The sequence below is a fragment of the Streptomyces sp. A012304 genome (genome assembly GCF_026008495.1).
In the GTDB taxonomy this organism is placed as follows: domain Bacteria; phylum Actinomycetota; class Actinomycetes; order Streptomycetales; family Streptomycetaceae; genus Streptomyces.
On the sequence record NZ_BQUN01000096.1, the window covers coordinates 1 to 57,671 of the forward strand.

Sequence of the window (57,671 nt, forward strand, 5' to 3'; positions counted from 1 at the left end):
CCGCCACGACGCGGCCGCCGTGGCGATCGGCAGGCGCGCCCTGGGGCACCCGATCCGGCGACGGACGGCACCGCCCCCTGCTCACCGGAGTGATGAGCAGGGGCATCGGACCGTCCAGGCCCGACCGGAGGCCCCGGGGCGTGAGGAACCCCGCCCCCGCATCCCCGGACCACGGACACGATCCGTGCACGCCGGACGCGGAGCGAACGCGGGAGACCAGGACGCCCAACACCGTTCGGAGCGTCCGGCTGAGCATGGGTTCTGGCAGCAGGACTCACTCCCGCTCAGTCTTTAGGAACGGTCGCTCAGTGGTTGCGCGGGAAGCCCAGGTCGACGCCGGTGGGGGCGTCCGCCGGGTCCGGCCAGCGGGTGGTGACGACCTTGCCGCGGGTGTAGAAGTGCGTGCCGTCGTTGCCGTAGATGTGGTGGTCGCCGAAGAGCGAGTCCTTCCAGCCGCCGAAGCTGTGGTAGCCGACGGGGACCGGGATCGGGACGTTCACGCCGACCATGCCGGCCTCGATCTCCAGCTGGAAGCGGCGGGCCGCGCCGCCGTCCCGGGTGAAGATCGCGGTGCCGTTGCCGAACGGCGAGCCGTTGATGAGGGCCACGCCCTCGTCGTACGTGTCCACGCGCAGCACGCACAGCACCGGGCCGAAGATCTCGTCCTGGTAGGCCTTGGCCGACGTGGGCACCTTGTCGAGGAGCGAGATGCCGATCCAGTGGCCGTCCTCGAAGCCCTCGACCGTGTAGCCGGTGCCGTCGAGCACGACCTCGGCGCCCTCGGCCGCCGCGCCCTCGACGTAGGACGCCACCTTGTCGCGGTGGACCTTGGTGATCAGCGGGCCCATCTCGGAGGTCGGGTCGTTGCCGGGGCCGATCTTGATCTTCTCGGCGCGCTCGCGGATCTTCTCCACCAGCTCGTCGCCGATGGCGCCGACCGCGACGACGGCCGAGATGGCCATGCAGCGCTCGCCCGCCGAGCCGTAGGCGGCGGACACGGCGGCGTCGGCGGCGGCGTCCAGGTCGGCGTCCGGCAGGACCAGCATGTGGTTCTTGGCGCCGCCCAGGGCCTGCACCCGCTTGCCGTTGGCGGAGGCGGTGGTGTGGATGTAGCGGGCGATCGGGGTGGAGCCGACGAAGGAGACGGCCTTGACGTCCGGGTGCTCCAGGAGCCGGTCGACGGCCACCTTGTCGCCGTGGACGACGTTGAAGACGCCGTCCGGGAGACCGGCCTCCGCGAGCAGCTCGGCGATCCTGATCGACGCCGACGGGTCCTTCTCGCTCGGCTTCAGCACGAACGTGTTGCCGCACGCGATGGCGATCGGGAACATCCACATCGGGACCATCGCCGGGAAGTTGAACGGCGTGATGCCGGCGACGACACCGAGGGGCTGGCGGATCGCCGCCACGTCCACGCGGCTCGCCACCTGCGTCGACAGCTCGCCCTTCAGCTGCACGTTGATGCCGCAGGCGAGGTCGACGATCTCCAGGCCGCGGGCCACCTCACCGAGCGCGTCGGAGTGCACCTTGCCGTGCTCGGCGGTGATCAGCTCGGCGATCTCGTCGCGGTGGGCGTCCAGCAGCGCGCGGAACTTGAACAGGATGGTCGTGCGCTGGGCCAGCGAGGACTGGCCCCAGGTGGCGTAGGCGTCCTTCGCGGCGGCGACCGCGGCGTCGACCTCGTCGACCGTCGCGAACGCGACCTTCGTGGTGACCGCGCCGGTCGCCGGGTCGGTGACCGGCCCGAACGTACCCGACGCCCCTTCGACGGTCTTGCCGCCGATCCAGTGGTTGACGATCTTCGTCATGCCCAGTTACTCCTTCACAGATGGCGGCGTCGGGTAGACACGTGCCGTTCGTACAGCTCACGGGCCTTGACCGCCGACGGGCGGGTCGCGGTCTCGGCCACAGGAACATCCCACCAGGCCTGCGCGGGGGGCGCCCCCGACACAGTGTCTGCGGTTTCCGTCTCCACGTAGACACATGTGGGAGTGTCGGCGGCGCGCGCCTCGGCGAGCGCCTCGCGCAGCTCGCGGACGGTCTTCGCGCGCAGCACCCGCATGCCGAGGCTCGCCGCGTTGGCGGCCAGGTCGACGGGGAGCGGGGCGCCGGTGAAGGTGCCGTCGTCCGAGGTGAACCGGTAGGCGGTGCCGAAGCGTTCGCCGCCCACGGTCTCCGACAGACCGCCGATCGAGGCGTAGCCGTGGTTCTGCACGAGCAGGATCTTGATCGCGATCCCCTCCTGCACGGCCGTGACGATCTCCGTCGGCATCATCAGGTAGGTGCCGTCGCCGACCAGCGCCCAGACGTTGCGCTCGGGCGCCGCCAGCTTCACGCCGAGTGCGGCCGGGATCTCGTAGCCCATGCAGGAGTAGCCGTACTCCAGGTGGTACTGGTCGCGTGAGCGGGCCCGCCACAGCTTGTGCAGGTCGCCGGGGAGCGAACCGGCCGCGTTGATGACGACGTCCGACTCGTCGACGAGCGCGTCCAGCGCGCCCAGCACCTGCGGCTGCGTCGGGCGCACGTCGGGCTCGTCGGCCTCGTAGCAGGCGTCGACGCGCTGCTCCCAGCGCTCCTTGTCCTCGGTGTACTCGGTGACGTACGGGTCCGCGACCCGATGGCCGTGGATCGCCAGGGCCTGGGTCAGCTCCTGGAGGCCGCTGCGGGCGTCCGCGATCAGCGGCAGGCCGGCCAGCTTGTGGCCGTCGTACGCGGCGATGTTGAGGTTGAGGAACCGGACCCCGGGGCGGGCGAAGAGCGTGCCGGAGGCGGTGGTGAAGTCGGTGTAGCGGGTGCCGACGCCGATCACCAGGTCCGCCGTGCGGGCCAGTTCGTCGGCCGTCGCGGTGCCGGTGTGGCCGATTCCGCCGACGTCCTGGGGGTGGTCCCAGCGCAGCGAGCCCTTGCCGGCCTGGGTGGAGGCGACCGGGATGCCGGTGGCCTCGGCGAACTCCGCGAGGGCCTCCTCTGCGCGGCTGTGGTGGACGCCGCCGCCCGCGACGATCAGCGGACGCTTCGCCGCCCTGATCGCGCGGACCGCCTCGGCCAGCTCGGTCGGGTCGGCGCCGGGGCGGCGGACCACCCAGGTGCGCTCGGCGAAGAACTCGTCCGGCCAGTCCCAGGCCTCGGCCTGGACGTCCTGCGGCAGGGCGAGGGTGACCGCGCCGGTCTCCACCGGGTCGGTCAGCACACGCATCGCCTGGAGGGCCGCCGGGATCAGGGCCTCGGGGCGGGTGACGCGGTCGAAGTACTTCGACACCGGGCGCAGGGTGTCGTTGACCGACACGTCTCCGGCGTACGGCACTTCGAGCTGCTGGAGGACCGGGTCGGCCGGGCGGGTCGCGAAGATGTCGCCGGGCAGGAGGAGGACCGGGATGTGGTTGATCGTGGCGAGGGCCGCGCCCGTGACCAGGTTGGTCGCGCCGGGGCCGATCGACGTGGTCACCGCGTGCGTGGACAGACGGCCCGACTGGCGCGCGTACCCGACGGCCGCGTGGACCATGGACTGCTCGTTGCGGCCCTGGTGGAAGGGCATCTCGTCGGCGTACTCGACGAGCGCCTGGCCGAGGCCCGCGACGTTGCCGTGGCCGAAGATGCCCCAGGTCGCGCCGATCAGCCGCTGCCGTACGCCGTCGCGCTCGGTGTACTGGGCGGCGAGGAAGCGCACCAGCGCCTGGGCGACGGTGAGCCTGGTGGTCATCGGTAACCCCCTGTGGTTTCTACGTGGTCCGGGTGGAAGCAGATCCGCCACTCCCGTGTCTCACCGGGCCCGGCCATGACGTTCAGGTAGTACATGGCGTGGCCGGGCTGGGCGATCGCCGGGCCGTGCCATCCGTCGGGGACGAGGACGGCGTCGCCGGAGCGGACCTCGGCGAGGACGTCCGCCCCGCCCGCCCGCGAAGGGGACACGCGCTGATAGCCGAAGCCGTTCGGGCCGTCGATCTCGAAGTAGTAGATCTCCTCCAGCTCCGATTCCTCGCCCGGCCGGTGCTCGTCGTGTTTGTGCGGCGGGTACGAGGACCAGTTGCCGCCGGGGGTGATGACCTCGACGGCGATGAGCTTGGCGCAGTCGAAGGCGTCGGCGGAGGCGAAGTTGCGCACCAGGCGGGCGCAGGTGCCGCTGCCGCGTTCCTCGACGGGGACCTCCGGCGCGGGGCCGTAGCGGGCGGGGAGTCGTCGCTCGCACTTCGCTCCTGCCAGGGCGAAGCGGCCTCCCGCGCCGGAGGCGATCTGGACCCGGGCGTCGCGGGGAACGTACGCGAAGTCGGTGACCGACGCGAAAACGCTCTCCCTGCCCAGGAGTTGGAACTCTTCATCCGCTGTTCGCACGGTACATCCGCCCTCCAGCGGAAGCACGATCCACTCGCTGTCCCCGGTGGTGAAGGAGTGGGCGCCGCCCGGCTCCAGCTCGACGATCCGCAGGCTGCTGTGGGTCCAGCCGGCCCGCTTCGGGTCGATGGCGAGCACATGGTCGGCGTCGGCGGTGGTACCGCGCGGGATGTACAGGTCGTCGCTCATCGTGCCCTCACAGCAGTCCTACGGCGGTGTCCACGGCGGCGGCCACGTCCCCGTCCGCCGGGTACAGCAGCGAACGTCCGACGACCAGGCCCCGGACGGTGGGGAGTTGCAGCGCGCCGCGCCACTTCTCGTACGCCCCGTCCTGGTCCTCCCCCACCTCGCCGCCCAGCAGCACGGCGGGCAGGGTGGAGGTGGCCATGACCTCGGCCATGTCGTCGGGGTTGTCGGTGACCGGCACCTTCAGCCAGGTGTAGGCGGAACTGCCGCCGAGGCCCGAGGCGATGGCGATGGACTTGGTGACGGCCTCGGCGGACAGGTCGTTGCGCAGCCGTCCCTCGGAGCTGCGGCGGGAGATGAACGGTTCGACGAAGACGGGGAGCCGGCGGGCCGCCATGGCGTCGATCGCGCGGGCGGTGGACTCCAGGGTGTTCAGGGAGCCCGGGTCGTCGTAGTCGATGCGCAGGAGCAGCTTGCCGGCGTCGAAGCCGAGGCGCTCGATGTCCTCGGCGCGGTGGCCGGTGAAGCGGTCGTCGAGTTCGAAGCTGGCGCCCTGGAGGCCGCCCCGGTTCATCGAGCCCATGACGACCTTGCCGTCGAGGGCGCCGAGCAGCAGCAGGTCGTCGAGGATGTCGGCGGTCGCGAGGACGCCGTCGACGCCGGGCCGGGAGAGCGCCAGGCAGAGCCGTTCGAGGAGGTCGGCGCGGTTGGCCATGGCCAGCCTGCGGCCGCCGACGCCGAGCGCGCCGCGGGCGGGGTGGTCGGCGGCGACGATCATCAGCCGGCCGCCCCGGTCGAGCAGCGGGCGCCGGGTGCGGCGGGCGGCAGCCTCGGCGATCGCCTCGGGGTGGTGGCTGCGGGTGCGGACGAGTTCAGCGATGTCGACGGTCACCGGACGGCTCCTGCCGTGAGCGCCGCCTCGACCTCGTCCGCTGTCGGCATGGCCGAGGAGCACTCCAGGCGGGAGGCGACGATCGCGCCGGCCGCGTTGGCGTGCCGCATGATCGTCTCCAGGTCCCAGCCGGCGAGCAGGCCGTGGCAGAGGGAGCCGCCGAAGGCGTCACCGGCGCCGAGGCCGTTGAGGACGTTCACCGGGAGCGGGGGGACCTCGGCGGACTCGCCCGCGCTGTTGACGGCGAGGACGCCCTTGGGGCCCTGCTTGACGACGGCGAGTTCGACGCCGGCGTCGAGGAGGGCGCGGGCGGCGGCGTGCGGCTCGCGCACCCCGGTGGCGACCTCCACCTCGTCGAGGTTGCCGACGGCGACGGTGGTGTGCTTCAGCGCCTCGGCGTAGAAGGGGCGGGCCGCGTCCGGGTCGGCCCAGAACATGGGGCGCCAGTCGAGGTCGAAGACGGTGATGCCGGCCTTTGCGCGGTGGGTGAGGGCCGCGAGGGTCGCCGTACGGCTGGGCTCCTCGCTCAGTCCGGTGCCGGTGACCCAGAAGACACGGGCCTCGCGGATGGCGTCCAGGTCCAGGTCGTGGGCGTCGATCTCCAGGTCCGGCGCCTTGGGCTGCCGGTAGAAGTAGAGCGGGAAGTCGTCCGGCGGGAAGACCTCGCAGAAGGTGACGGGGGTCGGCAGCCCGGGCACCGGGGTGACCCAGCGGTCGTCGACGCCGAAGCCGCGCAGGGCCTCGTGCAGATAGGTGCCGAAGGGGTCGTCGCCGGTGCGGGTGATCACCGCGGTGTCGCGGCCGAGGCGGGCGGCGGCGACGGCGACGTTGGTCGCGGAGCCGCCGAGGAACTTCCCGAAGGACGTGACCTGCGGGAGCGGCACACCCGTCTGCAGCGGGTAGAGGTCCACTCCGATCCGCCCCATCGTGATCAGGTCGTACGCCATCGGCTTCCCTTCGCTTCGACTCCTCCCCGGTTGTAATGCCGCACCCCGAGCCCTGTCAATGTTTTGTCCAGACATTCGGACCAGACCTTGACACCCCTTGTCGCGACCCGCACTCTGGCGGCCATGACGTCGTTGTCACCGCAGCCCTCGCTCTCGCGCATCCGGATCGGATCGGCCCCCGACTCCTGGGGTGTCTGGTTCCCCGACGACCCCGCCCAGGTCCCCTGGCAGCGCTTCCTCGACGAGGTCGCGCAGTCCGGCTACGAGTGGATCGAGCTGGGCCCCTACGGCTATCTGCCGACCGATCCGGCGGTCCTCACCGAGGAGGTCTCCCGGCGTGGCCTGAAAGTGTCGGCCGGCACGGTCTTCACGGGCCTGCACCACGGCGAGGAGGTCTGGGAGAAGACCTGGGCGCATGTCGCGGACAACGCGGTGCTGGCCCAGGCGATGGGCGCCTCCCACCTCGTGGTCATCCCGTCCTTCTGGCGGGACGACAAGACCGGTGAGGTACTGGAGCCGGACACCCTGACGGCCGGGCAGTGGCGCAACCTGACCTCGCTGACCGAGCGGCTGGGACGGGAGGTGCGGGAGCGGTACGGACTGAAGATCGTCGTCCACCCGCACGCCGACACCCACGTCGACACCGAGGAGAACGTCGTCCGGTTCCTGGACGGCACCGACTCCGACCTGGTCTCCCTGTGCCTGGACACCGGGCACTACGCGTACTGCGGCGGCGACAGCGTCAAGCTGATCGAGACCTACGGCGAGCGGATCGGATACCTGCACCTCAAGCAGGTCGACCCGGAGATCCTCGCGGACGTGCGGGCCAAGGGGACGCCGTTCGGGCCGGCGGTCGCCCAGGGCGTGATGTGCGAGCCGCCGTCCGGGGTGCCGGCACTGGGCCCCGTACTGGAGGCGGCGCAGAAGCTGGACGTCGACCTGTTCGCGATCGTCGAGCAGGACATGTACCCGTGCGACCCGGACAAGCCGCTGCCGATCGCGCGGCGGACGCGGGCGTTCCTGAGGTCCTGCGGAGCGTAGGCCCCTGGCGGGGCGGGGTGTTTGTGTCACCCCGGCCACAGAAGTCCCTTTCGCGTCACACCTGTCACGGGACGTCCACAAAGCCTCCCTTCGTGGTCACCGTGTGTCGCCGATCGGGCACAGAGAGGGTGATCGCCAGCGCAGGCGCGGAATCCCCCCGGACGGCCTCCCGGTCGCCGTCCGCGCCGGCAGGGAGGTGCCCCCATGACCGACCGACGGCTCTGGTCCTACAAGGAGATCGCGGCGCACATCAAGGTGCAGCCGGACACCGTGCGGTCCTACCGCAAGCACGGACTGCTGCCCCCGCCCGACCACGTGGAGGGCGGCAAGCCCTACTGGTACGTCGACACCGTCCACGCCTGGGTGGCCTCCCGACCGGGCAACCGGGCCCGCGGACTCGGGTAGCCGGCGGGTTTCAGGCCCACGGCTCGATGACCGTGACGCCCGCCCCGGGCGCCGTGCCCATCGCCGCCAGCGCGGCCGGTACGGCGTCCAGTGCGATCGTCGAGGTCACCAGCAGGTCGGGGCGGAGCACGCCCGCCCGGACCAGCTCCAGCATCTCCGGGTAGGCGTGGGCGGCCATGCCGTGGCTGCCCAGCAGTTCGAGTTCCAGGGCGACGGCGCGGGCCAGCGGGACGGGTGTCGTGCCGTCCGCCGACGGCAGCAGGCCGACCTGGACGTGCCGGCCGCGGCGGCGCAGGCCGTTCACCGAGGCCGCGCAGGTCGCGGGCGAGCCCAGGGCGTCGAGGGAGAGATGGGCTCCGCCGCCGGTCACCTCGCGCACCGCCGCCGCCGTGTCCGGGGTGTCCCGCGCGTCCACGCACTCCGCCGCGCCGAACGTCCGTGCCAGCTCCAGGGCGCGCGGCGAGACGTCGACGGCGACGACCCGCGCCCCCGAGGCCGCCGCGATCATCACCGCCGACAGTCCCACCCCGCCGCAGCCGTGCACGGCCACCCACTCCCCCGCCGCGACCCGGCCCTGCCGCACGACCGCCCGGAACGCGGTGGCGAACCGGCAGCCGAGGGAGGCGGCGGTGCCGTGGGAGAGGCCGTCGGGGAGGGCGACCAGGTTCACGTCGGCGTGGTCCAGCGCCACGTACTGGGCGAAGGAGCCCCAGTGGGTGAAGCCGGGCTGGCTCTGGCGTTCGCACACCTGGTGGTCGCCCGCCGCGCAGGACGGGCAGGCGCCGCAGCCGCACACGAAGGGCACGGTCACCCGGTCGCCGGCCTTCCAGCGGTCGACCCGGGCCCCCACCTCCTCGACCACCCCGGCGAGTTCATGGCCCGGGACGTGCGGCAGGGTGATGCCGGGGTCGTGCCCCATCCAGCCGTGCCAGTCGCTGCGGCACAGCCCCGTGGCCTCGACGCGCACCACCACCCCGTGCTCCGCGGGCCGCGGGTCGGCCACCTCCCGCACCTCGGCCGGCTCGCCGTACCTCTCGAACACCACAGCCCGCATGCGCCTTCACCCCGCCCTTCGTCCGGCTCCGCATCGCAGATCATCGCGAACGCTAGCCCGGAGCGCGCCCGGCCGGACGAGGACCCTCCTTGGGAAATACCCCCTAGGGGTATAATGTCGGAGTAGTGGAGGCCCTTCCGTGGACCCCCTCAGCCCCACCCGCCTCGATGAGGAGTAACGACATGACCGCCCCCACCGACACTCCAGGTACCCTCACCACCGTCTACAAGGTGAGCGGCATGAGCTGCGGCCACTGCGAGGGCGCCGTCTCCGGGGAGATCTCCCAGATTCCCGGCGTCAGCTCGGTGAAGGCCGTCGCCTCCAGCGGTGAGGTCACCGTGGTCTCCACCGCCGCCCTGGACGAGGAGGCCGTGCGGGCCGCCGTCGACGAGGCCGGCTTCGAACTGGTCGGCAAGGCCTGAGCACCCCACGCATTCCCCCTGACCGGGCCCTGCCGACCAGCTGATACTGGCTCCGCACGGTCCGGTCCGTCGTCTGGAGCCCGGACATGACCAGCACCACCACCGCCGAGACACCGATAACCACCGAGACAACCGGGACAGCCGAGGTCGAGCTGATCATCGGCGGGATGACCTGCGCCTCCTGCGCGGCCCGCGTCGAGAAGAAGCTCAACCGCATGGAGGGCGTCACCGCGACGGTCAACTACGCGACCGAGAAGGCGAAGGTGACCTATCCCGCCGGGATCGTGGTCGCCGACCTGATCGAGACGGTCGTGAAGACCGGCTACACCGCCGAGGAGCCCGCGCCTCCCGCACGGCAGGAGGCCCCGCCGGCCGACGCGGATCCCGAACTCACGGCCCTGCGCCACCGCCTCGTCGTCTCCGCGCTGCTCGCCGTGCCCGTCGTGCTGCTCGCGATGGTCCCGGCGTTCCAGTTCGACAACTGGCAGTGGCTGTCGCTGACCCTCGCCGCGCCCGTCGTGGTCTGGGGCGCCCTGCCCTTCCACAGGTCGGCCTGGACGAATCTGCGGCACGGCGCCTCCACCATGGACACGCTCGTCTCGCTCGGCACGCTGGCCGCCTTCGGCTGGTCGCTGTGGGCGCTGTTCTTCGGCGACGCGGGCATGCCGGGCATGCGACACCCCTTCGAGCTGACCGTCTCCCGCACCGACGGCTCCTCCGCGATCTACCTGGAGGTCGCCGCCGGTGTCACCGCCTTCCTGCTGCTCGGCCGCTACCTGGAGGCCCGCTCCAAGCGGCGCGCCGGGGCCGCCCTGCGCGCGCTGATGGAGCTGGGCGCGAAGGACGTGGTCGTGCTGCGCGGCGGCCGGGAGGTGCGGATCCCGGTGGACCGGCTGGCCGTCGGGGACCGGTTCGTCGTACGGCCCGGAGAGAAGATCGCCACCGACGGGACCGTCGTCGAGGGCGTCTCCGCCGTGGACGCGTCCATGCTGACCGGGGAGTCGGTGCCGGTGGACGTGGCGGCCGGGTCCCCGGTGACGGGCGCGACGGTGAACGTCGGTGGACGGCTCGTCGTGGAGGCCACCCGGATCGGCGCCGACACCCAGCTGGCCCGGATGGCGAAGCTGGTCGAGGACGCGCAGACCGGCAAGGCCGAGGTGCAGCGGCTGGCCGACCGGATCTCCGGGGTGTTCGTCCCCGTGGTGCTGCTGATCACGGCCGCCACCTTCGGGGCCTGGCTGGGGCTCACCGGTGACACCGTCGCCGCGTTCACGGCCGCCGTCGCCGTCCTGATCATCGCCTGCCCGTGCGCCCTGGGGCTCGCCACGCCGACCGCGCTCATGGTCGGCACCGGGCGGGGCGCCCAGCTCGGGATCCTCATCAAGGGCCCCGAGGTCCTGGAGTCGACCCGCCGCGTGGACACCGTCGTCCTGGACAAGACCGGCACCGTCACCACCGGCCGGATGACCCTCCAGGAGGTGTACGCCGCCGAGGGCACCGACGAGACGCTGCTGCTGCGGCTCGCGGGCGCCCTGGAGCACGCCTCCGAACACCCGGTCGCCCGGGCGGTGGCCGTGGGCGCCGAGGAACGGGCCGGGCGGCTGCCGGCGGCCGAGCACTTCGAGAACGTGCCCGGGCGGGGCGTCCGGGGGCGGGTCGAGGGCCATGAGGTGGCCGTGGGCAGGCTGTTCGACACGCTGCCCGAGGAGCTGGCCCGTGCCAAGGACACCGCCGAGCGGGGCGGGCGTACGGCCGTCGTCGTCGGATGGGACGGGGCGGCGCGCGGGGTGCTCGCCGTGGCCGACGCGGTCAAGGACGGCAGCGGTGAGGCGGTGCGGCAGCTGCGCGCGCTGGGGCTCACGCCGGTACTGCTGACCGGGGACAACCGGACCGTGGCCGAGACGGTCGCCGCCGAGGTCGGCATCGACGAGGTCGTCGCGGAGGTGCTGCCGGAGGACAAGGTCGACGTGGTCAAGCGGCTCCAGGGCGAGGGGCGGGTGGTCGCGATGGTCGGGGACGGCGTCAACGACGCGGCCGCGCTCGCCACCGCGGATCTGGGACTGGCGATGGGGACCGGGACGGACGCGGCGATCGAGGCGAGCGATCTGACGCTGGTGCGCGGGGATCTGCGGGTCGCCGCCGACGCGATCCGGCTGTCCCGGCGGACACTGGCGACCATCAAGGGCAACCTGGTGTGGGCCTTCGGATACAACGTGGCGGCGCTGCCGCTGGCCGCCGCGGGGATGCTCAATCCGATGCTCGCGGGGGCGGCGATGGCGTTCTCGTCGGTCTTCGTGGTGACGAACAGTCTGCGGCTGCGGACGTTCCGCTGACACCGGGAGGAAGACGCCCGAAGTTACCGGCGGTTAGGCGATATCCGTAACAATCGTGCCCCTGGAGTCCTGCGCGAGCCTCACATAAGCTCTTCACAAGGCTCGCGCATCATCCTTACGCATGGGCCCCGATCGCTGTATCCGGGCTCTTGCGTATCTATCAGGACATATGCAAGAGACACAGATCACAGTGATGTGAACGTAACCATCGAAGGGGTTCGAAGGTCTAAGTTGACGGTGTCAGGAAGCGTCTTGGGGGGCGCCGACTGGCATCTGGGGATGTCTTGGGGGACTTCCTCAGAGATGCGTTGCCGGGGCACGCACACCGGGAAGCTTTGAGCGGCCCTCCCGGCGTGCGCTGTCCCGGCAGATCGCACACGACGGCAGGAGTGCGGCGAGTTCTGCTCGTTCCGCTCAACCCCTGCCGTCGTCGTTCCACAACCGCATATGGCACCAGCGAATTCAGGCGCTGTGTCCTCACAGACGCCCGGCCGGATCCCGTGGGGGGAATCCGCACCGGGACATGGGAAGGCGCCCTGGTCGTCGGCCCGTGGGGGGACCGGCGCACCAGGGCGCCTTCTGTCATGCGCGCACGTCGTATCGCGTGCCGACCACACGAACAGGGGCCGCCCTGACGGACGGCCCCTCAGCCCGCGGTCGCACATTCCACCGCAACGGACACCGGCGGAAGCACCCCGCGAGGCCCCCCGCCGGCAGGCGTCAGCGCTGCTCGACCGGAACGAAGTCGCGCTCGACCACGCCGGTGTAGATCTGGCGCGGGCGGCCGATGCGGGAGCCCGGCTCCTTGATCATCTCGTGCCACTGGGCGATCCAGCCCGGCAGACGGCCGAGGGCGAACAGGACCGTGAACATCTCGGTCGGGAAGCCCATGGCCCGGTAGATCAGGCCGGTGTAGAAGTCGACGTTCGGGTAGAGGCTGCGCGAGACGAAGTAGTCGTCGGAGAGCGCGTGCTCCTCCAGCTTCAGCGCGATGTCCAGCAGCTCGTCGGACTTGCCGAGGGCCGAGAGGACGTCGTGCGCGGCGGCCTTGATGATCTTGGCGCGCGGGTCGAAGTTCTTGTAGACCCGGTGGCCGAAGCCCATCAGGCGGACGCCGTCCTCCTTGTTCTTCACCTTGCGGATGAAGGAGTCGACGTCGCCGCCGGAGTCGCGGATGCCCTCCAGCATCTCCAGCACCGACTGGTTGGCGCCGCCGTGCAGCGGGCCCCACAGGGCGTTGATGCCGGCGGAGATCGAGGCGAACATGTTCGCCTGCGAGGAGCCCACCAGACGGACCGTGGAGGTCGAGCAGTTCTGCTCGTGGTCGGCGTGCAGGATGAGCAGCTTGTCCAGGGCGGCGACCACGGTCGGGTCGAGCTCGTACTCCTGGGCGGGGACCGAGAAGGTCATGCGCAGGAAGTTCTCGACGTAGCCGAGGTCGTTGCGCGGGTAGACGAACGGGTGACCGATCGACTTCTTGTACGCGTACGCCGCGATCGTCGGAAGCTTGGCGAGCAGACGGATCGTGGAGAGGTTGCGCTGACGCTCGTCGAACGGGTTGTGGCTGTCCTGGTAGAACGTCGACAGCGCCGAGACGACCGACGACAGCATGGCCATCGGGTGGGCGTCGCGCGGGAAGCCCTTGTAGAAGTTCTTGACGTCCTCGTGCAGCAGGGTGTGCTGCGTGATGTCGTTCTTGAAGGAGGCCAGCTCGTCGACGGTCGGCAGCTCGCCGTTGATCAGCAGGTAGGCGACCTCCAGGAAGGTGGAGCGCTCGGCCAGCTGCTCGATCGGGTAGCCGCGGTACCGCAGGATGCCCGCTTCGCCGTCCAGGTAGGTGATGGCGGATTTATAGGCGGCGGTGTTGCCGTACCCGCTGTCCAGGGTCACGAGACCGGTCTGGGCGCGGAGCTTGCCGATGTCGAAGCCCTTGTCGCCGACGGTGCTGTCGATCACCGGGTAGGTGTACTCGCCGTCGCCGTACCGCAGTACTACAGAGTTGTCGCTCACGTCATCCCTCACCGACGTTGTGCCTCTTCTTCGAGGTGCCCTGACTGTCTCTACCATCCCCCATTTGGCGCAGGAGAGTGCACTCGGGGTCGACCATTGGGCTTATCGACGGCACTCAGTGCCGCCAACTTGCTCATCCTGCCGCCTTCGTCCTGCTTCCGGAAGTGCCTTGTGACCTTCACGACTCATTTGATCGATCATTTTTTCCGTTCCCTCACGGAGAGGAGCCCGAGAGGCGGAAATCGAGGGCCGTGCAGCGCCGGCCGGCCGACACGGTGCGCACCGCCTGGGCGATCGCCTTGCGTGAACCGACGAGGACGACCAGCTTCTTCGCCCGGGTCACCGCTGTGTACAGCAGATTGCGCTGGAGCATCATCCATGCCCCGGTCGTGACGGGGATCACCACGGCGGGATATTCACTTCCCTGTGAACGGTGGATGGTGACCGCGTACGCGTGGGCCAGTTCGTCCAGTTCGTCGAAGTCGTACGGCACCTCCTCGTCCTCGTCGGTCAGCACCGTCAGACGCTGGTCGACCGGATCGAGCGAGGTGACCACGCCCACGGTGCCGTTGAAGACACCGTTCTTCCCCTTGTCGTAATTGTTGCGGATCTGAGTGACCTTGTCTCCGACGCGGAAGACCCGGCCGCCGAACCGCTTCTCCGGAAGGTCGGGGCGGCCGGGGGTGACCGCCTGCTGGAGCAGCCCGTTGAGCGTGCCGGCGCCGGCGGGCCCGCGGTGCATCGGCGCGAGGACCTGGACGTCCCGGCGCGGGTCCAGACCGAAGCGGGCCGGGATGCGGCGGGCGGCGACATCCACCGTGAGCCGGCCGGCCTCCTCGGTGTCGTCCTCGACGAAGAGGAAGAAGTCCTTCATGCCGTCGGTGACCGGATGCTGCCCGGCGTTGATCCGGTGCGCGTTCGTCACCACGCCCGACTGCTGGGCCTGGCGGAACACGCGTGTGAGGCGCACCGCCGGGATGGGGCTGCCGTCGGCGAGCAGATCGCGCAGCACCTCGCCCGCGCCGACGCTGGGCAGTTGGTCGACGTCCCCGACGAAGAGCAGATGGGCGCCCGGGGGTACGGCCTTGACCAGCTTGTTGGCCAGCAGCAGGTCCAGCATCGACGCCTCGTCGACGACCACCAGGTCGGCGTCGAGCGGGCGGTCGCGGTCGTAGGCCGCGTCCCCGCCGGGTTTGAGTTCCAGCAGGCGGTGGACGGTGGAGGCCTCGGCGCCGGTCAGCTCCGAAAGGCGCTTGGCGGCCCGGCCGGTGGGGGCGGCGAGGACGACCTTCGCCTTCTTGGCGCGGGCCAGCTCCACGATCGAGCGCACGGTGAAGGACTTGCCGCAGCCGGGTCCGCCGGTGAGGACGGCGACCTTCTCGCTCAGCGCCAGCTTCACGGCCGCCTCCTGCTCGGGCGCGAGATCGGCCCCCGTACGGTCCCTCAGCCACGCCAGCGCCTTGTCCCAGGCCACCTCACGGAAGCCCGGCATCCGGTCCTCTCCGGTGCGCAGCAGGCGCAACAGCTGCGCCGACAGGGAGAGTTCGGCCCGGTGGAAGGGGACCAGGTAGACGGCGGTCACCGGGTCACCGCCGTCCGGGTCGGGCACCTTCTCGCGGACGACGCCGGGATCCTCGCCCTCCTCGGGCTCCCCCGCCAGCTCCGCGAGGCACTCGATGACCAGGCCCGTGTCGACCTGGAGGAGCTTGACCGCGTCGGCGATCAGCCGCTCCTCGGGCAGGTAGCAGTGGCCCTGGTCGGCGGACTGCGACAGGGCGTACTGAAGGCCTGCCTTGACGCGCTCCGGGCTGTCGTGCGGGATGCCGACGGACTGCGCGATCCTGTCGGCGGTGAGGAAGCCGATGCCCCAGACGTCGGCCGCCAGCCGGTAGGGCTGGTTCTTCACCACGGAGATGGAGGCGTCGCCGTACTTCTTGTAGATGCGCACGGCGATGGACGTGGACACCTCGACGGTCTGGAGGAAGAGCATGACCTCCTTGATCGCCTTCTGCTCCTCCCAGGCGTCGGCGATCTTCTTGGTGCGTTTGGGGCCGAGGCCGGGGACCTCGATCAGGCGCTTCGGCTCCTCCTCGATGATCTTCAGGGTGTCGAGGCCGAAATGCTGCGTGATGCGGTCGGCGAAGACCGGGCCGATGCCTTTCACCAGTCCGGATCCCAGGTAGCGGCGGATGCCCTGGACGGTGGCCGGTAGAACGGTGGTGAAGTTCTCGCAGATGAACTGCTTGCCGTACTGCGGGTGTGAGCCCCAGCGGCCCTCCATGCGCAGGGACTCGCCGACCTGGGCGCCGAGCAGCGCGCCGACGACCGTGAGGAGGTCGCCGCCGCCTCGGCCGGTATCGACGCGCGCGACCGTGTAGCCGTTGTCCTCGTTGGCGTACGTGATGCGCTCCAGGACGCCTTCGAGCACGGCCGGACGCCACTCACCGCTCCCCGTTGGTTGGGCCATGATGCGACCGTACCGCCCGGGTCCGACAGCGGCGGCGGGCCGTGGGCGAAGAGGCGTCAGCCGGCCTGCGAGACCACGTGGTCGATCACCTTCTTGAACTCATCGGTCGGGGAGAACTCCACGAACTCGCAGTCCTCCAGGGCCAGCGGGACATGACCGGGCGCCCAGTAGTAGGCCTGGCCGGCCTCGTAGAGTTCCTCGCCCGTGGGCGTCAGCATCCGCACGCGGCCCTTGAGCAGGTAGCCCCAGTGCGGGCACTGGCAGGCGTCGTCGGGCATGCCCTTGAGCGCGGGGCCCATGTCCGTGCCCTGCGGCAGGCGGATGTAACCGACCGACATACCGCCGCCGATCGGCATCATGCGCAGCTCCACCCCGTCGCCCTCGAGGGCCAGGGGGACGTCGTTCCGACTCGCCGAGGTCATGGCTCCTCCGCTTCCGGCCGTGCGGGCCTTGAGAGAGCTCCCCCTGCTTCCAGCGTGGACCCGCGCCGCCCGGCCCGCGACCACGCTCATCTGAGCGCACTTCATCACGGTTCGATTTCGGCCACGCGAGGGGCTTGATTCACGCCGGTGTAATCGATTCCAATCCTCCGTACACATCGATGTAATCGATTCCACGCCCGTTCACGGCGTGCCCTGTCGAACCCACGAGGAGGTGGACCGGCGATGGCGAGCATCAAGGACGTCGCCGCCGAGGCGGGCGTCTCCGTCGCCACGGTGTCCCGCGTCCTGAACGACCACCCGTCGGTCAGCGAGGACGCGCGCACCCGGGTACTGGCCGCCGTCGAGACCCTGGGCTACCGCCCGAACGCCGTCGCCCGGTCGCTGCGCACCGACCAGACCCGCACCCTCGGCCTGGTCATCAGCGACGTGATGAACCCCTACTTCACCGAACTGGCCCGCTCCGTCGAGGAGGAGGCCCGCGCGCTCGGCTACAGCGTGATCATCGGCAACGCCGACGAGCGGCCCGACCTCCAGGACCACCACGTACGGACGCTGCTGGACCGCCGGATCGACGGTCTGCTCGTCTCCCCCACCGACGGCGGCTCGCCGCTGATGCTGGACGCCGCGCGCGCGGGGACGCCGATGGTCTTCGTCGACCGGTGGATCCCGGGCGTCGAGGTGCCGGTGGTCCGGGCGGACGGACGGGCGGCCGTACGGGACCTGGTCGCGCATCTGCACGGACTGGGGCACCGCAGGCTCGCCATCATCGCGGGCCCGGCCGCCACCACCACCGGCAGCGAGCGCGTCGAGGCCTTCCGCGACGCCATGGCCGAACACGGACTCCCGCTGCCCGACGCGTACATAGGGCAGGGCGACTTCCAGGCCGAGAGCGGACGCCGGGTCACCGAGGGCTTCCTCGACCTGGCCGAGCCGCCCGAGGTGGTCTTCGCCGCGGACAACCTGATGGCGCTCGGCGCGCTGGACGCCGTACGCGCGCGTGGGCTGCGCGTTCCCGACGACATCGCGCTCGCCGCGTTCGACGACATCCCCTGGTTCGTGCACACCGATCCGCCGATCACCGCCATCGCCCAGCCCACGGGCGAGCTGGGCCGGGCCGCCGTGCGCGCGCTCGTCGACCGCATCGAGGGCCGGACCCCACGGTCCGTCACCCTCCCCGCCCGTCTCGTCGTACGCCGCTCGTGCGGCGAGAACCCTGCACAGGACCCCGCTGTGCAGCCCCCCGTACAAAGGAGCCAGTCGTGAGCAACCCGGACGAGTTGCTGCGCATCGAGGGCATACGCAAGACCTTCCCGGGCGTGGTCGCGCTGGACGGCGTCGACTTCGACCTGCGCCGGGGCGAGGTGCATGTGCTGCTCGGTGAGAACGGCGCGGGCAAGAGCACCCTCATCAAGATGCTCTCCGGCGCCTACCGCCCCGACGCCGGGCGGATCCTGGCCGGCGGCGAGGAGGTGCGCATCCACGGCGCGCAGGACTCCGAGCGCCTCGGGATCGCCACCATCTACCAGGAGTTCAACCTCGTACCCGATCTGACGGTCGCCGAGAACATCTTCCTGGGACGGCAGCCGCGCCGCTTCGGGATGATCGACCGCAAGCGGATGGAGGCCGAGGCCGCCGTCCTGCTGGAACGGGTCGGCGTGAACGTGTCCCCACGCGCGCGTGTACGTGAACTCGGCATCGCGCGCCTCCAGATGGTCGAGATCGCGAAGGCGCTCAGCCTGGACGCACGCGTACTGATCATGGACGAGCCGACCGCCGTGCTGACCTCCGAGGAGGTCGAGAAGCTCTTCGGGATCGTGCGCAGGCTGCGCGAGGACGGCGTCGGCATCGTCTTCATCACGCACCACCTGGAGGAGATCGCCGCCCTGGGCGACCGCGTCACCGTCCTCCGCGACGGCCGCAGCGTCGGCCAGGTCCCCGCCTCCACCCCCGAGGACGAGCTCGTACGGCTCATGGTGGGCCGTTCCATCGAGCAGCAGTACCCGCGCGAGCGCGCCGACACCGGCGCCGCCCTGCTGTCCGTCGAGGGGCTGACCCGCGACGGCGTGTTCCACGACGTCAGCTTCGAGGTGCGCGCCGGTGAGGTCGTCGGCATCGCGGGCCTGGTCGGCGCCGGTCGTACCGAGGTCGTCCGGGCGGTGTTCGGGGCGGACCCCTACGACCGGGGCTCGGTGTCGGTCGAGGGCGCCCGGGTCCCCCGCTCCGACGTGAACGCGGCCATGGCCGCCGGGATCGGGCTGGTGCCCGAGGACCGCAAGGGGCAGGGGCTGGTGCTCGACGCCTCCGTCGAGGAGAACCTCGGGCTGGTGACCATGCGGTCGGCCACCCGGGCCGGGCTCGTCGACCTCAAGGGCCAGCAGGCGGCCGCCGACCGGATCGCCAAGCAGCTCGGGGTGCGCATGGCGGGCCTCGGCCAGCACGTGCGCACGCTCTCCGGCGGCAACCAGCAGAAGGTCGTCATCGGCAAGTGGCTGCTGGCGAACACCAGGGTGCTGATCCTCGACGAGCCGACGCGCGGTATCGACGTCGGCGCCAAGGTCGAGATCTACCAGCTGATCAACGAGCTGACGGCCGCCGGGGCCGCCGTCCTGATGATCTCCAGCGACCTGCCCGAAGTGCTCGGAATGAGCGACCGGGTCCTGGTGATGGCGCAGGGCCGGATCGCCGGTGAACTCCCCGCCGGGGAGGCCACCCAGGACGCGGTGATGGCGCTCGCCGTCAGCACCCCCGCCACCCCCGCCGCATCCAACACCATCGCTACTACTGAATCGGAGGCCGGCCGTGGCCGCTGACACGCTCAAGAGCACAACGGGCGCCGGTGGCGCCGCGGCGGTCCGCCGTCTGCTCCTCGACAACGGCGCGCTCACCGCGCTGATCGTCCTCGTCATCGCCATGTCGGCGCTGTCGGGCGACTTCCTCACCACCGACAACCTGCTCAACGTGGGTGTGCAGGCCGCCGTGACGGCGGTCCTCGCCTTCGGTGTCACGTTCGTCATCGTCTCGGCGGGCATCGACCTGTCGGTCGGCTCGGTCGCGGCGCTGTCGGCCACCGTGCTGGCGTGGAGCGCCACCGAGCAGGGCGTGCCGGTCCCGATAGCGGTCCTCCTGGCCATCGTCACCGGCATCGCGTGCGGTCTGGTGAACGGTTTCCTCATCGCGTACGGCAAACTGCCGCCGTTCATCGCGACGCTCGCGATGCTGTCGGTGGGCCGCGGTCTGTCGCTGGTGATCTCCGAGGGCTCCCCGATCGCCTTCCCCGACTCCGTCTCGCACCTCGGGGACACGCTCGGCGGCTGGCTGCCGGTGCCCGTGCTGGTGATGATCGTGATGGGTCTGATCGCGGCGTTCGTGCTCGGCCGGACGTACATCGGCCGCTCGATGTACGCCATCGGCGGCAACGAGGAGGCGGCCCGGCTCTCCGGGCTGCGGGTGAAGAAGCAGAAGCTCGCCATCTACGCCCTGTCGGGTGTGTTCGCCGCCGCCGCGGGCGTCGTGCTCGCCGCCCGGCTGTCCTCGGCGCAGCCGCAGGCCGCCGACGGCTACGAACTGGACGCGATCGCCGCGGTCGTCATCGGCGGTGCCTCGCTCGCGGGCGGCACCGGCAAGGCGTCCGGCACGCTGATCGGCGCGCTGATCCTGGCGGTGCTGCGCAACGGCCTCAACCTGCTGTCCGTGTCGGCGTTCTGGCAGCAGGTCGTCATCGGTGTCGTCATCGCGCTGGCCGTGCTGCTGGACACCGTGCGCCGCAAGGCGGGTGTGACCCCGGTGGCCGCCGGTACCGGCGGCGGCAAGGGCCGGCAGGCGATGACGTACGGGCTCGCGGCCGTGGTCACCGCGGCGATCGTCGGCGCGACGTCGTTCCTGCACGGCGGTACCTCCGCGGCTGCCGCTCCGAAGGTCGGCCTGGCGCTGTCCACGCTCAACAACCCGTTCTTCGTGCAGATCCAGTCGGGTGCGAAGGCCGAGGCGAAGAAGCTGGGTGTCGACCTGACCGTCACCGACGCCCAGAACGACGCCTCGCAGCAGGCCAACCAGTTGCAGAACTTCACCAGTTCCGGCGTCGACGCGATCGTCGTCAACCCGGTGGACTCGGACGCGGCCGGCCCGTCCGTGCGCGCCGCCGACCAGGCGAAGATCCCGGTCATCGCGGTCGACCGCGGCGTCAACAAGGCCACGGTGGACGCGCTGGTCGCCTCCGACAACGTCGCCGGCGGTGAGCTGGCCGCGAAGACCATCGCCGAGAAGCTGGGCGGCACCGGCAAGATCGTGATCCTTCAGGGGCAGGCGGGCACCTCGGCGGCCCGGGAGCGGGCGGAAGGTTTCGCCAAGGGTCTGAAGGCGTACCCCGGCATCCAGGTGCTGGCCCAGCAGCCGGCCGACTTCGACCGCACCAAGGGCCTCGACGTGATGTCGAACCTGCTCCAGGCCCACCCGGACGTCCAGGGCGTCATCGCCGCCAACGACGAGATGGCGCTCGGCGCGATCAAGGCGCTCGGCGCCAAGGCCGGCAAGTCCGTCCAGGTCGTCGGCTTCGACGGCACCCCGGACGGTCTGAACGCCGTCAAGGGCGGCACGCTGTACGCGTCCGTCGCGCAGCAGCCCTCGGAGTTGGGCAGGATCGCGGTGGACAACGCGCTGAAGGCGCTCCAGGGCAAGAAGGTCGAGGAGACGGTGAAGGTGCCGGTGAAGGTGGTCACGAAGGAGAACGTGACCGGTTTCAGCGGCTGAGGTCCGGAACGCGGCCGGGTGGCTCACGACGAGCCGCCCGGCCGCTCAACCGTTCGATCGGTCGGACCGGTTGAACTGGTCGGATCGGTCGGACCGGTCCGATTGGTTGGACAGGTTGGATCGGTCGGAGCGGTCCGACTGGTTGGACAGGTTGGATCGGTCGGGCCGGTCCGATTGGCTGGACCGGTTGAATCGGTGGGAGCAGCGCGATCGGTCCGATCGGTTGCATTGGTGCGATGGGGAGTCAACTCATGTACGACTACGACCTTCTGGTCGTAGGGTCGGCCAACGCCGACCTGGTGATCGGCGTAGAACGGCGGCCCGGGGCCGGGGAGACGGTCCTCGGGTCCGACCTGGCCGTCCACCCCGGCGGCAAGGGCGCCAACCAGGCGGTCGCCGCCGCCCGCCTCGGCGCCCGTACGGCGCTGCTGGCCCGGGTCGGCGACGACGCCCACGGACGGCTGCTGCTCGACTCGCAGCGGGCGGCCGGCGTCGACACGATCGGTGTGCTGGTGGGCGGGGCGCCGACCGGGGTCGCGCTGATCACGGTGGACCCGTCCGGCGACAACAGCATCGTCGTCTCGCCGGGCGCGAACGGCCGGCTGACCCCGCAGGACGTGCGGGCGGCGGGCAGCCTCTTCCACGCCTCGCGGGTGGTCTCGGCACAGCTGGAGATCCCGCTGGAGACGGTCGTGGAGGTGGTGCGCAGCCTGGCGCCCGGCAGCCGCTTCGTGCTGAACCCCTCCCCGCCGCGCCCGCTGCCCACCGAGATCCTCGCGGCCTGCGACCCGCTGATCGTCAACGAGCACGAGGCGAAGGTGCTCCTCGGCGAGGCGGCCGTGGGCGACGAACCCGAGGACTGGGCGCGGCTGCTGCTGGCGAAGGGCCCCCGGTCGGTGGTGGTGACGCTGGGTTCCGAGGGAGCGCTGGTGGCGTCCGCGGAGGGCGTCACACGCGTGCCGTCGGTGCGGGTGGACGCCGTGGACACGACGGGCGCCGGCGACTCGTTCACGGCGGCCCTGGCGTGGAAGCTGGGGGCGGGTTGCGCTCCGGCCGAGGCGGCGGCGTACGCGGCCCGGGTCGGGGCGGTGGCGGTCACCCGGCGGGGCGCGCAGGAGTCGTTCCCCACGGCGGAGGAGGTGGCCGCGCTGTGAAGAAGGCGGGCATCCTCAACCGTCATCTCTCCGGCGCGCTCGCGGAGTTGGGCCACGGGGACGGGGTGCTGGTGTGCGACGCCGGCATGCCGATACCCGATGGCCCGCGCGTCGTCGACCTCGCCTTCCGCGCGGGTGTGCCGTCCTTCGCGGAGGTCCTGGAGGGCCTGCTCGCCGAGCTGGTCGTCGAGGGCGCGACGGCGGCGGAGGAGATCCGGACGGCCAACCCCTCGGCCGCCTCCCTCCTGGACACCCACTTCCCCGAACTGACCCTGGTCCCGCACGAGCGGCTGAAGAGCCTCTCGGCGGGAGCCCGCCTGGTGGTACGGACGGGAGAGGCCCGCCCGTACGCGAATGCGCTGCTGCGGTGCGGGGTGTTCTTCTGACGCGCGCTGACGAACCGCGCGAAGCCCCACGGGAGCCTGGTCGGATGACCGGGCCCCTTCGCTTGCCTCGCCGCTGTCCGAAATCGCGTCAAGTCGCGGTCAGCCGCGTTGCGTACGCAACCGGCGATGCGAAAGCATGCGTGAACAGGCCATTGACGCTTGCGTGACGCGTGGGGGTGGAGGACGTGAAGTTCAACTGGCGCCACCTTCCATTTGCGCTTCAATGACGGGTCGGTCACCGTTCCACCGAACGCCCCCGTATTCCCGTAAGGATGTCAATGTCGACGCTGATGCGCGCTCCGCGAGAATGTGGTTCATGGTTCTGGGATCTCGAAGAGACAGGGTCTGCCGGCTTGGAACCCGCCCTTGCCGTGGCTACCAGAATGACAGGAGTCCTGGCGAGGCACGACCTTTTGACGCCACACAAACTCGAATACGACTGGTACGTGCTGGGGTCTGGCGGCATCGGCATCCGCTCCCAGTTGGCGCTCACCGTCCCCCTGGGGGACTGTCGACTGCCGGATCGGGTCATCAGCAGCCGGCCGTCGGGGTACCCAAAGGCCGATGTCGATGACATTCATGTAGTCGGGTCAGGAATCTGGCTCGATGCCGAAGGAGAACGCCGTCGAGAGCCCGGACTGATCGACCTTTCCGTCTCTCCGGCTCCTGTGGGCTTGTCCGCCACGCTATCGGTGCATCACGACATCTGGGGCTGGTTCGACTTTTCTGGACGCCCTCATCCCGAGGTGTATCGAGGTAACGCTCCGCGGCTGGCAGCAGCTCTGCAGGAGCTCAACTCCACTCTGGGAGTGCAGGGCGAGCCAGGTGAAGTCACCTACTTCGGCTTCGCAACGGAATCCGGCATCGGCACTCCGGACGCCCTTGCAGACGGAAGTGGTCCGAATGTCACGGACCGGCTCTGACTTCCTCGACAGGTGCTGTCCATGATGTACCACCTGATGACCCGCGCCGACGATGCGCCTTCACGTCTGCCCGCGATCCTTGCCGAAGAGTTCCGCGTCACGTTGGCAGAGACTGATGTGTCGGCAGGATCGGAGTGGGAGGACAGGAACTGGGACGCCGTGGTCACATGCGAATACGAACCTCTTCAGGGTGACTTGTCCTGGTCACTGACTATCTACGCGGCCAACGAGGTCCGGCATCAGCCGTCGGAGGCGGCACTGGCCTCGGCGGTGGCCCGAAGTCTCTCCGCTTCGGTGTTCGTCGAGTGGGACTCCAGGTTTCCCTGGATGCGAAGGGTAGCGCTGCCTGAAGGCGGTCACACACTGGCTCGGGTGACGCAGTCGGGGGAGGATGGCCCCGGGTACTCGGTGGATGCCGCGGAATCGACCATCCCGGACGTTCCGCATGTCCCTGTGATGCGCCTCCCTGAGGTGGTACAGGCATACGACATTCCCACTCCGATCACGGATTCCGTCGAATGGGTCGGAATCGACAAGGGGTCCGGTGACCTCGCAACCCTCGTCCGCAACTGGGAACGTTTGTGCTCACGGCTGCGTACCGGCTGGCCTCCCGAAGGATGGTATTCGGCAACCCTGTACCGAGAGGACCTCGAATTCAGAAGTCGTCTCGATACAGAAATGGAGGCGCTCCCTCCCGAGGTAGACAAGAGCACTCTCCAGGAAGTCGTGGAGAAACTGGATTTCATCTATCGGAATTCGACTTCCGACGACGGCGGCTTGGCCCTTTCCGCGGCGCTGGAGGAGAGTCCCGAAAAGCTGTCGAGGCGGCCATGGTATTGGCGCCGTCGTCCTCTGGACTTGCCTTGGCTCGAGGCCGGACCGAACGAAAACGAGACACAACCCTTGTAACGGCGGACGAATACAGCGTGCGCGCTCCACATGGATGCAGCCTGAAGGGTGAGCCAGGTGAGGTCCTCCCGTTCCCCACGTCGGTTACTGACCTTGAATGCGTGATGTCGTCATGCTGGCTGGCGCCGGAGGCCGGTGCCGGTGAGGCAGCCGTCGAGGACGTCGGGGCGGTATTGGAGCTGGCGTAGGCCGCGTCGGACGGCGGTGATCAGGTCGTCGGGGTCGGCGAAGGCGCGGTTGGCTGTGGTGGTGCGTCGCAGCACGGACCAGATGCCCTCGACCGGGTTGAGGTCGGGTGCGTAGGGCGGCAGCTGGAAGACGGTGAGCCAGTCGCGTTCGGCGATGTAGCGGCGCATGCCGGCCGTCAGATGGGTGTTGCCTTGGCAGGACGGAACGTTCGCGCCGCCGCTCGGAGCGGACGGATCGGCCACGGTGGCCGAGGCGTTCACCCGGACGTCCCCGAGCGCCGGCCGGCAGCTCGTCGTGGCGTTCCGCACGACGCACCCCGCGCACGAGGACCTGGTCCTCGGCGGAGCCCTGGAGACGGCCTGGCGCACGCTCACCGGCGCGCCGCCGGCCGGATGGGGCACCGCCGAGCCGGTCAACCTGCCGTGGTCCCCGCGTCAGTTGACCGATCTGGTTCGGGACCGGGCCCCCGATCCCACACATGTGATCGTGGTCGGGCACCCTGATCGGCCCGCACTGGCCTGGATCCGCGTCACCCGTACCACAGCGGGCGTCGAGGAAGACGTGACGCTCACTCTCGGGTACCGGCAGGACGAGGCCCTGCCCCTCGAAAGGGTCGAACCGCTCGCCGAGGCCCTCGTCGTGGAACACGGCCTCACGACGATGCTGACCTCGGTGCGCCGGGCCTCACGCGACCTCACCACGGCGCCCCGGCTTCAGGCCCCGCCCGTCCCCGTCGCCTTCACCCTGGGCGCACGGGACGTACAGGGCATCGGCCTCACCCACGCCCGTCGCCCGCCCGTGGAGGTGCGCCCCCTCGCGCTCGGTCCCGCGTCCGCCCCGGCTCTGCACTACCCGCTGGGCGACGGATCAGATGCCGGTGTGTGGACCGAGCTGCGCCACCTGGCCACGCATCTGCGGAGCGGGGTAGCCGGGGATTGAGGGAGCGTGTGTGGGGCGCGGGGGCCCGGCCGGGTGGCCGGGCCCCTTTGGGTTATTTGCCTCGGTAGGCGTTGTGGAGGGTCTGGGTCAGGGTGTTGCCCTGGTGGTCGGTCAGGGTGGCGCGGAAGGAGATGGGGCGGCCGGGGGCCGGGTTGCGGGTGAGGAAACCGGTCTTGGTGAGCTTGGCCTTCTTCCAGGTGGTGCCGTCGTGGCTGGTCTCGATGGTGAGGGACTTGAGGTTCGGGCCGGCGGCGGCGCCGAGGACGGTCACCGGTATCCGGACGACGGCTCCGGCCTCGGCCGTCGTGTCGATGTCGAGGGGCGGCGAGAAGCGGACCGCGGACAGGGGCAGTGCCTGCCGGGCGGTGGTGCGGCCGGAGGTGAAGGTCCAGGTCGCCGAGACCGTGGTGGGCGCGGCGGAGGCGCCGCCGCGGGAGGCCGTGGCCGTGAGCCGGAAGTCGCCCGGTCCCGCCGGGACGGTGACACCGTTCCAGCAGCTCAGCAGGTCAGGTGAGGAAGCGACCTCGACGCCGTCGCGGTACAGCGTGGCCGAGACGGTGTCCTCGTTGCCGTAGCCCAGGTTGCCCGCGCCGTCGCTGAGCAGGTTGAGGCATCCCGTGATCTCGTCGCCGTCGCGCCAGAGGCCCTCGCCGCTCGCGAGTGCGGGGCCGAAGATCCCGACGCCCAGGTCACGGCGGTAGGACCGGCCGGCCTCGTACCGCTGTACCGCCGCGCTGTAATCCAGCTCGGAGTACCCGGTGCTGTCGAACTGGGCCAGGCCGAGGGCCCAGTCGTGTCCCGCCGTCGTCACGTACGCCGTCGTCGTCGCGGGCAGCGCACGGGTGACGCTCGGGGTCATGATGGAGCCGAAGATGCCCGGGACGATCGGCCGGACGACGAGCGCCCCCCGCTTCCCGGGGACCGTGGCGCCCAGCCGGGAGCGGATCTCCGCCAGCTCCGTGGGCTTCGTCTCGTGTGCGAAGCCCGTCGCCAGACGGTTCACCTTGCCGCCGTGGACCAGCCGGTACTCCTTCGTGCCGTTGACGTCGAACGCGTTGAACTCCTGGTACAGAGTGCCCTCGCCGGCGAAGTCCGGACCGAGGTGGGCGGTGCGCATGGTCGCGAAGGAGGCAGCGAGCATCCCGGTCGAGGTGTTGAACTCGGGGGTGACGAGCTCGGTGAACATCTCCGCGTACACCCGTTCCGCGGCCGGGTCCGGGCCGGTGAGGTCGATCGGCTTCGCGGTGCGCGCGTCCAGGGTGACGGTCGTGTCCTTCGTGACCTCGAAGTGGGGTGCCGTGATCCGGCTGCGGACCTGGTCCGAGCCGGTGATGGTCGCGTCGAGGAAGTAGACGCCCTTCGGCAGACGTGCCGTGTACTCGCCCGTCGTGGTGACCTTCGAGTAGTCCTCGCCCGCGACGCCGGCACCGGTGAGCCCGTACAGCGACGGCGCGTAGTCGGTGGCCGGCTCGCCGTCGGCGCCGATGTGCCGGACCGTCACGTCGTACGTCTCGACCTCGCGTTCCACGGCCGCCGTCGTCCGGACGGTCTGGTCCGGGCCGCGGGCCGTCACGACGGCGGTGTACACACCGTTGACGTCGCCGCCGTGCCGGGTGTCGGCCGTCAGGGCGACCGTGGCGGTGCCGTTCGCGGGAACGGTCAGCCGCTGCGCGTCGAGCGTGAACATGTCCGTCGGCGCGGGCTTCCCGTCGGGTCCGACGGCGGCCACCGACAGGTCGAAGGTGGCCGGCTCACCGCCGAGGTTGCGGTAGGTGATCCGCTCGGTGACGGGCTTGTCGTCCGGGTGCGGGTAGGGCTGCCGGGCGAAGGCCACCGAGGTGGGTTCGGCGACCACCGTCTGCCGCAGGGCCGCGGCGGCGTCGACACGGCCGCCGCCCTCCGCGAGGGCACCCTCGCCGGCCGGGTGGGCACCGGCGACGAGCGCCGCCTTCAGCCGCGCGCCCGTCCAGTCGGGGTGCTGTTGCTTCAGCAGCGCCGCCGCGCCCGCCACATGCGGGGTGGCCATCGACGTGCCCGAGAGCGTGGCGTATCCGGGCGGCTGTTCGCCGACCTGCCCGGCGATCCGGCTGCCGGACGGCACGGCGGCGGTGATGCCCACGCCGGGCGCCGTCATGTCCGGCTTGAGGACGAGGCCGTCGGCGGTGGGGCCGCGGCCGGAGGACGGGGCGATCGCGTCGTTCTCGTCGACCGAGCCCACCGCCAGCGCCTTGGCGGCGGTCGCGGGCGATTCGACGGTGCGCGCGTCGGGGCCGTCGTTGCCCGCGGCGGCCACGACGAGGATGCCCTGCTCGGTCGAGAGCCGGTCGACGGCCTCCTCCACCGGATCGACGCCCGGCCAGTCCCGGCCGCCCAGGCTGAGGTTGACGATGTCGGCGTTCTGGGCGGCCGCCCATTCCAGGCCGGCGACGACGGCGGAGTCGCTGCCGTCCCCGTCGTCGCCGAGCACCTTCGCGTCGAGGACGCGGGCGCCCGGGGCGACGCCCTGTAACGCGCCGGCGGACGTGGCGCCCGTACCGGCCGCGATGGACGCCACATGGGTGCCGTGGCCGAATCGGTCCTTCATGTCGGGCGAGTGGGAGAAGTTCCGCTCGGCCTCCTGCCGGCCCTGGAGGTCGGGGTGCGTCTCGTCGACTCCGGTGTCGAGGACCGCGATCAGCACGCCCCGGCCGTCGTAGCCGGCCTGCCGTGCGGCGGGCACGCCGATCTGGGCCGTGCTCCGGTCGAGGCTCGCCCGGCGCACGCCGTCGAGGAAGACCCGCCGCAGCCCCGGGTCGGCCGCGCGCTGTCCGGCGAGAGCCGTGCCGGAGGGCCGGGTGAGGGTCTCCCAAAGGTCGCCCGCCGAGGCGTCGGGCACGGTGACGGCCTCGGCGCCGAGCCGGGGGAAGGAGCGGCGGACGGTGGCCCCGCCGTCCGCGCGCACCTCGGACCTCAGGCTCCGGGCCGCCTGCCGGGTGGCGCCGCTCGCGGCGTCGTCCTGGTAGCCGACGATCAGCTGGAGACCCGACGCCCGGCGCTCGCGGTACGCGGCGCCGGCGAGTTCCCCGATGTCGAACAGCCGGTCGTCGACCCGGCCCGCGTCGATGAGCGGCCGGGCGTCGAGCGGGAGGACCAGGGTGCGGTCCTTGGTCCTCTCGATCCGGACGGGTATGTTCTCGCGGCCCTCGCCGCGCTCGATCCGGACGGGTTCGCCCGCCGCGCTCACGCCCACCCGGTCACCCGTGATCAGCGTGATCCAGTCGGCCACGGTGGCGGTGCCCGTGGCGCCGGGCGCTCCCGCGGCGGTCCTTGCCGTGGCGGGCCCATCGGGACCCGGCGTAACCGCGGCGGGCCCACCGCTTCCCGGCGCGGCCGTGGCGGGCAGGGCGGTGACCGCTCCCGCGGCCAGCGCGAGCGCCGCCGCCAGGACGGCCTTGCCCGGCCCGTTGTGTCTTCTGCGCAACTGTCCCCCTCGAAGAGGTGTTTCGGGCACACGAGGGAACATGTGCCTCCACTCCGGATAGACGCGGTGAGCGGACCGGAATGTGGCACCACGGATTCGCTCCGGACTCGTCTGCAACATTTGCGGAGGGCCACCGCGTCAGTGAGGTGTAGGCCGACGCGAAGGCACCGAGGGGTGGGCATGAGAAGGTCCCGGACGTGGTCCCGGACGGATGAGTTCTTGGAGTTCGCCGCAGGACGCGCCGGGCATCTGCATCGCTCCGCGTGCCTGTTGACCAGCGGCGACACACACCTCGCCGAGGACCTGGTGCAGGAGACGCTCAGCCGGATGTACGCCCTGTGGGGCCGGATGTCCCGGATCGACAACCCGGCGGCGTACGCGCAGACCGTGCTGGTCCGTACGTTCCTCACCCAGCGTCGGCGGTACTCCGCGGCCGAACGTCCGCTGGCGGAACTGCCGGACGGACCGGACCCCCAGTACGGCGGCGATCCGGCTCTGCGGCTCGCGCTGCTCCAGGCCCTTCGGGAGCTGCCGCCCCAGGACCGGGCGGTGGTGGTGCTGCGGTACTGGGAGGACCGCAGTGTGGAGGAGACGGCCGAGGCGATGAACGTGAGTTCCACCGCCGTGCGCAGCCGGTCGAGCCGGGCGCTGGCCAAGCTGCGCGCACGGCTGGGGGGCAGCCTCACCGAACTGACCACCCCGGCCTGAAACCTCCCGCCGTCCGTTCCGCTCAACGGGACACCCCTGTCGCTCCCCGTCCGCACCCACACAGGAACTGGTAACTCCGCATGCGCTTCGAAGACGAGCTCGAAAAGGTGCTCCGCGACACGGCGGGCACCTTCACCACCGACCGGCTCTCCCTGGCGGAAGGCAGTCTCGCCCGGGGCCGCCGCAGGGTGGCCCGCCGCCGTGCCTCCGTGGTCGCCGGCAGCGCGCTGGCCGTCGCCCTCCTGGCCACGGCCGGTGTCCAGCTGGGCGGTCCGGGCGGCGGCGACGGCAAGGCCCGCGGCGGGCACGCCGCCCAGCCGCGAACGACGGACGGCGCCCGGCACTTCGCGGTCACCGACCAGGAGATCCAGAACATCCTGCGCAACGGCATGGACCGCGCCGCCATCCCCGTCGTGCGACCGAAGTGGTACGGGACGGGCAGCTCCGAGGCGGCCCGGCCCGCGACGGCCAGGCTCGACTTCGACGACAGCTGGGGCGCGGCGCGGGTCACGCTCTCGGTGCGCCGCGTCGACCCGGCCGCGCCGGACCTGAAGAAGCTGATCACCTGCCCGCCCACGCAGGGCTCGCCGTACGAGGAGTGCACGACGCAGCCCGGCAACAGGGCTGTGAAGGGGTACACCGAGGCCGGCAAGGCGGGCGGGGTCAAGAAGTGGGCGGTCACGATGCTCTCGCCCAACGGGTACCTGATCGAGGTCGCCACCCATAACGTGGCGACGAAGCGGAAGGCGAAGGACAAGCAGGACCCGGCACCCATCACCCGCAACCCCCGAATGAACCCGGGCAAGTTGCGGAGCCTGGCGATGTTCGTCGACGGCTCGTTCGACCCTGACGGCGAGCCCAACTCCTTCGGGACGGTCACACCGGGATCGCAGCCCGAGTCGGGGGACATGCTGCCCGTGCTGAAGTCCCTGCTGCCCGAGCGTCTGCGCATCGACTCGGAGGGCGGTTCCGGAGCGGAGGGGCATGTCGTGGTGGCCGACCCCAGGACCGGGGACCGGACCTACATCCAGGCCACGCGGATCGCCGGCGACAAGGAGTTCTGGAACGAGACCCTGGCCGACGGCACGAAGGTGGGCACCCTGTCGTACCCCGGCGACAAGCCGGGGGTCATGCGGCTCCGCGTCGACGCGCTCCGGCCGAACGGGCTGTGGATCTCCGTCTCCGCCTACAACGCGCCGAGCCCCACGTCCGCGAAGTCCGGCGCCAAGCCCCTGGTCACGGCCGCCGAGCTGAAGGCCGTCGTGACCAGCCGGACCTGGCTGCTCGCGCGCTAGGGCGCGTATCGGGTCGTGATCAATGAGCCGACGGCGGTACCGGCACCACGGCCTACGCCGACCCGGACAACCAGCTCACTGGAATCCTGCTCACCCAGGTCGGGATGTCCACCCCGGACTCGGCGCGGCTCATCCACGACTTCTGGACCAAGCTCTACCAGGCCATCGACCACTGACACCGAGCTCGGTGTGGCCGGTCCACATGCGCAGACCACGGGCCGGCCAAGGTGACGCCCCCAGCTCGCCACCTGCGAGGCGCTCACTTCCGCTCCCCACTTGGTTCAGGACGGGAGCGAGTGGGGCACTAGCTTCGGCTGCGGATCATCGACATCAGCAGCCCGTGGGTCTCGTCGTCGGCGGCGACCACAAGCCCACGACCTGCCTCACCAATCGGGGCACCGTCGATCCCGGTGACAACGCAGCCGGCAGCCCGGCACAAAGCGATGCCTGCCGCGAAATGCACGCTCCTGGAGAGGTCGCCGCCATCGGTGACATACGCGGCGCGCCTGCCGGCAGCCACCCAGGCCAGCGCCAGCGTCGTGGATACGACGCGCGGCCGGAAACGTTCGACGAACTCGGGGTGGGCCAGCAGATCCACGGCTCGGAACCCCGGCGCACTCGGGAACGGCGGATCCAGGTTGACGTCCACCAGTCGGGTAGCGGGCGTGGGCGTCAGCAGTGCGTCGTCGGCCCCGTCACGCCGCACCCAGGCGGTCTCCCCGTCGGTGAAGAAAACCTCGCCGCTGAACGGGTCGGCCGCGGCCGCCGCCCCATCGCGCAGCGCCACGTTCACAGCCACCAACATGTTGCCGACGGCGTAGTTCAGCGTGCCACACAGGGGATCCACCAACCACTGGCGCACACCGTCGGCGGCGCCCTGCTGCCCGCCTTCCTCGCCGAGCACCGCGTCATCGGGCCGTGCGGCACGGATGACGTCGAGGACCGTCTTCTCGGCCTCCACATCGGCGGCGGTGGCAAAGTCCCCGGCACCCTTGTCGATGCGGGTGAGCCGCCGGCCGTACATGGTGCGGACCACGTCCGCGCCGGCACGCGCCCCGGCTATGGCGACTTCAGCATCGTCGGAACTCACGTATGAGTTGATCATGTCGTGCAGACTATCGAGGCGTAGCTACTGCCCCGGCGAACCTTCCCGGTCAGAGCACTAGCGCGCCGCTCCGCGGGCTCGGGCCCGGGCCCGTCAGGCCCGCGCGTACCGGCGGGCCAGCGCGTGGAACGCCTCCTTCGGTTCCCAGTGCCAGTCGGAGGCGGGGTCGTCCGGGCGGTCCACGAGCGTCTTGGTGAGGGCGTAGCTCGCCAGGTCGACGTCGTAGCGGGGGGCGTCGGGGCGGTGGGGGGCGTCCGGGGTGACGAACTCGTAGGCCATCGCCGCGTACAGGTTCATCGACGCGAAGACGTCGACCAGGCCGGTCACGTAGGCGGCCTGGGTGCGTTCGCTGCGCACCGGGTCGCCCTTGATCTCCGCGGGGTCCTTCTCGTGGTCGACGATGTCCCAGCCCATGCCGTCCGTCTGCGGGGCACCGACGTAGGCGCAGGTGCCGAACTCGGTGATCGCCAGCGGCTTGCCCCAGCGGAGGTGGCGGCCCAGTGCGCGGACGTGACCGGCGGGGTCGGGGAAGTACCCGTAGTAGTCGATGCCGACGATGTCGAAGAGCCGCCAGTCGACCTGGTCGTCGTGGGCCGCGGCGTAGCCGAGGCGGCCGTGGAAGACCGAGCGGCCGACCGCCGCGGCCCGGGCGGTGAAGCGGTCCAGGGCGCGCTGCATCTTCTCGAAGTCGACGGTGCCGCTCTGGAGGTTGCGCACCCGCTCCAGAATCGTGTCCCCCGGCACGATCCCCGGTACGAACAGCCAGAACTCGCAGCCCACGCTGAGGTCGACGCTCGCGCCCTGCCGGCGCAGCCGCTCCGCGAACCGGCCGGTCTCCGCCAGGTGCTCCAGGATGTCCCGCTGCGGCGCGTCGCCCAGGGTCGGCTGGAGCCAGACGTGCAGTCCGCGTTCGGCGGCCTCGGCGGCGGTGGCCGTGAGGCGGTCCACGCCGTCGCCGGTGACGTCGACGGTGTCGGCGTGCAGCTCGTCGCGGATCACGCGGACGTCCCGGCGCATGCGGGTGGCGCTGAAGGCGGTGCCCGGGCGCTCCCCCGCGCCCACGGTGTAGACGACACCCCGGTGGCGCAGCCCCCGTCGTTCTCCCGTGGCCCGCGCCGCCCCGGCCGGGAGCAGCCCCCGCCGCTCGTCCGTGGCCCGCGCCGTCCCGGCCGGGAGCAGCGCCCCCGCGAGCCCGGCGGAGGCCGCCCCGGCCAGGAACTGCGCGCGGTTGATTCCCTTTTCGGTCCCCGTTTTCTCCATGGCCCCACTGTGCCGAGCCGCTTCCGGCCCCGCCGTCCGCCGATGGTCTACGGCGCCGTCACCAAGGGAGGCGGCGGGGTGACGAAAGCAGACGGCCGCGCTCGCCCCCCGTCCGGCCGCGCTCGCCCCCCCCCGGGAGCGCGGGGCGGCGAGGCCCGGTGGAGCCGTCAGGCGATGACGTCCCGCACGAACCGCTGGGCGGTCTCCGCGAGGACCTCCCGTCCGTCCCGTGCCCACAGGTCGTCGTTGAAGAGTTCGACCTCGATGGTGCCGGTGTAGCCGGCGGCCTCCACGTAACCCTTCCACTCGCGCATGTCGATCGCGCCGTCGCCGATCTGGCCCCGGCCGTTGAGGACGCCCTCCGGCAGCGGGGTGATCCAGTCGGCGAGCTGGAAGGTGTGGATGCGGCCCCCGGCACCCGCGCGGGCGATCTGCGCGGGCGCCTGGTCGTCCCACCAGATGTGGTACGTGTCCACGGTGACACCGACCTGCTGGGCGGGGAAGCGTTCCGCGAGGTCCAGGGCCTGGGTGAGGGTGGAGACCACACAGCGGTCGGAGGCGAACATCGGGTGGAGGGGCTCGATGGCGAGCCGCACACCGTGCTCCTGCGCGTAAGGGCCCAGCTCCGCCAGCGCGTCCGCGATGCGTTCGCGGGCGCCGTGCAGGTCCTTCGAGCCGGCCGGCAGGCCGCCCGAGACCAGGACCAGGGTGTCCGTGCCGAGGGTGGCCGCCTCGTCGACCGCGCGCCGGTTGTCGGCCAGGGCGGCGGCGCGCTCGTCCGGGTCGATCGCCGTGAAGAAGCCGCCCCGGCAGAGCGTCGTCACCGTCAGGCCCGCGTCGCGGACCAGCTTCGCCGTCTCCTCCAGGCCGTACGCCGCCACCGGCTCGCGCCAGAGGCCGACGTTGCCGATGCCCAGCTCCCGGCACGCCTCGACCAGTTCGGGCATCGACAGCTGCTTCACCGTCATCTGGTTGATGGAGAAGCGGGTCAGGTCACCGGTCACTGGGTCACTCCGTACAGGGCGAGCAGGGTCTTCATCCGCTCCTCGGCCAGCTTCGGGTCGGGGAACAGGCCCAGGCCGTCGGCGAGTTCGTAGGCGCGGGCGAAGTGCGGGAGGGAGCGGGCCGACTGGAGGCCGCCGACCATCGTGAAGTGCGTCTGGTGGCCCGCCAGCCAGGCCAGGAAGACCACGCCCGTCTTGTAGAAGCGGGTGGGGGTCTGGAAGAGGTGGCGGGAGAGGTCGACGGTGGGGTCGAGCAGGGCGCGGAAGCCGGCCGTGTCGCCGGTGTCGAGGACGCGTACCGCCTCCGCCGCCAGCGGGCCCAGCGGGTCGAAGATGCCCAGCAGGGCGTGGCTGAAGCCCTGCTCGTCGCCCGCGATCAGCTCCGGGTAGTTGAAGTCGTCGCCGGTGTAGCAGCGGACGCCCTGCGGCAGCCTGCGCCTGAGGTCGATCTCGCGCTGGGCGTCCAGCAGCGACACCTTGATGCCGTCGACCTTGTCGGGGTGGGCCGCGATCACCTCAAGGAAGGTGTCCGTCGCCGCGTCCAGGTCGGAGGAGCCCCAGTAGCCCTCCAGGGCCGGGTCGAACATCGGGCCCAGCCAGTGCAGGATCACCGGCTCTGAGGCCTGGCGGAGCAGGTGGCCGTAGACGTCGAGGTAGTCCTCGGGGCCCTTGGCCGTCGCGGCGAGCGCGCGGGACGCCATCAGGATGGCCTGGGCGCCGGACTCCTCGACGACGGCGAGCTGCTCCTCGTAGGCCGCGCGGACCTGCTCCAGGGTGCCGGCGGCGAGCTGGTCGGTGCCGACACCGCACGCGATGCGGCCGCCGACCGCCTTGGCCTCGGCGGCGCTGCGGCGGATCAGCTCGGCCGCGCCCGCCCAGTCCAGGCCCATGCCGCGCTGGGCGGTGTCCATCGCCTCGGCGACGCCGAGCCCGTGGGACCACAGGTGGCGGCGGAAGGCGAGGGTGGCGTCCCAGTCGACGGCGGCGGGCGAGTCGGGGGACACGTCGGCGTACGGGTCGGCGACGACGTGCGCCGCCGAGAAGACCGTACGGGAGGTGAAGGGGGTGCCGGGCGTCACCAGGAGCGGTTCGGTGCGGGGCTCGTACGTCCGCAGCGCTCCGCCGCTGTCCGGGAGTCGGATGGTCACAGCGAGATCTCCGGGACGTCGAGGCGGCGGCCCTCGGCCGAGGACTTCAGGCCCAGCTCGGCGAGCTGGACGCCGCGGGCGCCGGCGAGCAGGTCCCAGTGGTAGGGGGCGTCGGCGTAGACGTGCCGGAGGAACAGCTCCCACTGGGCCTTGAAGCCGTTGTCGAACTCGCCGTTGTCCGGGACCTCCTGCCACTGGTCGCGGAAGACCTCGGTGGCGGGGATGTCGGGGTTCCACACCGGCTTGGGGGTGGCGGAGCGGTGCTGGACGCGGCAGTTGCGCAGACCGGCGACGGCGGATCCCTCCGTGCCGTCGACCTGGAACTCCACCAGCTCGTCGCGGTTGACGCGGACCGCCCAGGAGGAGTTGATCTGGGCGATGGCGCCGCCCTCCAGCTCGAAGACGCCGTACGCCGCGTCGTCCGCGGTGGCGTCGTAGGGCTTGCCGTTCTCGTCCCAGCGCTGCGGGATGTGGGTGGCGGTGAGGGCCTGGACGGACTTCACCCGGCCGAACAGCTCGTGCAGGACGTACTCCCAGTGCGGGAACATGTCGACGACGATGCCGCCGCCGTCCTCGGCGCGGTAGTTCCAGGACGGGCGCTGGGCGGCCTGCCAGTCGCCCTCGAAGACCCAGTAGCCGAACTCGCCGCGGATGGACAGGATGCGGCCGAAGAAGCCGCCGTCGATGAGGCGCTTCAGCTTGAGCAGGCCGGGGAGGAAGAGCTTGTCCTGGACGACGCCGTGCTTGACGCCGGCCTCGTTGGCGAGTCTGGCCAGCTCCAGGGCGCCGTCCAGGCCGGTGGCGGTGGGCTTCTCGGTGTAGATGTGCTTGCCGGCGGCGATCGCCTTCTTGATGGCCTCCTCGCGGGCGGAGGTGACCTGGGCGTCGAAGTAGATGTCGACGCTGTCGTCGGCGAGGACCGCGTCGACGTCGGTGGAGACGTGCTCCAGGCCGTGCCGCTCGGCGAGCGCCTCGAGCGCGTGCTCGCGGCGGCCGACGAGGATCGGTTCCGGCCACAGCGAGACGCCGTCGCCGAGGTCGAGTCCGCCCTGCTCGCGGATGGCCAGGATGGAGCGGACCAGGTGCTGGCGGTAGCCCATGCGCCCGGTCACGCCGTTCATGGCGATACGCACCGTCTTGCGTGTCACGTCGGTCCCTTCGTAGGCGTTGTGCGTGAGTGGGTGCGCCGCACGTACGCCTCTTCCTGATCAGCGTCACAGCAAGCGCTTTCTATCTGTGGAGAAGCTAGCCTCTGACCAGCGGTTCGGACAAGACCGTGTCCATCCCGAGTTGTTCGAGGGGGCGAACAGTCGGGGTCCTGGGCCGTAAGGTCTGCTCGGCACGCCCGGAACCATGCCCCAGGTGGGGCTGTCTACGTGTGCGTACGACGAGGGACCACTAGGGACCACTAGGGACGACGAGATGCGCGACCGGAGGACGACGAGATGACGGTGACCCTGGCGGACGTGGCGGCCCGCGCGCAGGTCTCCCCCGCGACGGTGTCGCGCGTACTGAACGGGAACTATCCCGTGGCCGCATCCACCCGGGAGCGGGTGCTGCGGGCGGTGGACGAGCTGGACTACGTGCTGAACGGCCCCGCGAGCGCGCTGGCGGCGGCCACGTCCGACCTGGTCGGCATCCTGGTGAACGACATCGCCGACCCCTTCTTCGGGATCATGGCGAGCGCGATCCAGGCGGAGATCGGGGGGCCGGGCGGCAGAGCCGGCGGCGAGCGGCTGGCGGTGGTGTGCAACACCGGGGGCTCGCCGGAGCGGGAGCTGACGTATCTGACGCTGTTGCAGCGGCAGCGGGCCGCGGCGGTGGTGCTGACCGGCGGGGCGATGGAGAACGAGCCGCACGCGACGGCGGTGGCGGCGAAGCTGCGCAAGCTGGCGGAGGCGGGGACGCGGGTGGTGCTGTGCGGGCGGCCGCCGGCGCCGGACACCGGGGCGATCGCGCTGACCTTCGACAACCGGGGCGGGGGGCGGGAACTCACCGAGCACCTGATCGGGCTGGGGCACCGGCGGCTGGGCTACATCGCGGGCCCGGAGGAGCGGACGACCACCCGGCACCGGCTGGAGGGACACCGCGCGGCGCTGGTCGCCGCGGGCATCGAGGAGGACCCGCGCTGGACGGTCCACGGGCGCTACGACCGGCGGGCGGGTTACGAGGCCACGCTGGAGCTGCTGCGGCGGGACCCGTCGCTGACGGCGGTCGTCGCGGCGAACGACTCCGTCGCGCTCGGCGCGTGCGCGGCCCTGCGGGAGTCCGGGCTGCGGATCCCGGAGGACGTCTCGGTGGCGGGCTTCGACGACCTGCCCTTCAGCATCGACGCGGTGCCCGCCCTGACGACGGTGCGGCTGCCGCTGGCGGAGGCGGGGGCCCGGGCGGGCCGCATCGCCATGGGCCGCGAGGAGCCGCCGCCCGGGGGGATCGCGGTGGTGCGCGGGGAGCTGATGGTGCGGGGGTCCTCCGGGGGGCCGCGGGGCTGAACGGCTCGGCCGCTCAACCGCCCGGCGGCTCGACGGCCGACGGGCTGGCGGGCGGGTTGCGCGGGCGGGCGGGCTTACGGGCGTTTTCGCGCGCGGGCTGATGGGCGTTTTCGCGCGCGTGTGAACGGGTGGGCGGACGCGTGCGGGCGGGTTGACGGCGTGCGGGCGAACGGGCGTTTTCGCCGAAGGCCGATGAGTTTTCGTCGGACCGGCGGTCTTCCCTGGCAGACAGTGAGTGAACCGAGATCAGGAGTGCGTGCCATGCGTATCGTCGTCAGCTCGTTCATCAGCCTCGACGGGGTCGTGCAGGCGCCCGGTGCGCCGCAGGAGGACACCGACGGCGGCTTCGCGCACGGCGGGTGGACCCAGGCGTACTTCGACGAGGAGGTCGTCGGCGGGGCCTTCGACGGGGTGCTGGAGAAGGCCGACGCGCTGCTGTTCGGGCGGCGGACCTGGCAGACGATGGCTGCGGCGTGGCCGGAGCGCGCGGGGGACCGGTTCGCCGACCGGATGAACTCGATCCGCAAGTACGTCGTCTCCGGCACCCTCGGCGAGCAGGACCTGACCTGGGAGAACACGGTGCTCCTGCCCGGCGCCGAGGCGGTCGCGCGGATCCGTGAGCTGCGCGGCTCGGAGGGCGGCGATCTCGTGGTCATGGGCAGCCCCAGCCTCGTCCGCACCCTGATCGGCGAAGGCCTGGTCGACGAGCTGTTGCTGGTGCGCATGCCCGTGGTCCTCGGCGGCGGAAAGTCCATCTTCCCGACGAACGGCAGCAGGCGAGCGTTCGAGCTGCTGTCCACCACCACCGCCAAGACGGGCGCGGAGGTGTGCGTGTACCGGGCGGCGGAGGGGTAGTCGTGGGGGACGGTGCCGCCCGCCCTCCCGAGGCGAGGGGTGCACCGGGGGTGCGTGACTGGACCCGTGTGGTGGATCGGGGTGAGAGTAAGGGGCATGAAGCTCGCCTTCTCTACTCTCGGTGTTCCTGGTCTGCCTCTGGCCGAGGTGTTGCGGCTCGCGGCCGGCCATGGGTATCACGGTGTCGAACTGCGGACGCATCCGGAGGAACCGGTCCATCTCGGGCTGGGGCCGGAGGAACGGACCCAGGTCGCCGCCGCCTTCAAGGAGGCCGGGGTCGAGATCCTCGGCCTCGCGGGGTACGCGCGCGTGGCCGCGCCGGGTGCGGACGAGCCGGTGATCGAGGAGACACGTGAGCTGATCGGGCTCGCGCGCGACCTCGGCGCACCCTTCGTGCGTGTCTTCCCGGGCGGCTCCGACAGCCAGTCCCCCGCCGAGGCCGACGCGGTCGCCGCCCGTCGGCTCGGGGTCGCCGCCGAGTACGCCGCCGATCTCGGCGTGCGTGTCCTGTTGGAGACCCACGACTCGCACGGCACCGGCGCCGCCGCGATGCGGATCCTCGGCCTGGTCGGACACCGGCAGGTCGGCGCGCTGTGGGACGTGATGCACACCTGGCGCGGCGGCGAGCAGCCGCAGGAGACGTACGCCGCGCTCTCGCCGTATCTCGGCTATGTGCAGGTCAAGGACATCGCCTCGACGGAGGACACGACCCCGCTGGCGCTGGGCGCGGGCGTGCTGCCGCTCGCCGAGTGCGTGGAGGTCCTCTCACGGCACGGCTGGGACGGCTGGCTGTGCTGGGAGTACGAGAAGCGGTGGTACGAGGCCGCCGAGCCGTTGGAAGGCCTGCTGGGCGCGGGACGGCACCACCTCGCCCGGCTCCTCAACGACTCGGCGTGACCGGCGCGCGGGCGGGGACGGCGCGCGGTGGTACGGCCGGGTAGTACGGCCCTGGTCGGCACTGCCCCCAGCGGTACCGCCCGCAGCAGGACGGCCCCGCGCCGGCACGGCCCGCGACGGGCGACCTGCGGCGGACGGCGCGCGGCGGGAGGCCCGCGCTGGTACGACCCGCAGCGGCACGGCCCGGCTCGTACAGCCCGCGGCGGCGCTGCCTCCGGCAGGACGGCCCCGCGCCGGCACGGCCCACGGTGGGCGATCCCGCGGTGGCGATCCGGCGATGGGCGGTCCCGCGGTGGCGATCCGGCGATGGGCGGTCCCGCGACGGGCGGTCCCGCGGTGGGCGGGCCGTAATTGTCTGGCGGGGCGGTGGTGGTGCGGGTTAGCCTCCGCGCCGTGGATCAGCAGCCCCGGGCGCTCGACGCGCCCATCGCCGCCCCGTCGGCGTCATGAGTCTCGGCCGGACCTTCCTCGACGTTCGTCCCCTGCGTACCTCTCCCGTCTTCCGGCGGCTGCTGTTCGGGCGCACGGTGTCCACGCTCGGCGGCTTCATGACCATGGTCACCGTCATGTACCAGGTGTGGGACATGACGCACAGCGCGGTCTGGAGCGGCGCGGTCGGGCTGGCGCAGGCGCTGCCGCTGGTCGGCGTCGGGCTGTTCGCGGGGGCCTGGGTGGACCGGGCCGACCGGCGCCGCGTCTATCTGATGGCCACCGTCGGGCAGGCGGTCTGTTCGGTGCTGCTGGCCGTGCAGGGCTTCACCGGGCACGTCCCGGTGGTCCTCGTGCTGGGGCTGGTCGCGGTGCAGTCGTCGTTCGGTGCGGTCGGCGCGCCGGCGGCGGGCGTGTTCGTGCCGCGGCTGCTGCCCAAGGACCAGGTGGCCGCGGGCCTGGCCCTGAACCAGGTCACCGGCCAGGCGATGATGCTGCTCGGCCCGGCCGTCGCCGGCGTCGTCCTCGGCTGGTGGGGCATCGGTGTGTGCTACCTGCTGGACGCCCTCAGCTTCGGTCTCGCCTTCTACGGCGCCTTCGGGCTGCCCGCGCTGCCGCCCGAGGGCGAGAGGTCACGGCCCGGGCTGCACGGCGTCCTCGACGGGCTGCGCTTCCTGACCGGCCACCGGGTGGTGCGCGGCGCGCTGCTGACCGATCTGGCCGCGACCGTCCTCGCGATGCCGCTGAGTCTCTTCCCGCTGGTCAACGCGGAACGCTTCGGCGGCGATCCGCGCACCCTCGGCCTGTTTCTGTCGGCACTCGCGGTGGGCGGGGTGGCCGCGACCACGTTCTCCGGTCCGCTCACCCGGCTGGCCCGCCCGGGTCCGGTGATGCTGGGCGCCTCCGCCACCTGGGGTGCGTCCCTCGCCCTGTTCGGCCTGACGTCCAGCGCCTGGGCGGGGCTCGGGATGCTGGTGGTGGCCGGCGCGGCGGACTCGGTGGCCGTGCTGTCCCGGACGACGATCGTGCAGACCCGCACCCCGGACGCGCTGCTGGGCCGGGTGACGGCGGCCGAGACCATCGTCGGGCAGGCCGGCCCGCATCTCGGCGGTCTGCGCGGCGGTGTGGTGGCGGGCTGGACCTCGGGCGCGACCGCGCTGGTCACGGGCGGGCTGCTGTGTCTGCTCGCGGTGGCGGCGGTGGGCGCCGCGACACCGGAGCTGCGGGCGGTCCGGCCGGGGAAGCCCTCTGCCCAGGAGCCCGAGGAGCCGCCGGCCACCGCTCCGGCCGGACCGTGAACGCCGTGTCCGCGTCCAGGCACCACTCCAGTGGATCCGGTGCCGGCGGTGGTGCGGGAGGGACTGCGGGCGGCGGCCTCCCGGGCGGCGAGCCGCTGAGGGCGGCCCGGCCGTAATTCGCTTGCCATGGCCACGGGTCGACGCTGCACTGTGGCCGGACATCACGAGTCGTGGTGCCGGTATCCGGAGGAGGCAGCGGCGGCAATGGAGATACGTCCCACGACCGACAAGGATTTCGACGTCTTCGTCGACACGGTCCATGCCGCGTTCGGGCGCTTCCCGGAAACCCCCATCGAGGGCGGCGGGCTCTGGTGGTCGGCGCTCGAAACGGACCGCTGCCTGCTCGCCCGGACGGCGGACGGGCGGCCCGTCGGCACCGCCGCCACGCACTCCTTCGAGCTCACCCTGCCCGGTGAGACCCTCGTCCCGGCCCCCGGGGTGACCGCCGTCGGCGTCCTGCCCTCGCACCGCCGCCAGGGCGTGCTGCGCGCGATGATGCGACATCAGCTCACCGAACTGCGGGCCCGTGGGGAGCTGCTGAGCGTGCTGCTGGCCTCCGAGGCCACGATCTACGGCAGGTTCGGCTACGGACCGGCGACCTACACGGCGCGGCTGACGGTGCCGCGCCACAAGGCCGCCCTCGCCGTTCCCCGGGCGCGTGGAGCGGCCCGGGCGGCAGCGACCGGCTCGGACAACGGCTCGGTCGAGGTGCTGCGCCGGGCCGAGTGCGGCGAGATTCTGGAAGAGGTCTACGACCGGTACCGCCGCGCCCAGCCCGGCGCCCTGTCCCGGCCGCACCGCTGGTGGGCCCTGCGCGCGGGACAGCCGCCGATCTCGCCGACGCCGCGCTACGTCGCCGTCCACCGGGACGCCGACGGTGTCCCCGACGGGTACGCCAGCTACTCGACCGAGTCCGGCACCCTGACGGTCGACGAGACCATCACCGCCGACGACGCCGTCTTCACGGCCCTGGCCCGGTTCGTACTCGAACACGACCTGGTCTCTCAGGTCGTGTTCCGGCACGTCCCGTCCGACCACCCGCTGCGCCGGCAGTTCGTGGACTTCCGCGCCGGCGAGGTGAGCGGCGACATGGACTGGCTCTGGGTGCGGCTGCTGGACGTCCCGCGTGCGCTGATGGCGCGCGGCTGGTTCATGGACGGCGAACTCGTCCTCGATGTCGACGACCCGTTCCTCGGCGCACACGACCGCTATCTGCTGACCGTTCGGGACGGCAGGGCCGACTGCGTTGCGACGGACCGGGAGCCCGACCTGTCCCTGGACATCCGCGACCTGGGCTCCGTCTACCTCGGCGGCACCGCCCCGAGCACGCTCGTGCGCGCCGGGCACATCCGGGCCCACCGCCCGGGCGCGGCCGCCCTCGCTGACGCGCTCTTCCGCGCCGAGCGCTCCCCGCACTGCCTGCACTGGTTCTGACCGCGCAGCGCCGAGGGCCGACGGCTGCTCCGCACCGTCGGTCGGGGCGCCGGCCGGTCAGGCCTCGGTACTGAACGCGGCGTCGGCGGACCGCCCCGATTCGTCGGGGACGGGGCCGGGTTGGGGCGTATGCTGTGCGTGGCAGTTTCGCGCCTGCCCGCTCCGAGTCATGGTGGCCCACGTCCATCGTGGCGGCGAAGACAAGGTTCCCCGAATCGCGCACCAGCGTTCCGCCAGGTCATCCATATATCCGCGGCGGGGTGGACGTGGGACGTCCCGCGAGTTGGAGCACACGATGACCGACGACCGTCGCCGCAAGGCCGAGATCCGGGCCCTCCAGGCAGCCACCGGGCTGCCGTATCTGGAGGCCCGCCGACAGATCACGGCCTTCGCCGAGGTGATGCGGCAGCACCCACGGCTCAACTCCTTCGGTATCGGCGTCTTCGCCTCTCATCGCCTGACGGCCGAGCAGCGCCGTGACGAACTCGCCGTCGGCCGCGAGGAGTTGGCCGGACGCGTGGCCGTGGTGGTGGAGACGGCCGCGTGGCTGCGCGAGAACATCACGCCGATCAGGACTCCTGTCGTCAGCAGCTACACCGTGAAACACGTGATGCAGCGGACGACCGGCAGGTACGCCACCAACGGCGAATTCATCGCCGCCGCTCTCGTCGCCGGCTACGCCTTCAGGTACGACCAGCCGAATGTGCTGTTCGGCATGAGCCGCCGGGATCTGAGCCGGCTGGACTGAGCACCACAGCGGGGATCCCTCCGGCCCTCTGAACGGGCCTCAGGGCCTGTTCACGCGCCGATGTCCTGCCGCAGGCGCGCGAACGCCTCGTGGAAGCCGGGGAAGGTCTTGCGGACGCAGCCGGGGTCGTCGAAGGAGATCCCGGGGGCGCGCAGGCCGGTCACCGCGAAGGACATCACGACGCGATGGTCGCCGTACGTCTTGATCTCCGCGCCGGACGCCACCGGGCCGGGCTGGATCTCGATCCAGTCCGGTCCCGTGGTCACCTCCACGCCCAGCCGCCGCAGGTTCTCCGCGCAGGCCTCCAGACGGTCGCACTCCTTGACGCGCGTGTTGGCCACGTCCTCGATGCGCACCGGCCCGGAGGCGAAAGGGGCGAGGGCGGCGAGGGTGGGCATGGTGTCGGAGATGTCCCGCATGTTCACGGTGAGGCCACGCAGTTCGCCGGTGCCGGACACGGTGGTGCGGTCCGCGCCGGTCTCCACCCGCGCGCCCATCCGCCGCAGGACGTCCACGAAGCCCAGGTCGCCCTGGAGCGCGCCCGCGCCGAGGCCGGGCACGGTGACCTCGGCGCCCGGCGTCACCGCGGCGGCCGCGAAGAAGTAGCTCGCCGTGGACGCGTCGGGCTCGATGGCGTAGGTGGTGGCCCGGTAGCCGCCCGGCGGGACGACGAAGACGTCGCCGTCACGGACGACCTCCACCCCGAACGCCCGCATCATCGCGAGGGTGATCTCCACGTACGGTGCCGACACCAGGTCGGTGACGGTGATGCGCAGGCCGGTGCGGGTCAGCGGGCCGAGCAGCAGCAGGGCGGTCAGGTACTGGGACGACTGGCCGGCGTCCAGCACCACGTCCCCGCCCTCCACCCCGGCCGCCCTGACGGTCAGCGGATGGTGGCCCTCCGCCTCCTCGTGCCGCAGGTCCACGCCGAGGTCGCGCAGGGCGCGGGTCAACGGCAGCAGGGGTCTGCGGCGCATCTGGGGCGAGGCGTCGAAGCGGTAGGTGCCGTGGCCGGCGGCGGCCAGGGTGGGCAGGAAGCGGGCGGTGGTGGCGCCGTCGCGGCAGTAGACGTCGGCCTCGGCGGCCGCGGGGCCCTGCGGGCGTCCGTCGACCTGCCAGGCGTCCGGCGTGCGTCCGACGCGGTAGCCGAGCCGGGTCAGGCCCTCGGCGAAGCCTTCGGTGTCGTCGGAGCGCAGGGGCCTCTGGAGGGTGGTGACTCCGTCGGCGGCGGCCGCCAGGAACAGGGCACGGGCGGTGATGGACTTGGAACCGGGTATGTCGACGAGGGCCATGCCCGTGATGATCCCGCGACACCATCACGCGGCGCCCGCCCGTCCACGGGGTGGACCGCCCGACCGGCACTCCGGGCACGCCCGCCGCCGTGTTCTCCAGGCGGGTCCGCCGGCGCACGGTCCAGAAACGGGAACCCGGGGCGGGGGTTGGTCGTCCAATGCGCGAGCTGTCGGATGAGTCTCCTCGGTGCGGTGTCGGCCCTCGCCGCTGGCTGCGATCGCTGACCACCCTCTCCGCCGCACCGCGGCCGGCAGTGTGCCGTCATCGGCGCGCCCCCTCCGATGCGCCGGTGGCGGCCCTCTCGCCGGGTACCGTGCAGGCTCCCCGACCGGCCCGGAAGGAGCGCACATGCCCTCCAGACGTACCGTCCTCGCCGCCACCGCCGGCCTCACCGCGGCCCTCGCCCTCGACGGCACCGCCCACGCGGACGACCGCCGGCTGCGCGCCCTGATCTCCCGGATGACCCTGGAGGAGAAGGTCGGCCAGGTCTTCGTCACCCGGGTCTTCGGCCACTCGGCCACCGCCCCCGACGAGGCCGACGCCGACGCCAACCTCGAGGAGCTGGGCGTGCGCACGGCCGCCGAGCTGATCGCCCGTTACCGGGTCGGCGGTGTCATCTACTTCGCCTGGGCGCACAACACCCGCGACCCGCTCCGGATCTCGGAGCTGTCCAACGGCCTCCAGCGGGCCGCGCTCCAGCAGCCGGGGGGAGTGCCGCTGCTGATCTCCACCGACCAGGAGCACGGCGTCGTCGCCCGCGTCGGCGGTCCGGCCACGCTCTTCCCCGGCGCGATGGCGATCGGCGCCGGCGGCTCGCCCGGCGACGCCCGCACCCTCGGCCGGCTCGCGGGCCGCGAACTGCGCGCGCTGGGCATCCGCCAGAATTACGCCCCCGTCGCCGACGTGAACATCGACCCCGCCAACCCGGTCATCGGCGTTCGTTCCTTCGGCGCCGACCCGCAGGCGGTGGCGGCCCTGGCCGCCGCGGAGATCGGGGGCTACCGGTCTGCGGGGATCGCGACGACCGCCAAGCACTTCCCCGGCCACGGCGACACGGCCGTCGACAGCCACACCGGCTTCCCCGTCATCACCCACACCCGCCAGGTGTGGGAGGAGCTGGACGCGGTGCCGTTCCGGGCGGCGATCGCGGCCGGCGTCGACTCGATCTTGACCGCGCACCTCCTGGTCCCGGCGCTCGACGACTCCGGCGATCCGGCCACGCTCTCCCGGCCCGTCCTCACCGGCCTGCTGCGCGAGCACCTCGGCTACGACGGGGTCGTGGTGACCGATGCCCTCGACATGGCGGGCGTGCGCACCAAGTACGGCGACGACCGCGTCCCCGTGCTCGCGCTGAAGGCGGGCGCCGACCAGCTCCTCAAGCCGCCGGACCTGGGCCTGGCGTGGAACGCCGTGCTGACGGCCGTACGGGAGGGGGAGCTGACGGAGGAGCGGCTGGAGGAGTCGGTGCTGCGGATCCTGCGGCTGAAGGACCGGCTCGGCCTGTTCGCCGACCCGTACGTCAGCCCGGCCGCCGTCGAGCGGACCGTCGGTGTCCCCGCGCATCTCGCGGCGGCCGACCGGATCGCCGAGCGGACGACGACGCTGCTGGTGAACGAGGGCGGTCTGCTGCCGCTCTCCCCCCGTGAGCGGCCGAGGCTGCTGGTGGTGGGCGCCGACCCGGCGTCGCCCTCCGGCACCACCGGCCCGCCCACGACGGTCCTCGCCGCGGCCCTCGGCGACCTCGGCTTCACGGCCACCGCCCTGTCCACCGGCACCAGCCCGGCGCCCGAGGCGATCGCCGGGGCGGTGACGGCGGCGGCCGAGGCCGACGCGGTGATCGTGACGACGTACGAGGTCACCGCCGGCAGCCCGCAGCGGACGCTGGTGGAGCGCCTGTCGGCGACCGGCCGCCCGGTGGTGGCGGTGGCCGTCCGCAACCCGTACGACGTCGCTCATCTGCCGTCGGCCCGGGCCTGCCTGGCGGCCTACTCCTGGACCGACGTCGAACTGCGCGCCGCGGCCCGGGTGATCGCCGGCACGGTCACGCCGCGCGGCAGGCTCCCGGTGCCGGTACGGCACGCGGCCGACCCGGCACAACTGCTGTACCCGATCGGCCACGGCCTGACGTACTAAGCGCCGGTCGCGGACCGGTGGCGGTGCGCGGTCACGGCCGCAGGGTGGGCTCGCGTTCGATGTCGCGGACGTCCAGCTTCGCGTCGAACTTCGCCAGCGGCTTCGCCCGGTCGACGGCGGCGGGTGCGACGCCCGCCCAGTCCAGGATCCGTGCCGTGGCCAGGGCCTTGTCGTCGGCGACCAGGCCGGCGACGTTGGCGCCGTGGTTCATGCCGGGCGCGGTGAGCACGTACGAGTCCTTCGCGCCCTTGCCGAGGTGGAAGGGCTCCGCGCCCCACGGGTCGTTCTGGCCGTAGACGAAGAGCATCCGGCGGGCGTTGTGACGGACCCAGGTGTCGATGTCGCGCATCGCCCACGGCTGGAACTTCATCGGGATGTCGCGGGGGACGAAGTTGCGCGGGGGCTGGTAGCCGTAGCGGATGTACTTCTTCTCGATGTGCGGGAAGTGGATGGTGGGGGCGCCCAGTTGGGTGCCCGCCTGGTAGTAGTACGGCGTGTACGGCGACAGGCCCTGGTCCGCGTAGAACGAGAAGCCCGAGATGGTGTCGACGGAGTTCCAGATCTCGTCGTCGGTGGCGTTCGGCGCGTCGGCCGGGACCGAGTCGCAGTCCGAGAGCCTGCTGTACTGCCAGAAGCCCCACACGTAGTCCAGGACGACGGCCTCGTAGGCGCGGTCCAGGCCGCCGACGGTGTCGAAGGTGAGGCCCTCCGCCGCCGCGTACTCCGCGTACTTCTTCTCCAGCGGCTCTCGGCGCACCAGCGCCTCGCGCTGCACGGCGTTCAGCCGGTCGCGGCACTCCTTGGTGCCGACGGTCGCGAAGAAGCGGTCGTAGGCGGAGTCCTCGTGGTTGACGACGTCGTTGGGGGCGACGTACGCGACGACGCCGTCCATGTCCCTGGGGTAGAAGCGCTCGTAGTAGGTGGCGGTCATGCCGCCCTTGGAGCCGCCCGTGGAGATCCAGTTCTTCGGGTAGACCGTCTTCAGGGCCTCGAAGATGCGGTGCTGGTCGCTGGCCGCCTGCCAGATGTCCAGCTTGGACCAGTCGGCCGGGTCGGGGCGGGACGGCGTGAAGAAGCGGTACTCCATGGAGACCTGGTTGCCGTCGACGATCTGGGTCGGCTCGCGGCGGCCGGGGGTGGTGGAGACGTTGTAGCCGCTGGTGTAGAAGACCGTCGGGCGGCTGACGTCCTTGTGCAGCACGGTGATCCGCTGCTGGAACGTGCCCTTGGCGGGGTGCCGGTGGTCGACCGGTTGCGTGTAGTTCAGGACGAAGAAGCGGTAGCCGGGGTACGGCTTCTCCTGGACCAGGCTCATGCCCGGTACGGAGAGCAGCCGGTCTTTGATGTCCGTGGCCTCCGGCTCGGCCGCGGTCGCGGCCCCCGCCGTGCTCAACGTGCCTATGAGCACGGTGAGCGCCAGCAGCCATCTGAGCGCCTTGCGCATGCGCGTGCACCCTTCCCTGTGAGACAGATGTGCGCCGGAAGCTATCGGAGCAACACCTGTCACACCAGAGGGCGTTGGCGAATGTCAGTGGGTCAGAAGTGGATCCAGCCGGAGGCGTACGAGCCGGTCCCGACCGATCCGGTCACCCGCACCGGGCGATTTCCGGCGTACACGCTCACCGGGTCCGAAGTGCGGGTGTGGCTCCGCGACTTCTTCACGGCGACATGGCCGCGCGCCTGCACACTGACCGAGATCCGCCTCTTGGTGCCGGGGTACTTCTGGTAGGTGATGGCGCAGATCCGGCCACCGCCCTTGTAGACGTGCACGGAGCCGGTGGCGAACGGCAGGGTCCGCACCTTCCGGCCCGTGCAGGACGCGGGCGCGGCCTGGGCGGTGCCCGGCGCGGCGAGCGCGAGCACCCCGGACGCGGTCAGCACGGCCAGCACCACCGCCAGCCGTCGGCGTATGTCCCCCCGCGCACCACTGCCCACGGTCCCCGTCCCCTCCCGCGTATGACGTACCGAACCCCGTACAGATGTACGGACGCACGTCATATGCCGGACGGTTGCACGGGCGTCACCAGGACGCGCCGACCGGCTCCTCCGGCTCGGCCTCCCCGACGAACGTCCGCCACAGGCGCGCGTAGTGCCCGCCGCGGGCGAGCAGTTCGTCGTGCGTGCCGTCCTCCGCGACCCGGCCGTGGTCCATGACGACGACCCGGTCGGCGCGGGCCGCCGTCGTCAGGCGGTGGGCGACGACCAGTGTCGTACGGCGGCCCGCCAGACGGTCGGTGGCCTGGTTGACCTGGGCCTCGGTGGCCAGGTCCAGCGCGGCGGTGGCCTCGTCGAGGAGGAGGATGTCGGGGTCGACCAGCTCGGCGCGGGCCAGGGCGATCAGCTGGCGCTGGCCGGCGGAGAGGTTGCGGCCGCGTTCGGCGACCTCGTGGAGGTAGCCGCCGTCGAGCGTCGCGATCATCTCGTGGGCGCCCACCGCCCGCGCCGCCGCCTCCACCTCGGCGTCGGTGGCGTCGGGACGGCCGTAGGCGATGGCGTCACGGACGGTGCCGGGGAAGAGGTACGCCTCCTGGGGGACGACCCCGAGCCGGTGGCGGTACGCCGTGAGGTCGAGGGAGCGCAGGTCGGTTCCGTCGACCAGCACCCGGCCGCGGGTGGGGTCGTAGAACCGGGCGACCAGCTTGACCAGCGTCGACTTGCCCGCGCCGGTCTCGCCGACGAAGGCGACGGTCTGGCCGGCGGGGATGCGCAGGTCGATGCCGCCGAGCGCCTCCTCCTCGTCGGTGTACGCGAAGCGCACGTCCTCGAAGGTGATCTCGCCGCGCAGGGAGGGGACCTCCCGCGGCTCGTCGGCGGACTCGGTGGACGTCGGCTCGCGCAGCAGCTCCTGGATGCGGCCCAGCGAGACCGTGGCCTGCTGGTAGCCGTCGAAGACCTGGGAGAGCTGCTGGACGGGCGCGAAGAACAGGTCGATGTAGAGCAGGTACGCGACGAGCGCGCCGGTCGTGAGCGTCGCGTCGTCCACCCGGCCGGCGCCCGCGATCAGCACGGCCGCCGCGGCCGCCGACGACAGGAACTGCACGAACGGGAAGTAGACCGAGATCAGCCACTGGCCCCGGATCCGCGCCCGGCGGTAGCTGTCGCTGCGCTGCGCGAACCGCGCCCCGCCGTCCCGCTCGCGGCGGAAGGCCTGCACGATCCGCAGCCCGGCCACCGACTCCTGGAGGTCGGCGTTGACCACGGCCACCCGCTCCCGGGCGAGCTCGTAGGCCTTGACGCTCGCGCGGCGGAAGAAGTAGGTGGCGATGATCAGCGGGGGCAGGGTGGCGAAGACGACGAGGGCGAGCTGCACGTCGATCACCAGCAGGGCGACCATGATGCCGAAGAAGGTGACGACCGAGACGAACGCCGTGACCAGGCCGGTCTGGAGGAACGTGGACAGCGCGTCGACGTCCGTGGTCATCCGGGTCATGATCCGGCCGGTCAGCTCGCGCTCGTAGTAGTCGAGGCCGAGCCGCTGGAGCTGGGCGAAGATCTTCAGGCGCAGGGAGTACAGGACGCGTTCGCCGGTTCGGCCGGTCATCCGCATCTCGCCGGTCTGCGCGGCCCACTGCACGAGCACCGCCAGCAGGGCCAGCAGCGAGGCCGCCCACACGGCGCCCAGCGCCGCCCGGGTGACGCCCTCGTCGATGCCGTGCCGGATCATCACCGGCAGCAGCAGTCCCATGCCGGCGTCGACGGCGACCAGGCCGAGGCTGATCAGCAGGGGCGTCCCGAAGCCGCGCAGCAGCCGGCGCAGGCCGTAGGAGTCCTCGGGGGTGACCGCGCGGGCCTCGTCGATGTCGGGGGTGTCGGTCGCGGGCGGCAGCGCCTCCACCTGGGCGAGGAGTTCCGGGGTGGCGGGCGTGCCGGCCAGGGCGGTGTCCTTGGGGTCCTTGGGCTCGCGGTCGCCGGTCCACAGCCGGGGCGTCACCCCGCGCTCGGCGTCGAACTCGGCGTCCAGTTCGTCCCGTACGGAGGTGTCCTCGACGGGGGAGGTCCGCTGGGCGTGGCCCGGGGAGACGCCGCCCAGTTCGTCCGGGTCGGTGAGCAGGCGCCGGTACAGCGGGGACCGCCGCTGGAGCTCCTCGTGGGTGCCGAGGTCGGCGAGCCGGCCGCCGTCGAGGACGGCGATGCGGTCGGCGAGGTTGAGGGTGGAGCGGCGGTGCGCGATCAGGAGGGTCGTGCGGCCCTCCATGACGTGTCTGAGGGCCTCGTGGATCTCGTGTTCCACGCGGGCGTCGACGGCCGAGGTCGCGTCGTCGAGGACGAGCAGGCGCGGGTCGGTGAGGATGGCGCGGGCGAGGGCGACGCGCTGGCGCTGGCCGCCGGAGAGGGTCAGGCCCTGCTCGCCGACCTTGGTGGCGTAGCCCTGGGGCAGTTCGGCGATGAAGCGGTCGGCCTGGGCGGCGCGGGCGGCGGCCTGGATCTCCTCGTCGGTGGCGTCCGGGCGGCCGTAGGCGATGTTGGCGCGGACGGTGTCGGAGAAGAGGAAGGAGTCCTCGGGGACCAGTCCGATCGCGGCCCGCAGGGAGTCCGTGGTCAGCTCGCGGACGTCGTGGCCGCCGACGAGGACCGCGCCGCGCGTCACGTCGTAGAAGCGGGGCAGCAGCAGGGAGACGGTCGACTTGCCGGACCCGGAGGAGCCGACGACGGCGAGGGTCTCGCCCGGGCGGATCTCGAAGCTCAGCCCGTCGAGCACCGGCCGGCCGTCCTCGTAGGCGAAGGTGACGTCGTCGAACTCGACCGTGGCGGGCGCGTCAGCGGGCAGTTCCTTGGTGCCGTCCTTCAGGGTCGGCTCGGTGTCGATCAGCTCCAGGACGCGTTCGGTGCCCGCGCGGGCCTGCTGGCCGACGGTGAGGACCATGGCGAGCATGCGGACCGGACCGACGAGCTGCGCGAGGTAGGTGGAGAAGGCGACGAAGGTGCCGAGGGTGATGTGGCCGCGTACGGCGAGCCAGCCGCCGAGGGCGAGCATCGCGACCTGGCCGAGTGCGGGCACGGCCTGGAGGGCCGGGGTGTACCTGGCGTTCAGCCGGATCGTGCGCAGCCGCCCCGCGAAGAGCCTGCGGCCGACCTCCCGCAGCTTGCCGGTCTCCTGCTCCTCCTGCCCGAAGCCCTTCACCACGCGGACGCCGCTGACGGCGCCGTCGACGACACCCGCGACGGCCGCCGCCTGGGCCTGCGCGTACCAGGTGGCCGGGTGCAGCCGGGTGCGGCTGTGCTTGGCGATCCACCACAGGGCGGGCGCCACGGCCAGCGCGACCAGGGTGAGCGGCGGCGACAGCCACGCCATGACCACCAGGGAGATCAGGAAGAGCAGGATGTTCCCGATGGTCATCGGGAGCATGAAGAGCAGGCCCTGGATGAGCTGGAGGTCGCTGGTGGCGCGGCCGACGACCTGGCCGGTGGACAGCTCGTCCTGGCGGCGGCCGTCCAGCCGGGTGAGCGTGCCGTACATCTCGGTGCGCAGGTCGTGCTGGACGTCGAGGGCGAGGCGGCCGCCGTAGTAGCGGCGGACGTAGGTGAAGGCGTAGACGAGGAGGGCGGCGACGATCAGGGCGCCCGCCCAGGGGGCCATGGCGCGGCTGTGGTCGCCGATGACGTCGTCGATGATCACCTTGGTGATCAGCGGGACGACCGCCATGACGGCCATGCCGGCGAGGGAGGAGCCGAGGGCGAGGACGACGTCCCCGGGATGACGCCAGGCGTAGCCGGCGAGTCGTCGTGCCCATCCCCGTTGCGGTCCCACGCGGGTGCCCTCCGTTTTTTCCGTCCCGATCTTCCGGAAGGCACCAACGCGGATTGAAGCGGATTTCATCCCTCCGCAACAATGGGTGAACGGTCAGACACGAACCCGCAGGTGGTAGAAGCGCGTCGTCTGGACCGCGTTCTGGTTGTCGTCGCTCACCAGCAGCACCTTCAGCCGGCCCTTCGAGTACCCCGTGATCACCATGCCCTCGATGTTGTCCAGCAGCGGATTCGGCTGCGGCTGCTTGGCGGTCGCCCCCAGGGACGGGCAGTCCACCAGGTCGGCGAGGAGGGTCTTGGCGACCGGGCGTACGCCGTCCTGGCCGGTCAGGTTCTCGACGCCGCTGGTGTCGGTGGCGCGGCGCGGGTCGGCCAGGTAGAGGCGGACGGTGTTGCCGACGCCCGCGGTGAAGCCGCGCTCCAGGACGAGGAGCCGGCCGTCGGGGGTCGCCTGGACCTCGGGGACGCCCAGGCCGGGGTCGGCGCGGTAGGCGTACTGGGCGCCGAGCCGGAAGTGGCCGCGCCACCGTTGCCAGGTCTGGAAGCGGACGGTGCCCGCGCTGTCGCCGGCCAGCGCGTACTCCATCGACGCCAGCAGCGTGCGGCCGCCGGGCAGCAGGGTCAGACCCTCGAAGGTGCCGTTGGGGACGGCACGGCCGGCCGGGGCGACCCGCAGCGCGTCGGGGACGGGCAGGCGGTCGAGTACCGCCCCCGCGGGGCTGTAACGGCGTACGGACGGCTCGGTCTCCGAGGTGACCAGACGGGTGCCGTCGCGATCCACGGCCAGGCCCTCGGCGTCGAGGGCGGCGCCGCTGTCGTCGGCGAGCGGGACGACCGACTCGGGCGCGAGGGTCCTGGCGTCCAGGCCGAAGAGGGCGGAGCGGTCGGAGAGGGCGGCCAGGGAGCCGTCCCGGTCGACCGCGAGCGCGGAGAGGTTGCCGACGAAGGCGCCCTGGTAGGTGGTCTTGTCCAGGGCGTCGGAGAAGCCGTCGATGGAGACGGCCGGTGCACAGGCCCGGTTCGGCTGGGCGTTCGCGGGCCCGGCGGCGCTGAGGCAGGTGGCCGCCGCCAGGCCGGCGGTGAGGGTGGCGAGTACGGTTCGCAGGCGCATGGCCGTCACCGTAGGACGGGAGGGTGACGTGGGGTGGGACGCACCGTTAAGGATCAGCCGCCCGCGGCCACGAGATCCTTGTGGATGACCTTCGCCACGCCCTGAATGGTCGTGATGCCGTAGTTCATGGTGCTGTTGCCGTGCGTCAGCACGGTGATCATGTAGTTGTGGCCGTTGCCGTCGAACGTGCCGACGCTGTGCACCCGCCAGCCGTTCGTGGAGCGCTGCAACCAGCCGTTCTTGACGTGCAGGGTCGCGTTCGCGGGCTTCCCGTACGGCGTGCCCCAGCGCTGCGCGGCCACCACCTGGTTCATCAGCTTCAGGGTGTACGCGCGGGCGTTGTCGCTGAGGACGGCGTTCTTGGCGGTGATGAGCTGGAGCAGCTTCTGCTCGTCGGTCACCGTGATCTGGGTCAGCCCCCAGTAGCCGTTGGCGCCGGGCTTGGTCTGCGTCATCTTCGCGGCGGCGAGGAAGCCCTTGATCTTCGTCAGGCCGAGCTGCTTCCACAGCTTGCTGGTCGCCGCGTTGTCCGACTTGGTGATCATGGCCTTGGCGAGCGAGCTCTCCGTCGCCGTCAGGGTCCGGTTGTGCTTCTTCGCGTCCCACAGCAGCGCGGCGAGGACGGTGACCTTCACGACGCTGGCCGAGTCGTAGGCGGTGGAGGCGCGCAGCGTGCAGGTCGTCTTGGTGGTGCGGTCGTGGAGGCCGACGGCGACCGTGCCCTTGCGGGTGGCGAGCGCGGCGGTGATGTCCTTCTGCAACTTGGCGGCCAGGCCCGCCTTGGCGGAGGAACAGACGACGGCCGGCGGGGCGGCCGCGGCGGGCGCGGCGGCGGCCACCCCGGTGACGAGGACGCCGGCGGTGAGGCCGGCCGCGAGAAGTCTCGCGCGTCTGGATATCCCGTGAGTCATGCGGTGTTGACACACGAGCTCGGGTGAAAGGTTGTACGGATCGGCGGATCGGCGGACCGACAGACCGACACGCCGTCAGCGGCCCCCGGCCGGACCGGTCGGGGCCGCTTCTCGCCGCTCCTCGCGTCAACTCGCGTAGACAGCTCCCGACTTGCCGGTTTCCGTCATCCAATCGACATGTCCGATTCATTTACAAGGCCGCATGTCCATGTCACTCTCCCGATTGCCGCCTCCCCATCAACCCGCGTAGATCGGACACCCACATGCTGGCGACACGCATACGCCGATGGAAGTCGGTGGCCTTGGCCACCGCCGCCGTCATGGTGGGCCTCACCGCCCCCGCCCTCACCGCGACCCCCGCCGCGGCGACCACGACGGCCTACGACTCGACGTACTACAAGAACGCGGTCGGCAAGACGGGTACGAGCCTGAAGTCGGCCCTGCACACGATCGTCACCCCCCAGACGAAGCTGTCGTACTCGGCTCTCTGGGAGGCGCTGAAGGTCACCGACCAGGACCCGAACAACAGCAGCAACGTCAAGCTCCTCTACTCCGGCATCTCCCGCAGCAAGTCGCTGAACGGCGGCAACACCGGCAACTGGAACCGTGAGCACGTGTGGGCCCAGTCCCACGGCGACTTCGGCACCTCCGCGGGTCCCGGCACCGATCTGCACCACATCCGGCCCGAGGACGTGACGGTCAACTCCATCCGCGGCAACAAGGACTTCGACAACGGCGGCAGCAGCTTCACCAACTCCGGCGGCAGCCTCACCGACTCCAACTCCTTCGAGCCGCGCGACGCCGTCAAGGGCGACGTGGCCCGCATGATCCTCTACATGGCCGTCCGCTACGAGGGCGGCGACGGCTGGCCCAACCTGGAGCCCAACGACCTCGTCACCAACGGCAGCGTCCCCTACCACGGCCGTCTCTCCGTGCTGAAGGCCTGGAACGACGAGGACCCGCCGGACGCCTTCGAGGAGCGCCGCAACCAGGTCATCTACGACACCTACCAGCACAACCGCAACCCGTTCATCGACCACCCGGAGTGGGTCGAGGCGATCTGGTAGAACTCCCGGCCCGGCCGGCACCGGCGCCGAGCACGCGGTCCGGCACCCGACCCCGGGGCCGGACCGCGGTGCGTGCGCCGGGCGGGCCGCTCGGCCGGTCCCGAACATCTCCCCCTCCCCCGCCGTACCGATCATGGGAACGGTCGTGCGACGCGTGGGAACGACAACGGGAGCGGGGAAGAGGTCATGGGCCACTGCCTGGAGATGAGCACCGGCGACATGCGCGGTGTGGTGCGGCTGCTCACCTCGGTGGAGCGGACGCGGCAGCAGGAACGGATGCTCGGCATCGTGCGGGACCGGTGCCTCAGGGCCGACGCGCGGCTGCGGGAGCAGGGCGTCGTGCCTGCCGTGTCGGTGAGCCGGGCGCTGGAGGAGCTGATCGAGGGGACGCCCAGCGCGCAGTTGTGTCCCTCGTACACCTACGCCTTCCACGAGACGGTGGCGCCGCACTTCTCCGACCCCACCGACCTCGGGGTGTGGCCGCGGCCCTCGTGGTTCTACCGGCTGGACGGCGAACTGGCCCGGTGGGGTGTGCCGTCGGAGGTGCGGCCGGTGTCGTTCCTGTTCAACGGGCCGCCGCTGCGGCTGCCGCATCCCGGTGACGCCACCCCGCAGATCGGGGTGCTGCCGGCGCAGCGGGCGGGCGCGCTCGCGGCGGCGTACGCGCCGCTGGCCGACCGTCTCGACCCCGAATTCGCCGACGTGGTGCGGAGGTTCGCGGAGCTGATGGCCTTCGAGGCGCAGGAGTGGGAGACCGCGCGGAAGCTGGGCCGCACGGACGACACCATCTTCTTCTGGCTCTGCTGAGCCGGGACGCCGAGCCGGGCTCAGCCCAGGTGGGTGGGCGCGAACATGCGCAGCACCGCCGGGAGGACGACCACCGACGGCCCGGCCGAGGCCAGCGCCTTCGCCAGGTCCGCCGCCAGGCTCCGCGGGGTCGTCCGCACCCCGGGCACACCGAAGGACTCGGCGAGCGCCACGTAGTCCGGGCCGGTCAGCTCGGTCGCCGTGGTCTGCCCGAAGGCGTCGGTCATGTACTCGCGCAGGATGCCGTAGCCGCCGTCGTCGACGATGAGCCAGGTGACGTCAAGGTCGTACTGACGGGCCGTCGCCAGCTCCGCGATCGAGTACAGGGCGCCGCCGTCGCCCGACACCGCCAGCACCGGGCGGGTCGGGTCGGCCACCGCCGCGCCCAGCGCCGCCGGGAACGCGTAGCCGAGGCCGCCCGCGCCCTGGGCGGAGTGCATGAGGTTGGGGCCCTTCGGGTCGAACGCCGACCAGGCCCAGTAGGCGAGGATCGTCATGTCCCAGAAGGACGGCGCGTCGGCGGGCAGGGCCCGGCGGACCGACTCCAGCACCTCCTGCTCCAGGGTGAGGTCCTGGGCGGCGATCCGCCGCGCGACCCGCTCGAGCAGGTCCCGTACCCGCTGTGGTGCCGTGTCGTCCTGGCGGGCCGGCACCGTCTCCAGCAGCGCCTGCAACGCCAGCCGGGCGTCCGCG

General features: G+C 71.7%; 45 protein-coding genes and 3 pseudogenes (1 of these 48 running past the window's edge). 25 read left to right on the forward strand and 23 right to left on the reverse strand.

Annotated elements, in window-relative coordinates; translation table 11 throughout:
• Nucleotides 1-295 (forward strand): annotated as a pseudogene (locus ALMP_RS21005) (IS200/IS605 family accessory protein TnpB-related protein); the annotation flags it as partial.
• A 10-nt stretch (nt 296-305) separates the two neighbouring features.
• Here the strand turns inward: ALMP_RS21005 and mmsA are convergent.
• From mmsA to iolC, 5 genes are read right to left on the reverse strand one after another with little or no spacing between them, the layout of a single operon-like run.
• Entirely contained in the window at nt 306-1,808 is a 1,503-nt protein-coding gene (gene mmsA, locus ALMP_RS21010; RefSeq protein ID WP_264930578.1) for a CoA-acylating methylmalonate-semialdehyde dehydrogenase, read from the reverse strand.
• 14 nt (nt 1,809-1,822) lie between these two features.
• On the reverse strand, nt 1,823-3,700 hold the full coding sequence (gene iolD / locus ALMP_RS21015) for a 3D-(3,5/4)-trihydroxycyclohexane-1,2-dione acylhydrolase (decyclizing) (protein ID WP_264930580.1): 1,878 nt from the start codon (nt 3,698-3,700) through the stop codon (nt 1,823-1,825).
• Nucleotides 3,697-4,518, reverse strand: coding sequence for a 5-deoxy-glucuronate isomerase (gene iolB, locus ALMP_RS21020; protein WP_264930582.1), 822 nt, complete (start codon nt 4,516-4,518; stop codon nt 3,697-3,699). The genes iolD and iolB overlap by 4 nt, the downstream gene beginning before the upstream one ends.
• A 7-nt stretch (nt 4,519-4,525) precedes the next feature.
• The gene (locus ALMP_RS21025) at nt 4,526-5,407 is read right to left on the reverse strand and encodes a deoxyribose-phosphate aldolase (RefSeq protein WP_264930584.1); all 882 of its coding nucleotides are present in this window, start codon (nt 5,405-5,407) and stop codon (nt 4,526-4,528) included.
• Complete coding sequence (iolC, locus tag ALMP_RS21030) at nt 5,404-6,354, reverse strand: 5-dehydro-2-deoxygluconokinase (protein ID WP_264930586.1); 951 nt, start codon at nt 6,352-6,354, stop codon at nt 5,404-5,406. Before iolC ends, ALMP_RS21025 begins: the two co-directional genes overlap by 4 nt.
• Before the next feature lie 123 nt (nt 6,355-6,477).
• On the opposite strand from iolC, the gene ALMP_RS21035 reads away from it, so the two are divergent.
• Together ALMP_RS21035 and ALMP_RS21040 are read left to right on the forward strand one after the other, a co-directional pair.
• Nucleotides 6,478-7,395 (forward strand): sugar phosphate isomerase/epimerase, encoded by a 918-nt coding sequence (locus ALMP_RS21035; RefSeq protein ID WP_264930587.1) that lies wholly within the window; start codon nt 6,478-6,480, stop codon nt 7,393-7,395.
• A gap of 204 nt (nt 7,396-7,599) precedes the next feature.
• Entirely contained in the window at nt 7,600-7,800 is a 201-nt protein-coding gene (locus ALMP_RS21040) for an AlpA family transcriptional regulator (protein WP_264930588.1), read from the forward strand.
• 10 nt (nt 7,801-7,810) lie between these two features.
• On the opposite strand, the gene ALMP_RS21045 is transcribed toward ALMP_RS21040, so the two are convergent.
• Nucleotides 7,811-8,854, reverse strand: coding sequence for a zinc-dependent alcohol dehydrogenase family protein (locus tag ALMP_RS21045; RefSeq protein WP_264930590.1), 1,044 nt, complete (start codon nt 8,852-8,854; stop codon nt 7,811-7,813).
• Nucleotides 8,855-9,036: 182 nt separating this feature from the next.
• On the opposite strand from ALMP_RS21045, the gene ALMP_RS21050 reads away from it, so the two are divergent.
• Both ALMP_RS21050 and ALMP_RS21055 read left to right on the forward strand, forming a co-directional pair.
• On the forward strand, nt 9,037-9,276 hold the full coding sequence (locus tag ALMP_RS21050; RefSeq protein ID WP_264930599.1) for a heavy-metal-associated domain-containing protein: 240 nt from the start codon (nt 9,037-9,039) through the stop codon (nt 9,274-9,276).
• A gap of 86 nt (nt 9,277-9,362) precedes the next feature.
• Entirely contained in the window at nt 9,363-11,609 is a 2,247-nt protein-coding gene (locus tag ALMP_RS21055; RefSeq protein WP_264930600.1) for a cation-translocating P-type ATPase, read from the forward strand.
• A 720-nt stretch (nt 11,610-12,329) separates the two neighbouring features.
• On the opposite strand, the gene ALMP_RS21060 is transcribed toward ALMP_RS21055, so the two are convergent.
• The 3 genes from ALMP_RS21060 to ALMP_RS21070 form a co-directional block, all read right to left on the reverse strand.
• The gene (locus tag ALMP_RS21060; RefSeq protein WP_264930601.1) at nt 12,330-13,619 is read right to left on the reverse strand and encodes a citrate synthase; all 1,290 of its coding nucleotides are present in this window, start codon (nt 13,617-13,619) and stop codon (nt 12,330-12,332) included.
• Between the two features lie 214 nt (nt 13,620-13,833).
• A complete protein-coding gene (locus ALMP_RS21065; protein WP_264930602.1) occupies nt 13,834-16,086 on the reverse strand; it encodes an ATP-dependent RecD-like DNA helicase in 2,253 nt (750 codons plus the stop codon).
• A 56-nt stretch (nt 16,087-16,142) separates the two neighbouring features.
• The gene (locus ALMP_RS21070; protein WP_264930604.1) at nt 16,143-16,508 is read right to left on the reverse strand and encodes a hypothetical protein; all 366 of its coding nucleotides are present in this window, start codon (nt 16,506-16,508) and stop codon (nt 16,143-16,145) included.
• A 243-nt stretch (nt 16,509-16,751) separates the two neighbouring features.
• Here ALMP_RS21070 and ALMP_RS21075 point away from each other — a divergent pair, with 243 nt between their 5' ends.
• From ALMP_RS21075 to ALMP_RS21105, 7 genes are all read left to right on the forward strand, one after another.
• The gene (locus ALMP_RS21075) at nt 16,752-17,792 is read left to right on the forward strand and encodes a LacI family DNA-binding transcriptional regulator (RefSeq protein WP_264930606.1); all 1,041 of its coding nucleotides are present in this window, start codon (nt 16,752-16,754) and stop codon (nt 17,790-17,792) included.
• On the forward strand, nt 17,789-19,339 hold the full coding sequence (locus ALMP_RS21080) for a sugar ABC transporter ATP-binding protein (protein ID WP_264930608.1): 1,551 nt from the start codon (nt 17,789-17,791) through the stop codon (nt 19,337-19,339). The genes ALMP_RS21075 and ALMP_RS21080 overlap by 4 nt, the downstream gene beginning before the upstream one ends.
• A complete protein-coding gene (locus ALMP_RS21085; RefSeq protein WP_264930609.1) occupies nt 19,329-21,275 on the forward strand; it encodes a substrate-binding domain-containing protein in 1,947 nt (648 codons plus the stop codon). Before ALMP_RS21080 ends, ALMP_RS21085 begins: the two co-directional genes overlap by 11 nt.
• 251 nt (nt 21,276-21,526) lie before the next feature.
• Nucleotides 21,527-22,429 carry a ribokinase gene (locus ALMP_RS21090; protein WP_264930957.1) on the forward strand — a complete coding sequence of 301 codons (903 nt, stop codon included), beginning with the start codon at nt 21,527-21,529 and terminating at the stop codon, nt 22,427-22,429.
• The gene (gene rbsD / locus ALMP_RS21095) at nt 22,426-22,815 is read left to right on the forward strand and encodes a D-ribose pyranase (RefSeq protein WP_264930611.1); all 390 of its coding nucleotides are present in this window, start codon (nt 22,426-22,428) and stop codon (nt 22,813-22,815) included. The genes ALMP_RS21090 and rbsD overlap by 4 nt, the downstream gene beginning before the upstream one ends.
• A 278-nt stretch (nt 22,816-23,093) precedes the next feature.
• On the forward strand, nt 23,094-23,738 hold the full coding sequence (locus tag ALMP_RS21100; RefSeq protein WP_264930613.1) for a hypothetical protein: 645 nt from the start codon (nt 23,094-23,096) through the stop codon (nt 23,736-23,738).
• Nucleotides 23,739-23,759: 21 nt separating this feature from the next.
• Complete coding sequence (locus ALMP_RS21105) at nt 23,760-24,647, forward strand: hypothetical protein (RefSeq protein WP_264930614.1); 888 nt, start codon at nt 23,760-23,762, stop codon at nt 24,645-24,647.
• 110 nt (nt 24,648-24,757) lie between these two features.
• On the opposite strand, the pseudogene ALMP_RS21110 reads toward ALMP_RS21105, so the two are convergent.
• Nucleotides 24,758-25,024 (reverse strand): annotated as a pseudogene (locus ALMP_RS21110) (transposase); the annotation flags it as partial.
• A gap of 55 nt (nt 25,025-25,079) precedes the next feature.
• Here ALMP_RS21110 and ALMP_RS21115 point away from each other — a divergent pair.
• Nucleotides 25,080-25,775, forward strand: a complete 696-nt coding sequence (locus tag ALMP_RS21115; RefSeq protein WP_309299510.1) for a DUF6177 family protein — start codon at nt 25,080-25,082, stop codon at nt 25,773-25,775.
• Nucleotides 25,776-25,827: 52 nt separating this feature from the next.
• Here ALMP_RS21115 and ALMP_RS21120 read toward each other — a convergent pair whose 3' ends face one another.
• The gene (locus ALMP_RS21120) at nt 25,828-29,235 is read right to left on the reverse strand and encodes a S8 family peptidase (protein ID WP_264930616.1); all 3,408 of its coding nucleotides are present in this window, start codon (nt 29,233-29,235) and stop codon (nt 25,828-25,830) included.
• A 180-nt stretch (nt 29,236-29,415) separates the two neighbouring features.
• Here ALMP_RS21120 and ALMP_RS21125 point away from each other — a divergent pair, with 180 nt between their 5' ends.
• The 3 genes and pseudogenes from ALMP_RS21125 to ALMP_RS21135 form a co-directional block, all read left to right on the forward strand.
• Nucleotides 29,416-29,943 carry a SigE family RNA polymerase sigma factor gene (locus ALMP_RS21125; protein ID WP_264930618.1) on the forward strand — a complete coding sequence of 176 codons (528 nt, stop codon included), beginning with the start codon at nt 29,416-29,418 and terminating at the stop codon, nt 29,941-29,943.
• A gap of 80 nt (nt 29,944-30,023) precedes the next feature.
• A complete protein-coding gene (locus ALMP_RS21130) occupies nt 30,024-31,238 on the forward strand; it encodes a hypothetical protein (RefSeq protein ID WP_264930621.1) in 1,215 nt (404 codons plus the stop codon).
• A 29-nt stretch (nt 31,239-31,267) separates the two neighbouring features.
• Nucleotides 31,268-31,414: pseudogene (locus ALMP_RS21135) on the forward strand (serine hydrolase); the annotation flags it as partial.
• A gap of 128 nt (nt 31,415-31,542) precedes the next feature.
• On the opposite strand, the gene ALMP_RS21140 reads toward ALMP_RS21135, so the two are convergent.
• The 5 genes from ALMP_RS21140 to ALMP_RS21160 form a co-directional block, all read right to left on the reverse strand.
• Nucleotides 31,543-32,343 (reverse strand): inositol monophosphatase family protein, encoded by an 801-nt coding sequence (locus ALMP_RS21140; RefSeq protein ID WP_264930622.1) that lies wholly within the window; start codon nt 32,341-32,343, stop codon nt 31,543-31,545.
• 93 nt (nt 32,344-32,436) lie between these two features.
• Nucleotides 32,437-33,603 (reverse strand): abortive phage infection protein, encoded by a 1,167-nt coding sequence (locus ALMP_RS21145; protein WP_264930626.1) that lies wholly within the window; start codon nt 33,601-33,603, stop codon nt 32,437-32,439.
• Between the two features lie 167 nt (nt 33,604-33,770).
• On the reverse strand, nt 33,771-34,571 hold the full coding sequence (locus ALMP_RS21150; RefSeq protein WP_264930960.1) for a sugar phosphate isomerase/epimerase: 801 nt from the start codon (nt 34,569-34,571) through the stop codon (nt 33,771-33,773).
• Nucleotides 34,572-34,603: 32 nt separating this feature from the next.
• On the reverse strand, nt 34,604-35,755 hold the full coding sequence (locus ALMP_RS21155; RefSeq protein WP_264930627.1) for a dihydrodipicolinate synthase family protein: 1,152 nt from the start codon (nt 35,753-35,755) through the stop codon (nt 34,604-34,606).
• Entirely contained in the window at nt 35,752-36,903 is a 1,152-nt protein-coding gene (locus ALMP_RS21160; protein WP_264930629.1) for a Gfo/Idh/MocA family protein, read from the reverse strand. The genes ALMP_RS21155 and ALMP_RS21160 overlap by 4 nt, the downstream gene beginning before the upstream one ends.
• Before the next feature lie 297 nt (nt 36,904-37,200).
• Between ALMP_RS21160 and ALMP_RS21165 the strand changes: the two genes are divergently transcribed.
• From ALMP_RS21165 to ALMP_RS21190, 6 genes are all read left to right on the forward strand, one after another.
• Nucleotides 37,201-38,247: a LacI family DNA-binding transcriptional regulator gene (locus tag ALMP_RS21165; protein WP_264930631.1), complete on the forward strand. Its 1,047-nt coding sequence runs from the start codon at nt 37,201-37,203 to the stop codon at nt 38,245-38,247.
• A 261-nt stretch (nt 38,248-38,508) separates the two neighbouring features.
• A complete protein-coding gene (locus tag ALMP_RS21170; RefSeq protein ID WP_264930633.1) occupies nt 38,509-39,102 on the forward strand; it encodes a dihydrofolate reductase family protein in 594 nt (197 codons plus the stop codon).
• A gap of 96 nt (nt 39,103-39,198) precedes the next feature.
• A complete protein-coding gene (locus ALMP_RS21175; protein ID WP_264930634.1) occupies nt 39,199-39,999 on the forward strand; it encodes a sugar phosphate isomerase/epimerase in 801 nt (266 codons plus the stop codon).
• Between the two features lie 446 nt (nt 40,000-40,445).
• A complete protein-coding gene (locus ALMP_RS21180; protein WP_264930635.1) occupies nt 40,446-41,726 on the forward strand; it encodes an MFS transporter in 1,281 nt (426 codons plus the stop codon).
• 204 nt (nt 41,727-41,930) lie between these two features.
• Nucleotides 41,931-43,160, forward strand: a complete 1,230-nt coding sequence (locus ALMP_RS21185; protein WP_264930636.1) for a GNAT family N-acetyltransferase — start codon at nt 41,931-41,933, stop codon at nt 43,158-43,160.
• A 295-nt stretch (nt 43,161-43,455) separates the two neighbouring features.
• Complete coding sequence (locus tag ALMP_RS21190; protein ID WP_264930637.1) at nt 43,456-43,908, forward strand: hypothetical protein; 453 nt, start codon at nt 43,456-43,458, stop codon at nt 43,906-43,908.
• A 50-nt stretch (nt 43,909-43,958) separates the two neighbouring features.
• Here the strand turns inward: ALMP_RS21190 and aroA are convergent, their stop codons facing one another.
• On the reverse strand, nt 43,959-45,200 hold the full coding sequence (gene aroA, locus ALMP_RS21195; RefSeq protein WP_264930639.1) for a 3-phosphoshikimate 1-carboxyvinyltransferase: 1,242 nt from the start codon (nt 45,198-45,200) through the stop codon (nt 43,959-43,961).
• Nucleotides 45,201-45,549: 349 nt separating this feature from the next.
• Here aroA and ALMP_RS21200 point away from each other — a divergent pair, with 349 nt between their 5' ends.
• Entirely contained in the window at nt 45,550-47,334 is a 1,785-nt protein-coding gene (locus ALMP_RS21200; RefSeq protein WP_264930641.1) for a glycoside hydrolase family 3 protein, read from the forward strand.
• A gap of 31 nt (nt 47,335-47,365) precedes the next feature.
• Here ALMP_RS21200 and ALMP_RS21205 read toward each other — a convergent pair whose 3' ends face one another.
• The 5 genes from ALMP_RS21205 to ALMP_RS21225 all read right to left on the reverse strand — a co-directional run bounded on the left by ALMP_RS21205 (nt 47,366) and on the right by ALMP_RS21225 (nt 55,104).
• Complete coding sequence (locus tag ALMP_RS21205; RefSeq protein ID WP_264930643.1) at nt 47,366-48,778, reverse strand: S28 family serine protease; 1,413 nt, start codon at nt 48,776-48,778, stop codon at nt 47,366-47,368.
• A 92-nt stretch (nt 48,779-48,870) separates the two neighbouring features.
• On the reverse strand, nt 48,871-49,269 hold the full coding sequence (locus ALMP_RS21210; RefSeq protein WP_264930646.1) for a hypothetical protein: 399 nt from the start codon (nt 49,267-49,269) through the stop codon (nt 48,871-48,873).
• An 85-nt stretch (nt 49,270-49,354) separates the two neighbouring features.
• Nucleotides 49,355-53,083: an ABC transporter ATP-binding protein gene (locus ALMP_RS21215; protein ID WP_264930648.1), complete on the reverse strand. Its 3,729-nt coding sequence runs from the start codon at nt 53,081-53,083 to the stop codon at nt 49,355-49,357.
• Nucleotides 53,084-53,176: 93 nt separating this feature from the next.
• On the reverse strand, nt 53,177-54,193 hold the full coding sequence (locus ALMP_RS21220; RefSeq protein WP_264930649.1) for an esterase-like activity of phytase family protein: 1,017 nt from the start codon (nt 54,191-54,193) through the stop codon (nt 53,177-53,179).
• Between the two features lie 53 nt (nt 54,194-54,246).
• Entirely contained in the window at nt 54,247-55,104 is an 858-nt protein-coding gene (locus tag ALMP_RS21225) for a class A beta-lactamase-related serine hydrolase (RefSeq protein WP_264930651.1), read from the reverse strand.
• A 263-nt stretch (nt 55,105-55,367) separates the two neighbouring features.
• Between ALMP_RS21225 and ALMP_RS21230 the strand changes: the two genes are divergently transcribed.
• A complete protein-coding gene (locus ALMP_RS21230) occupies nt 55,368-56,171 on the forward strand; it encodes an endonuclease I family protein (RefSeq protein ID WP_264930652.1) in 804 nt (267 codons plus the stop codon).
• A gap of 186 nt (nt 56,172-56,357) precedes the next feature.
• Nucleotides 56,358-56,978 (forward strand): hypothetical protein, encoded by a 621-nt coding sequence (locus ALMP_RS21235; protein WP_264930654.1) that lies wholly within the window; start codon nt 56,358-56,360, stop codon nt 56,976-56,978.
• A gap of 20 nt (nt 56,979-56,998) precedes the next feature.
• Here the strand turns inward: ALMP_RS21235 and ALMP_RS21240 are convergent, their stop codons facing one another.
• Nucleotides 56,999-57,671, reverse strand: partial view of a thiamine pyrophosphate-binding protein gene (locus ALMP_RS21240; protein WP_264930656.1) — the 3' portion only. It continues 1,013 nt past the right edge of the window; the window shows 673 of its 1,686 coding nt (coding positions 1,014-1,686); its start codon lies off the right edge, out of view; the stop codon is at nt 56,999-57,001.

Coding starts and splice junctions, on each gene's coding strand:
- mmsA (WP_264930578.1), bottom strand. CDS start 1,808: ATGACGAAGATCGTCAACCACTGGATCGGCGGCAAGACCGTCGAAGGG.
- iolD (WP_264930580.1), bottom strand. CDS start 3,700: ATGACCACCAGGCTCACCGTCGCCCAGGCGCTGGTGCGCTTCCTCGCC.
- iolB (WP_264930582.1), bottom strand. CDS start 4,518: ATGAGCGACGACCTGTACATCCCGCGCGGTACCACCGCCGACGCCGAC.
- iolC (WP_264930586.1), bottom strand. CDS start 6,354: ATGGCGTACGACCTGATCACGATGGGGCGGATCGGAGTGGACCTCTAC.
- ALMP_RS21035 (WP_264930587.1), top strand. CDS start 6,478: ATGACGTCGTTGTCACCGCAGCCCTCGCTCTCGCGCATCCGGATCGGA.
- ALMP_RS21040 (WP_264930588.1), top strand. CDS start 7,600: ATGACCGACCGACGGCTCTGGTCCTACAAGGAGATCGCGGCGCACATC.
- ALMP_RS21045 (WP_264930590.1), bottom strand. CDS start 8,854: ATGCGGGCTGTGGTGTTCGAGAGGTACGGCGAGCCGGCCGAGGTGCGG.
- ALMP_RS21050 (WP_264930599.1), top strand. CDS start 9,037: ATGACCGCCCCCACCGACACTCCAGGTACCCTCACCACCGTCTACAAG.
- ALMP_RS21055 (WP_264930600.1), top strand. CDS start 9,363: ATGACCAGCACCACCACCGCCGAGACACCGATAACCACCGAGACAACC.
- ALMP_RS21065 (WP_264930602.1), bottom strand. CDS start 16,086: ATGGCCCAACCAACGGGGAGCGGTGAGTGGCGTCCGGCCGTGCTCGAA.
- ALMP_RS21070 (WP_264930604.1), bottom strand. CDS start 16,508: ATGACCTCGGCGAGTCGGAACGACGTCCCCCTGGCCCTCGAGGGCGAC.
- ALMP_RS21075 (WP_264930606.1), top strand. CDS start 16,752: ATGGCGAGCATCAAGGACGTCGCCGCCGAGGCGGGCGTCTCCGTCGCC.
- ALMP_RS21090 (WP_264930957.1), top strand. CDS start 21,527: ATGTACGACTACGACCTTCTGGTCGTAGGGTCGGCCAACGCCGACCTG.
- ALMP_RS21100 (WP_264930613.1), top strand. CDS start 23,094: ATGTCGACGCTGATGCGCGCTCCGCGAGAATGTGGTTCATGGTTCTGG.
- ALMP_RS21105 (WP_264930614.1), top strand. CDS start 23,760: ATGATGTACCACCTGATGACCCGCGCCGACGATGCGCCTTCACGTCTG.
- ALMP_RS21125 (WP_264930618.1), top strand. CDS start 29,416: ATGAGAAGGTCCCGGACGTGGTCCCGGACGGATGAGTTCTTGGAGTTC.
- ALMP_RS21130 (WP_264930621.1), top strand. CDS start 30,024: ATGCGCTTCGAAGACGAGCTCGAAAAGGTGCTCCGCGACACGGCGGGC.
- ALMP_RS21140 (WP_264930622.1), bottom strand. CDS start 32,343: ATGATCAACTCATACGTGAGTTCCGACGATGCTGAAGTCGCCATAGCC.
- ALMP_RS21145 (WP_264930626.1), bottom strand. CDS start 33,603: ATGGAGAAAACGGGGACCGAAAAGGGAATCAACCGCGCGCAGTTCCTG.
- ALMP_RS21150 (WP_264930960.1), bottom strand. CDS start 34,571: ATGACGGTGAAGCAGCTGTCGATGCCCGAACTGGTCGAGGCGTGCCGG.
- ALMP_RS21165 (WP_264930631.1), top strand. CDS start 37,201: ATGACGGTGACCCTGGCGGACGTGGCGGCCCGCGCGCAGGTCTCCCCC.
- ALMP_RS21170 (WP_264930633.1), top strand. CDS start 38,509: ATGCGTATCGTCGTCAGCTCGTTCATCAGCCTCGACGGGGTCGTGCAG.
- ALMP_RS21175 (WP_264930634.1), top strand. CDS start 39,199: ATGAAGCTCGCCTTCTCTACTCTCGGTGTTCCTGGTCTGCCTCTGGCC.
- ALMP_RS21180 (WP_264930635.1), top strand. CDS start 40,446: ATGAGTCTCGGCCGGACCTTCCTCGACGTTCGTCCCCTGCGTACCTCT.
- ALMP_RS21185 (WP_264930636.1), top strand. CDS start 41,931: ATGGAGATACGTCCCACGACCGACAAGGATTTCGACGTCTTCGTCGAC.
- ALMP_RS21190 (WP_264930637.1), top strand. CDS start 43,456: ATGACCGACGACCGTCGCCGCAAGGCCGAGATCCGGGCCCTCCAGGCA.
- aroA (WP_264930639.1), bottom strand. CDS start 45,200: ATGGCCCTCGTCGACATACCCGGTTCCAAGTCCATCACCGCCCGTGCC.
- ALMP_RS21200 (WP_264930641.1), top strand. CDS start 45,550: ATGCCCTCCAGACGTACCGTCCTCGCCGCCACCGCCGGCCTCACCGCG.
- ALMP_RS21205 (WP_264930643.1), bottom strand. CDS start 48,778: ATGCGCAAGGCGCTCAGATGGCTGCTGGCGCTCACCGTGCTCATAGGC.
- ALMP_RS21220 (WP_264930649.1), bottom strand. CDS start 54,193: ATGCGCCTGCGAACCGTACTCGCCACCCTCACCGCCGGCCTGGCGGCG.
- ALMP_RS21225 (WP_264930651.1), bottom strand. CDS start 55,104: ATGACTCACGGGATATCCAGACGCGCGAGACTTCTCGCGGCCGGCCTC.
- ALMP_RS21230 (WP_264930652.1), top strand. CDS start 55,368: ATGCTGGCGACACGCATACGCCGATGGAAGTCGGTGGCCTTGGCCACC.
- ALMP_RS21235 (WP_264930654.1), top strand. CDS start 56,358: ATGGGCCACTGCCTGGAGATGAGCACCGGCGACATGCGCGGTGTGGTG.